At 65.0% G+C, this 55,777-nt stretch carries 58 protein-coding genes, 1 tRNA gene and 1 other RNA gene (1 of these 60 cut by a window edge); 23 read left to right on the top strand and 37 right to left on the bottom strand.

The features are described 5' to 3' along the window. Positions 1–213 precede the first annotated feature (213 nt). Positions 214–369 (bottom strand): hypothetical protein, encoded by a 156-nt coding sequence (locus F3H87_RS21795; protein WP_188129255.1) that lies wholly within the window; start codon positions 367–369, stop codon positions 214–216. A 268-nt stretch (positions 370–637) separates the two neighbouring features. Here F3H87_RS21795 and F3H87_RS08790 point away from each other — a divergent pair, with 268 nt between their 5' ends. From F3H87_RS08790 to F3H87_RS08805, 4 genes are all read left to right on the top strand, one after another. Then, on the top strand, positions 638–1,903 hold the full coding sequence (locus F3H87_RS08790) for a cytochrome P450 (protein ID WP_188129254.1): 1,266 nt from the start codon (positions 638–640) through the stop codon (positions 1,901–1,903). A gap of 219 nt (positions 1,904–2,122) precedes the next feature. After that, entirely contained in the window at positions 2,123–2,623 is a 501-nt protein-coding gene (locus F3H87_RS08795; protein WP_149789301.1) for a YciE/YciF ferroxidase family protein, read from the top strand. A 76-nt stretch (positions 2,624–2,699) separates the two neighbouring features. Next, the gene (locus tag F3H87_RS08800; protein WP_149789300.1) at positions 2,700–3,308 is read left to right on the top strand and encodes a BON domain-containing protein; all 609 of its coding nucleotides are present in this window, start codon (positions 2,700–2,702) and stop codon (positions 3,306–3,308) included. 159 nt (positions 3,309–3,467) lie between these two features. Next, positions 3,468–5,582, top strand: coding sequence for a pyrroloquinoline quinone-dependent dehydrogenase (locus F3H87_RS08805; protein ID WP_188129253.1), 2,115 nt, complete (start codon positions 3,468–3,470; stop codon positions 5,580–5,582). Between the two features lie 324 nt (positions 5,583–5,906). Here the strand turns inward: F3H87_RS08805 and F3H87_RS22075 are convergent, their stop codons facing one another. Beyond that, positions 5,907–6,032, bottom strand: coding sequence for a hypothetical protein (locus F3H87_RS22075; RefSeq protein WP_262974978.1), 126 nt, complete (start codon positions 6,030–6,032; stop codon positions 5,907–5,909). Between the two features lie 175 nt (positions 6,033–6,207). Between F3H87_RS22075 and F3H87_RS08810 the strand changes: the two genes are divergently transcribed. From F3H87_RS08810 to F3H87_RS08820, 3 genes are all read left to right on the top strand, one after another. After that, positions 6,208–6,504 (top strand): hypothetical protein, encoded by a 297-nt coding sequence (locus tag F3H87_RS08810; RefSeq protein WP_149789299.1) that lies wholly within the window; start codon positions 6,208–6,210, stop codon positions 6,502–6,504. Continuing rightward, positions 6,501–6,698, top strand: coding sequence for a hypothetical protein (locus tag F3H87_RS08815; RefSeq protein WP_149789298.1), 198 nt, complete (start codon positions 6,501–6,503; stop codon positions 6,696–6,698). Before F3H87_RS08810 ends, F3H87_RS08815 begins: the two co-directional genes overlap by 4 nt. Before the next feature lie 89 nt (positions 6,699–6,787). Then, positions 6,788–6,988, top strand: a complete 201-nt coding sequence (locus tag F3H87_RS08820; RefSeq protein WP_149789297.1) for a hypothetical protein — start codon at positions 6,788–6,790, stop codon at positions 6,986–6,988. Between the two features lie 17 nt (positions 6,989–7,005). Here the strand turns inward: F3H87_RS08820 and F3H87_RS08825 are convergent, their stop codons facing one another. Continuing rightward, positions 7,006–7,782, bottom strand: a complete 777-nt coding sequence (locus F3H87_RS08825) for an SDR family NAD(P)-dependent oxidoreductase (protein WP_149789296.1) — start codon at positions 7,780–7,782, stop codon at positions 7,006–7,008. Continuing rightward, positions 7,779–8,285, bottom strand: coding sequence for a superoxide dismutase family protein (locus F3H87_RS08830; protein WP_149789295.1), 507 nt, complete (start codon positions 8,283–8,285; stop codon positions 7,779–7,781). Before F3H87_RS08830 ends, F3H87_RS08825 begins: the two co-directional genes overlap by 4 nt. A 180-nt stretch (positions 8,286–8,465) precedes the next feature. Here F3H87_RS08830 and F3H87_RS08835 point away from each other — a divergent pair, with 180 nt between their 5' ends. The 6 genes from F3H87_RS08835 (at position 8,466) to F3H87_RS08855 (ending at position 13,634) form a co-directional block, all read left to right on the top strand. After that, complete coding sequence (locus tag F3H87_RS08835; RefSeq protein ID WP_149789294.1) at positions 8,466–8,807, top strand: hypothetical protein; 342 nt, start codon at positions 8,466–8,468, stop codon at positions 8,805–8,807. A gap of 252 nt (positions 8,808–9,059) precedes the next feature. Beyond that, positions 9,060–9,485: a CBS domain-containing protein gene (locus tag F3H87_RS08840; protein WP_149789293.1), complete on the top strand. Its 426-nt coding sequence runs from the start codon at positions 9,060–9,062 to the stop codon at positions 9,483–9,485. Positions 9,486–9,527: 42 nt separating this feature from the next. Next, entirely contained in the window at positions 9,528–10,301 is a 774-nt protein-coding gene (gene otsB, locus F3H87_RS08845) for a trehalose-phosphatase (RefSeq protein ID WP_188129252.1), read from the top strand. Between the two features lie 92 nt (positions 10,302–10,393). After that, a complete protein-coding gene (locus F3H87_RS08850) occupies positions 10,394–11,815 on the top strand; it encodes an alpha,alpha-trehalose-phosphate synthase (UDP-forming) (protein ID WP_149789291.1) in 1,422 nt (473 codons plus the stop codon). A 359-nt stretch (positions 11,816–12,174) separates the two neighbouring features. Then, complete coding sequence (locus tag F3H87_RS21800) at positions 12,175–12,459, top strand: hypothetical protein (protein ID WP_188129251.1); 285 nt, start codon at positions 12,175–12,177, stop codon at positions 12,457–12,459. Continuing rightward, entirely contained in the window at positions 12,459–13,634 is a 1,176-nt protein-coding gene (locus F3H87_RS08855; protein WP_188129250.1) for an acetate/propionate family kinase, read from the top strand. Before F3H87_RS21800 ends, F3H87_RS08855 begins: the two co-directional genes overlap by 1 nt. Before the next feature lie 84 nt (positions 13,635–13,718). Here the strand turns inward: F3H87_RS08855 and F3H87_RS08860 are convergent, their stop codons facing one another. The 5 genes from F3H87_RS08860 to F3H87_RS08880 all read right to left on the bottom strand — a co-directional run bounded on the left by F3H87_RS08860 (position 13,719) and on the right by F3H87_RS08880 (position 20,212). Beyond that, entirely contained in the window at positions 13,719–14,933 is a 1,215-nt protein-coding gene (locus tag F3H87_RS08860) for an IS256 family transposase (RefSeq protein WP_149789289.1), read from the bottom strand. 170 nt (positions 14,934–15,103) lie between these two features. Then, positions 15,104–15,988: a PRC-barrel domain-containing protein gene (locus tag F3H87_RS08865; RefSeq protein ID WP_188129249.1), complete on the bottom strand. Its 885-nt coding sequence runs from the start codon at positions 15,986–15,988 to the stop codon at positions 15,104–15,106. Between the two features lie 229 nt (positions 15,989–16,217). Then, on the bottom strand, positions 16,218–17,015 hold the full coding sequence (locus F3H87_RS08870) for a UTP--glucose-1-phosphate uridylyltransferase (RefSeq protein WP_149789287.1): 798 nt from the start codon (positions 17,013–17,015) through the stop codon (positions 16,218–16,220). 99 nt (positions 17,016–17,114) lie between these two features. Next, on the bottom strand, positions 17,115–18,119 hold the full coding sequence (locus F3H87_RS08875) for a DNA topoisomerase IB (RefSeq protein ID WP_223228015.1): 1,005 nt from the start codon (positions 18,117–18,119) through the stop codon (positions 17,115–17,117). 17 nt (positions 18,120–18,136) lie between these two features. Beyond that, positions 18,137–20,212, bottom strand: coding sequence for a catalase (locus F3H87_RS08880; RefSeq protein ID WP_149789285.1), 2,076 nt, complete (start codon positions 20,210–20,212; stop codon positions 18,137–18,139). Positions 20,213–20,638: 426 nt separating this feature from the next. Here F3H87_RS08880 and F3H87_RS08885 point away from each other — a divergent pair, with 426 nt between their 5' ends. Continuing rightward, positions 20,639–21,247, top strand: coding sequence for an exopolysaccharide biosynthesis protein (locus tag F3H87_RS08885; protein ID WP_149789284.1), 609 nt, complete (start codon positions 20,639–20,641; stop codon positions 21,245–21,247). Here F3H87_RS08885 and F3H87_RS08890 read toward each other — a convergent pair whose 3' ends face one another. From F3H87_RS08890 to F3H87_RS08910, 5 genes are all read right to left on the bottom strand, one after another. After that, positions 21,248–22,099 carry an SDR family oxidoreductase gene (locus tag F3H87_RS08890; protein WP_149789283.1) on the bottom strand — a complete coding sequence of 284 codons (852 nt, stop codon included), beginning with the start codon at positions 22,097–22,099 and terminating at the stop codon, positions 21,248–21,250. Between the two features lie 43 nt (positions 22,100–22,142). After that, positions 22,143–22,544, bottom strand: coding sequence for a glucose dehydrogenase (locus tag F3H87_RS08895; protein ID WP_223228016.1), 402 nt, complete (start codon positions 22,542–22,544; stop codon positions 22,143–22,145). 181 nt (positions 22,545–22,725) lie between these two features. After that, a complete protein-coding gene (locus F3H87_RS08900) occupies positions 22,726–23,598 on the bottom strand; it encodes a complex I NDUFA9 subunit family protein (RefSeq protein WP_262974979.1) in 873 nt (290 codons plus the stop codon). Positions 23,599–23,704: 106 nt separating this feature from the next. Beyond that, positions 23,705–23,893 carry a DUF3008 family protein gene (locus F3H87_RS08905; protein WP_149789281.1) on the bottom strand — a complete coding sequence of 63 codons (189 nt, stop codon included), beginning with the start codon at positions 23,891–23,893 and terminating at the stop codon, positions 23,705–23,707. Positions 23,894–24,035: 142 nt separating this feature from the next. Next, positions 24,036–24,800 carry an aldo/keto reductase gene (locus F3H87_RS08910; protein WP_149789280.1) on the bottom strand — a complete coding sequence of 255 codons (765 nt, stop codon included), beginning with the start codon at positions 24,798–24,800 and terminating at the stop codon, positions 24,036–24,038. Positions 24,801–25,208: 408 nt separating this feature from the next. Between F3H87_RS08910 and F3H87_RS08915 the strand changes: the two genes are divergently transcribed. Beyond that, positions 25,209–25,427: a hypothetical protein gene (locus F3H87_RS08915; RefSeq protein WP_149789279.1), complete on the top strand. Its 219-nt coding sequence runs from the start codon at positions 25,209–25,211 to the stop codon at positions 25,425–25,427. A 308-nt stretch (positions 25,428–25,735) separates the two neighbouring features. Further along, positions 25,736–25,963: a phospholipase D-like domain-containing protein gene (locus F3H87_RS22145; protein WP_223228017.1), complete on the top strand. Its 228-nt coding sequence runs from the start codon at positions 25,736–25,738 to the stop codon at positions 25,961–25,963. Between the two features lie 105 nt (positions 25,964–26,068). On the opposite strand, the gene F3H87_RS08925 is transcribed toward F3H87_RS22145, so the two are convergent. Beyond that, positions 26,069–26,776 (bottom strand): IS6 family transposase, encoded by a 708-nt coding sequence (locus tag F3H87_RS08925; protein ID WP_149789278.1) that lies wholly within the window; start codon positions 26,774–26,776, stop codon positions 26,069–26,071. 137 nt (positions 26,777–26,913) lie between these two features. Beyond that, a tRNA-Ser gene (locus F3H87_RS08930) sits at positions 26,914–27,003 on the bottom strand. Positions 27,004–27,150: 147 nt separating this feature from the next. Between F3H87_RS08930 and F3H87_RS08935 the strand changes: the two genes are divergently transcribed. Next, positions 27,151–28,332, top strand: a complete 1,182-nt coding sequence (locus F3H87_RS08935) for an AI-2E family transporter (RefSeq protein ID WP_149789313.1) — start codon at positions 27,151–27,153, stop codon at positions 28,330–28,332. Positions 28,333–28,411: 79 nt separating this feature from the next. Here F3H87_RS08935 and F3H87_RS08940 read toward each other — a convergent pair whose 3' ends face one another. The 11 genes from F3H87_RS08940 to F3H87_RS08990 form a co-directional block, all read right to left on the bottom strand. After that, complete coding sequence (locus tag F3H87_RS08940; protein WP_407657171.1) at positions 28,412–30,889, bottom strand: DUF3772 domain-containing protein; 2,478 nt, start codon at positions 30,887–30,889, stop codon at positions 28,412–28,414. A gap of 55 nt (positions 30,890–30,944) precedes the next feature. Beyond that, the gene (locus F3H87_RS08945; RefSeq protein WP_149789276.1) at positions 30,945–31,976 is read right to left on the bottom strand and encodes a cysteine synthase A; all 1,032 of its coding nucleotides are present in this window, start codon (positions 31,974–31,976) and stop codon (positions 30,945–30,947) included. A 54-nt stretch (positions 31,977–32,030) separates the two neighbouring features. Beyond that, complete coding sequence (locus F3H87_RS08950) at positions 32,031–33,152, bottom strand: NUDIX domain-containing protein (RefSeq protein WP_149789275.1); 1,122 nt, start codon at positions 33,150–33,152, stop codon at positions 32,031–32,033. Positions 33,153–33,155: 3 nt separating this feature from the next. Beyond that, entirely contained in the window at positions 33,156–33,599 is a 444-nt protein-coding gene (locus tag F3H87_RS08955; protein WP_149789274.1) for a TrgA family protein, read from the bottom strand. Further along, positions 33,596–34,804, bottom strand: a complete 1,209-nt coding sequence (locus F3H87_RS08960) for an SAM-dependent methyltransferase (protein ID WP_149789273.1) — start codon at positions 34,802–34,804, stop codon at positions 33,596–33,598. The genes F3H87_RS08955 and F3H87_RS08960 overlap by 4 nt, the downstream gene beginning before the upstream one ends. Positions 34,805–34,882: 78 nt before the next feature. Then, entirely contained in the window at positions 34,883–36,301 is a 1,419-nt protein-coding gene (locus tag F3H87_RS08965) for a cryptochrome/photolyase family protein (RefSeq protein WP_149789272.1), read from the bottom strand. Positions 36,302–36,349: 48 nt separating this feature from the next. Then, positions 36,350–37,570 carry an aminotransferase class V-fold PLP-dependent enzyme gene (locus F3H87_RS08970; protein WP_149789271.1) on the bottom strand — a complete coding sequence of 407 codons (1,221 nt, stop codon included), beginning with the start codon at positions 37,568–37,570 and terminating at the stop codon, positions 36,350–36,352. A gap of 126 nt (positions 37,571–37,696) precedes the next feature. Further along, positions 37,697–39,337, bottom strand: coding sequence for a BCCT family transporter (locus F3H87_RS08975; protein WP_149789270.1), 1,641 nt, complete (start codon positions 39,335–39,337; stop codon positions 37,697–37,699). 37 nt (positions 39,338–39,374) lie between these two features. After that, positions 39,375–39,791, bottom strand: coding sequence for a universal stress protein (locus F3H87_RS08980; protein WP_149789269.1), 417 nt, complete (start codon positions 39,789–39,791; stop codon positions 39,375–39,377). A 262-nt stretch (positions 39,792–40,053) separates the two neighbouring features. Beyond that, positions 40,054–41,046 (bottom strand): acryloyl-CoA reductase, encoded by a 993-nt coding sequence (acuI, locus tag F3H87_RS08985; protein WP_149789268.1) that lies wholly within the window; start codon positions 41,044–41,046, stop codon positions 40,054–40,056. A 104-nt stretch (positions 41,047–41,150) separates the two neighbouring features. Then, positions 41,151–41,654, bottom strand: a complete 504-nt coding sequence (locus F3H87_RS08990) for a DinB family protein (protein ID WP_149789267.1) — start codon at positions 41,652–41,654, stop codon at positions 41,151–41,153. A gap of 92 nt (positions 41,655–41,746) precedes the next feature. On the opposite strand from F3H87_RS08990, the gene ssrA reads away from it, so the two are divergent. Beyond that, positions 41,747–42,094: a transfer-messenger RNA gene (gene ssrA / locus F3H87_RS08995) on the top strand. Between the two features lie 171 nt (positions 42,095–42,265). Here ssrA and F3H87_RS09000 read toward each other — a convergent pair. The 8 genes from F3H87_RS09000 to yajC form a co-directional block, all read right to left on the bottom strand. Continuing rightward, positions 42,266–43,642 (bottom strand): TRAP transporter large permease, encoded by a 1,377-nt coding sequence (locus F3H87_RS09000; protein ID WP_149789266.1) that lies wholly within the window; start codon positions 43,640–43,642, stop codon positions 42,266–42,268. A 3-nt stretch (positions 43,643–43,645) separates the two neighbouring features. After that, complete coding sequence (locus F3H87_RS09005; RefSeq protein WP_149789265.1) at positions 43,646–44,383, bottom strand: TRAP transporter small permease; 738 nt, start codon at positions 44,381–44,383, stop codon at positions 43,646–43,648. An 86-nt stretch (positions 44,384–44,469) separates the two neighbouring features. Then, on the bottom strand, positions 44,470–45,474 hold the full coding sequence (locus F3H87_RS09010; protein ID WP_149789264.1) for a DctP family TRAP transporter solute-binding subunit: 1,005 nt from the start codon (positions 45,472–45,474) through the stop codon (positions 44,470–44,472). A gap of 271 nt (positions 45,475–45,745) precedes the next feature. Further along, a complete protein-coding gene (locus F3H87_RS09015) occupies positions 45,746–46,099 on the bottom strand; it encodes an Mth938-like domain-containing protein (RefSeq protein WP_149789263.1) in 354 nt (117 codons plus the stop codon). A 4-nt stretch (positions 46,100–46,103) separates the two neighbouring features. Then, positions 46,104–46,856, bottom strand: coding sequence for a sulfite exporter TauE/SafE family protein (locus F3H87_RS09020; RefSeq protein ID WP_149789262.1), 753 nt, complete (start codon positions 46,854–46,856; stop codon positions 46,104–46,106). Continuing rightward, positions 46,849–47,817, bottom strand: coding sequence for a protein translocase subunit SecF (gene secF, locus F3H87_RS09025; RefSeq protein WP_149789261.1), 969 nt, complete (start codon positions 47,815–47,817; stop codon positions 46,849–46,851). The genes F3H87_RS09020 and secF overlap by 8 nt, the downstream gene beginning before the upstream one ends. Before the next feature lies 1 nt (position 47,818). Then, on the bottom strand, positions 47,819–49,486 hold the full coding sequence (gene secD / locus F3H87_RS09030) for a protein translocase subunit SecD (RefSeq protein WP_149789260.1): 1,668 nt from the start codon (positions 49,484–49,486) through the stop codon (positions 47,819–47,821). A 45-nt stretch (positions 49,487–49,531) separates the two neighbouring features. Further along, on the bottom strand, positions 49,532–49,816 hold the full coding sequence (gene yajC, locus F3H87_RS09035; RefSeq protein WP_149789259.1) for a preprotein translocase subunit YajC: 285 nt from the start codon (positions 49,814–49,816) through the stop codon (positions 49,532–49,534). A 243-nt stretch (positions 49,817–50,059) separates the two neighbouring features. Here yajC and serS point away from each other — a divergent pair, with 243 nt between their 5' ends. Further along, positions 50,060–51,352, top strand: coding sequence for a serine--tRNA ligase (gene serS / locus F3H87_RS09040; RefSeq protein ID WP_149789258.1), 1,293 nt, complete (start codon positions 50,060–50,062; stop codon positions 51,350–51,352). Positions 51,353–51,421: 69 nt separating this feature from the next. Here serS and F3H87_RS09045 read toward each other — a convergent pair whose 3' ends face one another. Together F3H87_RS09045 and F3H87_RS09050 are read right to left on the bottom strand one after the other, a co-directional pair. Beyond that, positions 51,422–51,658, bottom strand: coding sequence for an EF-hand domain-containing protein (locus tag F3H87_RS09045; RefSeq protein ID WP_149789257.1), 237 nt, complete (start codon positions 51,656–51,658; stop codon positions 51,422–51,424). Positions 51,659–51,721: 63 nt separating this feature from the next. Continuing rightward, positions 51,722–51,955, bottom strand: a complete 234-nt coding sequence (locus F3H87_RS09050; RefSeq protein ID WP_149789256.1) for an EF-hand domain-containing protein — start codon at positions 51,953–51,955, stop codon at positions 51,722–51,724. Between the two features lie 681 nt (positions 51,956–52,636). On the opposite strand from F3H87_RS09050, the gene F3H87_RS09055 reads away from it, so the two are divergent. The 4 genes in view from F3H87_RS09055 to F3H87_RS09070 are tightly spaced (at most 28 nt apart) and all read left to right on the top strand, a layout consistent with a single transcriptional unit that may run on beyond the window. After that, positions 52,637–53,578 carry a nucleoside hydrolase gene (locus F3H87_RS09055; RefSeq protein WP_149789255.1) on the top strand — a complete coding sequence of 314 codons (942 nt, stop codon included), beginning with the start codon at positions 52,637–52,639 and terminating at the stop codon, positions 53,576–53,578. Then, complete coding sequence (locus tag F3H87_RS09060) at positions 53,575–54,024, top strand: GNAT family N-acetyltransferase (RefSeq protein WP_149789254.1); 450 nt, start codon at positions 53,575–53,577, stop codon at positions 54,022–54,024. Before F3H87_RS09055 ends, F3H87_RS09060 begins: the two co-directional genes overlap by 4 nt. Continuing rightward, positions 54,021–54,491, top strand: coding sequence for a GNAT family N-acetyltransferase (locus F3H87_RS09065; RefSeq protein ID WP_149789253.1), 471 nt, complete (start codon positions 54,021–54,023; stop codon positions 54,489–54,491). The genes F3H87_RS09060 and F3H87_RS09065 overlap by 4 nt, the downstream gene beginning before the upstream one ends. Before the next feature lie 28 nt (positions 54,492–54,519). Beyond that, on the top strand, positions 54,520–55,777 hold the 5' portion of the coding sequence (locus tag F3H87_RS09070) for a protein adenylyltransferase SelO (RefSeq protein WP_149789252.1). 164 nt of this gene lie beyond the right edge of the window; the window shows 1,258 of its 1,422 coding nt (coding positions 1–1,258); its start codon is at positions 54,520–54,522; the stop codon falls past the right edge of the window.

Raw genomic sequence — 55,777 nt, forward strand, 5'->3', positions numbered from 1 at the left:
CTTGCTATATGAGGGCCGCACGCTCCAAGGCGCTCGCCCCAAACTGGCCGACTTTTGCTCCGCCACAATGGCCGAATTTTACTCCGCCGTTGACAGGCTTTCGCATCACGGCCCATCCAGAGCCGGAGGTCTATCTCTGCGATACCGTGGAACCGCCTGAAACGGCCTCTCCACCCGTCGTCGCTCCCCGCTGGGGCGGTACAGGGGGATGACCTATTTGGAAAACCGCTGCTTCCGCTTGCGCAGTTGTACCTGAAGTTCACGCGCAAGTTCGAGGAGTCGCTCGGGAACCTCTTCCTTGCGGATGTTTTCAAGTTGTTCCCGAAGCACATGTTCCAAGTCTTCTGGATTCGGTTCCTTCTTTGTCATGCCTGCTCCGTGCCTGCTGCCAGATTTTGCGGCGCTCGCACCGTTTTCCGACAGTTACTTTGTTTACTACGCTCCGACATTCTGTCTGGATCACATTAAATCACATTAACTCGTATATTTCGAATATCCGCAACACCCCCGGCGATCTGGAACAATTGGATGCCGCGCCTGTTTGCGCGGCAGGTGATCCGCGTGGGCCGATGACTGCCAAATTGCTTCATCATCAAGCCATGGCATGTCCGATCACTTACACGGGGGACAGTTCATCATGCATTTACTTTCAGAAAGCAGCTCAATTCCCAAACTGGACCGCTTTGACAGCACCTTCGACTTTCTTCAGGAAGGCTACGATTTCATTGGCAATCGTTGCCGCTCGCTGAGAACCGATGCGTTCCAGACGCGGCTCATGCTCAGGCCGGTTACCTGTGTACGCGGACCTGCGGCTGTTGAGATGTTCTATGCTCCGGGCCGCCTGACGCGACGCGGAGCTATGCCCGCAACGGTGGTGTCGCTGCTGCAGGACCGCTGCAGCGTCCAGATGCTCGACGGAGAGGCGCACCGGCTGCGCAAAGCGATGTTCCTCGACATGATGGTGCCCGACCGGTTGTATCAGGCACGTCTGATGCTCTCGGACGAACTAGATCAAACAATGCGGCCCTATCGGGGTCAAAGCGTCGAACTACGCCGGATCATCAACCTAGTAATGTGCCATGTGGCTTTTCGCTGGTGCGGTCTCGAACTTCGTCGCGAAGACATGCAGGCCCGGTGCGAAGACTTATGCGCGATGATCGACAGCGTCGGCAGCTTGGGGCCGCGTCGTGCAAGGGCTGCCTGGTTGCGGATGCGGGGCGAACGGTGGGCCCGGCGCAGAATCGCCCAGGTCCGCCGGGAAGGAGAGACGCGGGGATGGGCGATAGACCGGCTGGCAGAGCATCGGGACATCGACAGATCGCCCATGCCGGACAGTGTCTGCGCGGTCGAACTGCTGAATCTCCTCAGGCCCATCGTGGCCGTGGGGCGTTACATCGTCTTTGCCATCCATGCCCTGCAGACCAACCCGGCCGCGGCGGCGGCCCTCCGCCAGGACCAAAGCGATGCGGCACTTGAGAATTTCTGCGACGAAGTGCGGCGCCTCTATCCGTTCTTTCCCGTGATCGGGGGGCGCGTTCTGGAGCCGTTCGAATGGCGCGACACGGCTTTTGCCGAAAATGACTGGCTTTTGCTCGACCTCTACGGAACCTGCCGTGATCCGTCTGCCTGGACAGAACCGCACAGGTTCGACCCCTGCCGCCTTGCTGACCGGCAGCCACCAACCTCGCTGGTGCCCCAAGGCGGAGGGCCCATGAAGACCGGCCATCGCTGTCCCGGCGAACGGCTCACGCGCGCGCTGCTCGCCGAAGGCGTCGGTTTCTTTCTGAATCTCGACTACAGCGTGCCGCCGCAGAATCTTGAAATTCGCCATGACACCATACCGCCCTGGCCGCGCGACGGAATGCGGATTCACGTTGCCGCGCAATCCTCGGGGCCATTCTGAGGGGTGGCTGCATCGTCCTGCCGCCCGAAACCTGCCTGGCCGGCGGCCGGGGCGGGTTTGTTCAGGTGCCGGAAAGGTCATCCTGTGCTCCTGTCACAGGACTCTGCCGTGGCAGAAAATCAAGTTCGGTTCAGGAACATTGGCCCGATGTGCCGGTTGGAACGGGCATGAAGCAACCCCGGGAGGATGGGGGCGCCCTGCCAGGAAAGGAGCATCCGAATGGCGATCTTCTCCAAGGATATCGACTCTATGGAAGACCTGTATCTGCATACCCTGCGCGACATCTACTATGCAGAGAAACAGATCGAGAAGGCCCTGCCGAAGATGATCGACAAGGCCTCTGACCAGAAGCTGAAAGACGCCTTCAGCCATCACCTCGACGAAACCCATGGCCATGTCCGCCGATTGGAAGAACTGTTCGACATGATCGGCGCAAAGGCCAAGGGTGTCGATTGCCCAGCCATCGACGGCATTATCAAGGAAACCGAAGACATTACGAGCGACATCTCAGACAAGGCTGTCTGCGACGCAGCGCTCGCAGCCGCCGCGCAGGCGGTCGAACACTACGAGATCACCCGATATGGCACGCTCATCGCATGGTCGAACGAACTGGGCCGCCCGGAATGCGCGGATCTGCTCAAGCAGACCATCGCCGAGGAAGAAGCGGCGGACAACAAGCTGACTGAAGTCGCCGAGAGCAGGCTCAACGAAATCGCCTGAGCCGGATGCGGGCGGGGCGCGTGAGGTGCACGCGCTCCGAACCCCCGGAAATACTGTCAGAAAGGAAGGAACTCCCATGGCACGAAACGATCAAGGAGATTATCCCGACGAGCCCCGGGAAGGACCCGGCGGCAGCAGATGGCGGGACGAGCGGCAGCGGCAGTTCCGCGGCAACGCGCGCCGCGATGCATACCGTCATCCCTTCAGCGATCCCTATGAGTATCCGGTGACGGGCTGGTGGCCGGAACTCTATGCGCCCTATCCCGGCATGTATGGACCGCGGATGTACGGGCGGCCCGGGGATTGGCGCACCCGCTATCGCGACCGCGGCAACGAGCGCGATCTCTGGGACCGCGCGAGCGACGAGGTCGCCTCCTGGTTCGGCGATGAAGAGGCTCAGGAACGTCGTGAAGCGGACCACCGCGGCCTCGGACCGAAAGGCTATCAGCGATCGGACGAGCGCATCCTCGAAGACGTGAACGACAATCTGACCGCCGATGCAATCGTGGACGCTTCAGACATAAAAGCTTCTGTCCAAGACTGCGAGGTTGTGCTGGACGGCGAGGTCAATTCACGCGGTCAGAAGCGGCGTGCCGAGGATTGTGCGGAGGATGTGCTGGGTGTCCGTCATGTCCAGAATAATCTCAGAATCCGTCAGACGCGGCCCGGCAGGATCCCGTCGTAGCCGGGAGGACGCGCCGCGAAAAGGCCGGCGCTGCTCCTTCCCCAGGATTCGCAGCACCGGAACAGGACCTATGATCGGAACCCCAAGCGGACGGCCCCGGGGCCGTCCGCCTTTCAGCGATACATTTCAGAGCTTCCCGGAACCGAGAAGGACTTATCCATGCTTCCCAGATTGATCACCCTCTGCCTCATGGCCATTGCCTGCGCAGCCGGGCCGGCGATGGCGCAGGATGACACCACATCACCGAGCGAACCAGACTCGCCGACCGCACCCGAAGCACCGGCTCCGACGCCGGACGAAGGGGCCACCGGCCCCGGCAATGGCGACATACCGACACCCGCTGAACGGGCGGCAGCGGACGTGCCCGCCCAGGCCGGCGAGGACTGGCCCTATTATGGGGGAGGCGCCCATGCCACACGCTATTCGCCGCTCGACCAGATCGACCGCGACAACGTCGGCGGGCTGGAGCGCGCCTTCGTGTTTCGGACCGGCGACATGCCCGAAGGCACCGCCGAGGGCAAATACTCGCCCGAGACCACGCCGATCAAAGTCGGCGACGATCTGCTGCTGTGCTCGGCGATGAATGTGCTGATCTCGATCGACGCGGCGAGTGGCGAGGAGAACTGGCGCTTCGATCCGGGCGTGCCGAACGAGGCCATCCCCTATGGCGCATCCTGTCGCGGGGTTTCGACATACAGCAACCCCGATGCCGCCGAAGACGATCCCTGCGCCACCAAGGTCATCCAGGGCACGCTCGACGCCAAGCTGGTCGCGGTCGACCTGGAAACCGGCACCCCTTGCGAGGATTTCGGCGAGAACGGCACGGTTGATCTCTGGCAGGACATCGGCGAACGCGTGCCCGGCTGGTACGCCGTCACCGCACCGCCTGCCGTGGTGCGCGGGGTGATCGTGACCGGCGCGCAGGTCAAGGATGGCGAGGCCGAGGATGCGCCTTCGGGCGTCATCCGCGGATATGATGCCGTCAGCGGCGAGCTTGTCTGGGCCTGGGACATGGCGGCACCCGAGCAAAACCGCAACGGTCCGCCCGAGGGCGAGGTCTATACCCGCGGCACGCCCAACATGTGGACCGCCGCCGTTGCCGACGAGGAACTGGGCCACGTGTATCTGCCGATGGGCAATTCGTCGGTGGATTATTACGGCTCGAACCGGTCCGAAGAGGAGAATGAATATGCCACAGCGCTCGTGGCGCTGGACGCCATGACGGGAACGGTGGCGTGGCATTTCCAAACGGTGCGCAACGATGTCTGGGACTACGATCTCGGCAGCCAGGCAACGCTGCTCGAGTATGAGGGCACGCCGGCAATCCTGCTGCCGTCCAAACAGGGCGATCTCTATATCCTCGACCGCGAGACCGGTGAGCCGTTGACGCCAGTGGGCGAACTGTCCGGGCTACCGAAAGGCGACGTGGAACCGGAATATATCTCGGACACGCAGCCGGTCTCGGAATGGCACACGCTGCGCAAGGAAGACCTGGAAGAAAAGGACGCCTGGGGTTTCACTCCGCTCGATCAACTGTGGTGCCGCATCCAGTTCCGGCGGGCGAATTACCAGGGTTTCTACACGCCGCCATCCAGCGACCGGCCCTGGATTCAGTATCCCGGCTATAACGGTGGTTCGGACTGGGGATCGGTCGCGGTGGATATCGAGCGCGGCCTGATCGTCGCCAATTACAACGACATTCCGAATTACAACCGGCTGATCACCCGCGAGGAAGCGGACGAGCGCAACTTGCGGCCGATCTATGAGGAAGAGACGGGCTCTTCTTCGGGCGAGAACGCCGAAGGGGCGGGCAGCCCGCAGGTCGGGGCGCCCTATGGCATCGACGTCAACGCCGGCTGGCGCAATCCGGTGACCGGCGTGCCCTGCATCGAACCGCCCTATGGCGGCATCCGGGCCATCGACCTTGCCACTGGAGAAACGGTTTGGGATACGCCGCTGGGCACCGCGCGGCGGAATGGTCCCTTCGGGATTCCGTCGATGCTACCCTTCAAGATCGGCACGCCGAACAACGGCGGTGCCGTCGTCACGGCGGGCGGGCTGGTGTTTATCGGCGCGGCGACGGACAACCTGTTCCGGGCGATCGACATCGAAACCGGGGAAACCCTCTGGAGCGACGTGCTGCCCGCAGGTGGACAGGCCAACCCGATCACCTACGAGGCGGACGGCCGACAATACGTCATGATCGCCGCGACCGGCCATCACTTCATGGAAACGCCCATCGGTGACTACCTGATCGCCTATGCGCTGCCTTGAGCGGCGCGAAAGGACACCGGGGCGGCCAATCAATGACGACCGCCGCTCCCTGCGGTCCGAGCCAAAGGCTCCGCCCCGGTAAGGGCGCGTCCGCGGACTTCCCCGCCGCGGGCGCGCCCGTTTCCCCCCGGCAGCGGGTCATTCCTTGCCACAAAACCGGAAGCCGCAATAGCCGGCCTCCGGCACTTCCGGGAGGGCAAAGTCCATCTCCGCATCGCTGCCAGTCCGCGCGGCCGCCCGGCCTCTGGGCCCGCGCTTCCTGAAGCTATCACTCCGAGTCCATGATGGCGATGGCACGATTGAAATACAGCCCCACCATCAAAGTCACCGCCATCGCAGCATCAGGAACGGCGCCATCCAGAGCCGCATGTCGGGCCAGCAGATATGCCCGGTCGCAATTGTATTGAGATACATCAGGCCAGGCATGACGATCGTCAATCCAACGAACATCAGGAAAAATCTCAATAACTCATTGTATTATATCCCGGAATTCCATTGCGCCGCATCATTTCGGCATGGGTATTCGTAGAGTTCGGAACCAATGCCCCCAGGAATTGTTTCCATTGTTTTCGCCGCTCCCGACCGACGAAGGTCCAGGGCGCGGCCAGATGCAGGAGGATCGCACATGAGCGACACCCGACAAACCACGGATCACGATACCATCCGCGCCTGGGCCGAAGCCCGCAATGGCCGCCCCGCCCGGGTGAAACAGACCGACGGCGGCGGCGTCCTCAGGGTCGACTTCGACCCGCCGGAGGACACGCTGGAAGAAATCGGCTGGAGCGAGTTCTTCGATATCTTCGAAAATCGCGGTCTGGCCTTTCTCTATCAGGACAAGACCGGGGACGGCGGGACGAGCCGTTTCAACAAGCTTATCCGCCGCGACGCGGATCAGGTTCAAACGGAAGGAAGACCATCATGATCGGAAGACTCATCATGGTCGCTGCCGCATTCGGCGCGCTGCTGCTCGGCAGACAGGCGTTGCAGCGCCGAAAGATGCCGCGCATCCGCGATGCCGGGCCGTCACAGATGCGCGACCCGCCCCGGACCTGGGACCAAGTCGACGAGGCAAGCGACGAATCCTTCCCTGCCAGCGATCCGCCAGCCACATACTGACCCGTCTCTTTCACGAACCCTTGCAGGGCTTCCCGGGAACAACACGGGAAGGCGCGAACCATGACGCGAGCGAAGCAGAAAGGTGGCCTATGACGAAGCCGCTCCTCATGGCGATAGGGGCGCCCGGTCTGGTCTTTCCCGGCATCAAGGGCTGGGACCGGCATTTCGTGATTGTCACGCCGCTCAAGAGCCTGCCGTTCCGTTGCAACGGGTCTGGCGGGTTCGGGTTCCAATGGCGTTTCGTCTACGTCGTCCGGGTGATGCACTCTGTAACCTCACGATCTGGGTAAGCCTGTCGGGCTGGGGATCACAGCAGCGGGGGCTGGCCGCTGCCCGCACTGATCCCGCCATCCACCGGCAGAACGGCGCCAGTGATGAAACTGGCCTCGTCGCTGGCGAGAAAGGCGATTGCGCTGGCCACCTCCTCAGCACCACCGATGCGTCCGAGAGGGATACGGGCACGCAGACGCCGCATCAGATCGCTCCGGGCCTCGACATCTCGGCTCATCCCGGTATGGGTGAGCGTCGGGCAGACGGCATTCACCCGCACACCGCGCGGACCGAGATCGATCGCCATGGCATTGGTCAGGCGAAGCTCTGCGCCCTTGGCGGCATTGTATGCTTCCATTGCCCGGTCACCACCCAGCCCCGCGACCGACCCGACGTTGACGATTGCACCGCCCCGCCGCTCCAGATGTGGCCGCGCGGCTTCGGACAGGAAATGGGTCCCATGGACATCCGCCTCGAAATGCGCACGCCACACCTCTTCAGTCATGGTCTCCGACGGCGTGGTCACCGGATAGCCCGCGCAATTCACGAGAACGTCGAGCCGCTCCATCCAGTGCGCTGCCCGGGCGATGGCCCGTTCGGCCTCGCCGCGGTGGCTGATGTCAACGCGAACCGCCAAGGCGCGGCCATTCGGCAGAGTGCGCACCACCGGGGTGGCGTCGTCTTTGTCAAGCAGCGCCACAAACGCCCCTTCGGCGGCGAAACGCCTCGCAGTGGCGGCGCCGATACCGGACGCCGCCCCGGTCACGACGACCCCGCAGCCTTCGAACCGTCCGGGGCTTGGATTGCGGGTCATTCTCGCACCGAAAACGCCCCGCAGGCAATTCTGTCGCCTGCGTTGCCCGAGGGCTGACTTTCGTAATCATCCACGCCCTCGTGCATCACGAAGGCCGCCCCGTCCTCATCCAGAATATCCCGCTCGACCTCGAGGAACGGCAGGAATACCTCAATCTCCCCTATGCCGTTCTCCTTGACTGTCAGATTGGGCATATCGCCGGGATGCGGTCCGTCCTCGGTCAGCACGCCATGCGCGCGATCGCCCGCGATATGTTCGCCGGCCGAGCTGAAATCCTCGGACTGGCAATCGCCGGTTTCATGCAGGTGTATGGCGTGGATTCCTTCCGGCAGCCCGGTCAGCGTCACGGTCGCCAGGGCGATGCCCGACGGCATGTCGCGAACGTGGACCGCCCCCAGGTCGTTGCCGTCGCGGTCCTTGACCTCGGTTGTTGCCTCCGCCGCATGAAGCGGCGGGGCCAGCAAACTGGCGGTGGCCAGCGCAGCGATCATGGGATGTTTCATGTCAGACTCCTTCCTCGCGTGATGCCGTTCGACGGACCCTCCGTCGGTCGGCAGACGGTTAACATTTAAGAAAACAGATCCGGCGCCCGCTTGTTCCCGCCCGACCCCGGGCCGGGCACCGCCCGGGGAACATCTGGAGGGCCCCGCGGTTCACAACCTTCATCATAGGAGGACTCCAATATGCCCAGAACATCCCCCCGCAGGCCGCAAGACAACGGCGCCGCCGCCGCGAACCGGCTCCGTGAGCGCACCGACCGGGGCGGCACCGGCGACAAGGTTGCCTTTCAGGATCCCGCCGCTGCCCCGCTGGGGACCGACGACGAGGCGGCAGGACATCCGCCCACCCCGGAAGAAGTAGCGGAAGCGGAGCGTCACGAAGCCGGCCGTGCCGAGCCCGCCGACCGGAAACCGACGGTGCCGGAGCTTCAGAACACGTTGTCTGGACGCGTCGGGCTGCTGTTGCCGGTTCTCGCACTGATTGCACTTCTCCTTGTCGCCCTGTGGATCGCAGGGATCTGGTGACGCTCATCCCGGCCTGCCGAACGAACTCGCGGGATCCGGCACGACGGATGCTGGTTGTCTTGCCGCTGATGGCGCTGAACGCGGCAGGGTTGGCCACCTTTTCCATACTGGCACGCGGCATCACCGCCATCCCATTGCCCCGCCGCGCGAGGTGCCGGCGCCGGTTTGACAGGAAAGATGGAACATAGCCGATACAGATCTGTTTCGACACCAGCGGACCGAATCCGGTCCGCCAGAAAAGGAGGATCCGCCATGAAGGTTTCCGAGATCATGTCCCCGCACCCGCTGACCGTTTCCCCGGACCAGACACTGGGGGAAGCCGCCGAACTCATGCAGCGCATCGACGCCGGATTTCTGCCAGTAGGCGAAGACGACCGCCTCGTCGGAATGCTGACCGACCGCGATATCGCGATCCGCGGTGTCGGCGCCGGAAAGGGACCCGGCGCCAAGGTGCGCGAGGTGATGACCGACGACGTCTGCTATTGCTTCGAAGACGAAGAGATCGAGGCCGCCGCGCGAAACATGGGGGCCCAGCAAATCCGCCGCGTCCCGGTGATCGACCGTGACAAGCGGCTGGTGGGCGTGCTGTCCCTCGGTGACATCGCCGTGCGACAGGCCGCTGAAACGGCAGGGGACGCGCTCGAGGGTATCGCGCAGCCAAGCGACCTGCACGGCTGAGAGCCGGGTTGATTTCGCACGGAAACGAACGAGATGCCTGTCATGGAGCCTGCAAACGAACGAAATCTGGTGGGCGGGACACCACCGCCGGATTGCAGTTGGTCGGCCCATGCGCTGTTCCTCGATTTCGACGGCACGCTTGCGCCAATCGTATCCCGCCCCCGCGATGCCTGCCTGACCGAGATCACGCGGCGGCTGCTCGTGCGGCTGGCCGCCGCCACTGGCGGGGCGATTGCCATTCTCTCAGGCCGGGCGCTCACCGATCTGGCGGAGCGGCTGGAGGGGCTGCCGCTGGCACTCTCGGGCTGCCACGGCATGGAAATTCGCCATAGCGACAAATGCATCGAGACCTCAACCCCGGGCGACAATGCGCTCGATGCCGCCTTTGGACAGCTTCAGCCGGTGGCGACGAAACATGGCCTTCTGATCGAGCGCAAGCCCGGTTCTATCGCGCTGCATTACCGCAACCGTCCTGAGAGCGCCGATAGCTGCCGGTCCAGTGTCGCCCGCGCCGCGGCGACCAGGGGCCTGCGGGCCCTGCACGGCAACATGGTCAGCGAGGCGGCACTTGCCGGAGTGGACAAGGGCCGCGCGCTGCGCCGGTTTCTCAGGGATGCCCCTTTTGCAGGCCGCCTGCCGGTCATGATCGGCGACGATGCGACCGATGAAGACGGCTTTCGCGTGGCGCAGGAACTGGGCGGATTCGGGTTGCGGATCGGCTCTTCCGACACGGTGGCAAGGTATCGAGTCGCACGGATGGACGATGCGCTGGCTTGGCTGAACCAAACCCTCAGGACACCTCCGCGGCGGCGGTAGCGTCGCGGCGCAAATTGGGAACATCCGGCCCCCGAGACGGTTTCGATCCTGTCCAACACATACAGTGGACGTTTGTGCAAAAAGGGGTGCAGATGCCGTCGAGACTCATTGCCGTTTCCAACCGGATCCCGGCCGGAGAGCCCCCGTCCGGGGGTCTTGTCGTCGCGCTCAAGGATGCACTTGCACTCTCCGGCGGTCTCTGGATCGGTGCCCATCCCGAAACCGGCACCGGCCGCGAGCCACTGGAGGAAATTCAGGACAATGGCAACACGCACCTCGCCTTCCGGCTCAGCGAAGACGATCTCTCCGACTATTATCTCGGCTATGCCAATTCGGTGCTCTGGCCGCTCTGCCATCGGCGGGTCGATCTGATTGACATGTCCGCCGCCTTCGAGGCGCGTTACCGGGCCGTGAACGCCCGGGTCGGCAGGATGATCGCGTCGATTGCAAGGCCCGAGGATGTGATCTGGGTCCATGATTACCACTTCTTTCCGCTGGCAAGCGAACTGCGCGCGCTGGGGCTTTCCAATCGCATCGGCTTTTTTCTGCATATCCCCTTTCCCGAACTCGGCAGCCTTTCGGTCCTGTCGCAGCCCGAGGATTTTTCCGACTGGCTGGCCTCCTACAATCTGGTGGGCCTCCAGACCCGCGCCGACGTGGCGCGCTGTCTAGAAGTGTATCGCGCCGATCCACGCGCCGAGTTCCTGGTCGACGGCTCGGTGAAGTTCGAGGATCGCGTCACCGAGATCCGCTCCTTTCCCATCGGCATCGACGTCGAGGATTTCCGCACACAGGCCGCGCGCGACGCGCCTGATCCCTTCGGCCGCGCCGCGCCCGAAAGCTTCGTGATCGGGGTCGACCGGCTCGATTATTCCAAGGGCATTCCCAATCGGTTTCGCGCCTTCGGTCGCTACCTCGAAACCCGGCCGGAAGGCAGCTATCCCTGCCTCGTGCAGATCGCGCCGCCCACCCGCGAACAGGTCCAGGCCTATCAGGACATCACCAGCGAGCTCGAAGAGATCGCGGGCCATCTCAATGGGGCCTTCGCAGAACTGGACTGGGTGCCGATCCGCTACATTCACCGCAGCATCGACCGCACCGTGCTGGCCCGACTGCACCGGCGCGCACGGGTCTGCGCCGTCACCTCGATTGCCGATGGCATGAACCTCGTCGCCAAGGAATTCGTGGCGGCGCAGGATCCGGCGGATCCGGGTGTGCTGATCCTGTCGCGTTTTGCAGGCGCCGCGGAGGACATGACGGACGCACTGCTGGTCAATCCCTACGATATCGACGACATGACCGAGGCGTATCGTCGGGCGTTCGCAATGCCGCTGGAGGAACGGCAGGCACGCCATACCGCCTGCATGGAGGTCGTCCAACGCACTGATGCCGCATCCTGGGCCAAGCAGTTTCTCGCCGTCCTGCGTGCCTGCGTTCCGACCCTTCCCCGACAAGTGCCGTCCCCCCGGAGGCCGGCATCCAAGTGCCCGGGTCAGACCCCAATGAAGGCCTGATCGCTAACCCGATGAAAAGAGGCGCACACCGGCAACACCATCCGCCAACCCTGAAATGGAGGTCCCATGCCTAACCGAGAACTGCCATCCCCGACCGAAAGCCACCCCGCCCCCGCGCTCTGGGCCGGGCTTCCGCCTCAAGCGCCCCCGGAAGAGATCCCGCCAGACCCTGAGCCGGACAACACCCCGCCGCCGGCCCCTCCCGAAGAGCCCGATCAACCCGATACGCCGGAATACGTGCCGCCGGACCCCGAGGAGGTGCCGGGCGGAATACCACCCGAAACGGAGCCGGACATCCCGCCGGAATTGCCACCGAACCGGCTTCCCCTGAGCGGGCCGCGTAACGGGAATGCCATTCCATGACCGCGCTCGAAGACAGGCTGACGATCCTGGAGGCCCGGATCATCGCACACCGCCAGCTTCTGGCCCGTCTGCTCTCCACCGTGGATGCCACGACGCAGGACGAGCTGTTGTACTGGATCGCCGAACGCGAGGTGCCGCGCGACGGTCAGGAAGATCCCGGTGCCGTGTTGACCGGCATGGACGCACTGCCGCTCAGCATAGCGGAAGAATTCCGGGAAATCGCCTCGCTTGTGCGGAACCGGAGCCCGCACCGAAGACGGCCAAAGGCGGGGGAAGAGTGATGACAGCGGTGCTCGCGCTCAATGTCGGGTCATCGAGTCTGAAGGCAGCTGCTTTCGTCCTGCGCGGCCGCCGCCCGCAAAGGATTCTAACCGCATCGCATGATGGTTCGGTCGGAGAGACTGAATTGGTGGTACGCAACGACGGTTTGACACATTCGCTCGGTCCACCCGGCGCCCATTATCGCGACGGCGCAGCGGCATTGCTAAACATGGTGGAGCGCGTCCTTGGCGAAACCGTCGCCGTCGGTCACCGCGTCGTACACGGCGGCACGCTTTCCGGCACATCGGTACGTCTCACGCCGGAATTGGTCAAGAAACTACGCAGCTTCGCCCCCTTTGCGCCGGACCACCAGGAGGCCAACCTCGCCCCGGCAGAAACGCTGATGCAGGCGCGGCCGGAGCTTGTCCAGTTCGCCACCTTCGACACCTCTTTTCACGAAACCATCCCGGACCGGGCGCGCGAACTCCCCCTGCCGCAACCGACCCGGGGTCCATTGCTGAAGCGCTACGGGTTCCACGGCCTGTCCTTCCGCTCGGTCGCGCGCCGCATGGCAGATCGCGACCTGCGTCGGATCGTGGCGCTGCACTTGGGCGGCGGCGCGTCGGTCTGCGCCATCCGCGACCGAGCGAGCGTCGACACCACGATGGGCGCCACACCGCTGGCCGGGCCGATGATGACCACCCGGTCGGGCTCGGTCGATCCGGGTGTGATCCTTTATCTGCTGCATCAGGAGGGGTGCGATCTCGATGACATGGAGGATATGCTCTGGCATCGCTCGGGTCTGCTCGGGGTCTCCGGGCAAAGCGGCGACCTGCGCGACCTCGTGGGATCGGATGACGGGCGCGCGCAGGTCGCGGTGGACCAGTTCTGCGAAGATCTCGTACGTCATACCGGCGCGATGGCGGCACGTCTTCGCGGCATTGATGCATTGGTCTTTACCGGTGGAGCCGGTGTCGGCCAGCCGCTGATCCGGGAGCGGGTCGCGGGCGCATTTGTCTGGGCGGGCGTAGCGCTGGATGCGGCCCGCAATGATGCAGTGACCGAGGCCACCATCCTCCCACGCGGCAACCGCGTGTCGCGCCCGAACAGTGCGAAGCAGGTCTGGGTGCTGCCGAATGACGAGGAACGCGAGATAGCCAGGGAGGTCTATGACGCCATGCGGCGGGAGGCATGACCGCGCTGCAGGAATTTAATGCCCGATGGCGTGGGAGTGTCCTGAACTTTGTGTATCTGGCCTGGCCCATGCAGTTTCAGATACTCAAGCGTCGAAGCGCTCGCCGAACATTATGGCGAACTGATTGCGTGCTGCAAACCATTCCCGGACATTTCGGCCGTCCTTTTCGAATTTGCGGATGGCGAGGTAGATTAACTTGGTCGCGGCCTCGTCGGTCGGGAACGAGCCCCGCGTCTTGATGGATTTCCGGATCACGCGGTTCAAGCTTTCTATGGCATTGGTCGTGTAGATGATCTTGCGGATCGCCGGATCGAAGCCGAAGAACGGGATCACCTCCTGCCATGCCCGGCGCCAGGCCGGGGCGATGGAGGCGTATTTCCCGGCCCATTTTTCCTCGAAGGCATCGAGTTCGGCCTCGGCCATATCGGCGCTCGGAGCGCTGTAAATCCGGCGCAGATCGGCGGCCACGGCCTTGCGGTCCTTCCAGGAGCAGAAGTTCAGGGAATGGCGCACCAGATGCACGATGCAGGTCTGAACCATGGCGTCCGGGAAGGCGGCCGTGATGGCTTCGGGAAAGCCCTTGAGACCGTCTACGACGGCGATCAGGATGTCCTGCAGCCCCCGGTTCTTGAGTTCGTTCATCACCGAGAGCCAGAACTTCGCCCCTTCGTTCTCGGCGATCCAAAGGCCGAGAACCTCGCGGCTGCCGTCGCGGGTGACGCCGAGGGCCACGTAAACCGCCTTGTTCTTGACCGTCCGGCTATCGGCGTCGCGGATCTTCACCCGTAGCGCGTCGAAAAGCACGATGGGATACATCCGGTCCAGCGCCCGGCTCTGCCATTCCCGGACCTCGTCCAGCACCGCATCGGTGACGCGGCTGATCAAGTCAGGTGAGACCTTCAGCCCATAGACGTCTTCAAGATGGGCGCGGATGTCGCGGACGCTCAGACCGGCGGCGTAGAGCCCGACGATCTTGTCATCCATCCCGTCGATCCGGGTTTGGCCCTTCTTCACCAACTCCGGCTCGAAGCTGCTGTCGCGGTCCCGGGGGATCGCCACCGGCAATTCCCCGTCCTGACCTTTCAGCACCTTGGCCGATGCGCCGTTGCGCCGGTTGGTTTGGCCCGGCGGGGCGTCCTTGCCTTCCTCGTAGCCAAGATGCGCGGTCAGCTCGGCCCCCAGCATCCGCTCCATTAACCGGATCTTCAGCTCTTTCATCAGCCCGGCATCGCCAAGCAGGTCCTCAGGGCGCTCCACGCCCTTCAGAAGTTCGTCCAGGAGTTCTTTCGAGATGGTCATTCATGCTTCCTTTCGGTGAAGCATGGACCGGATCAGTCATACACAAAAGGTCGGACACTCTCGATGGCGTGCCACCGACTCCTCTCTCTCTCTACCAACCAGAACCGCGCCACGCAGCGTCCAGCGAAGGCAGGCCCGCCAAAACGCGGGCCTGCCTCGAAAACCGGTTTTCACTCCGTGTATTCGGGCATCCCGTCCAGTTCCTCTTCGGTCATCGGGACATGCACCCGCACGTCCTCGCCCGTCTCCGAACGCAGAATGTCGATATCCGAAAGCCGAAGTGCGACCGGTTTCTCGCCGATGCCGAGGAAACCGCCAACGTCGATGACGACGGCCTCGACCGATCCGTCCGAGGCCAGCACGATGTCGGAAACCTCCCCCACCCAGTCTTCGGCAGAGCCATAGACCTTTGCGCCCGTCAGGCGCTCGGCGGTGAGGTCGCTTTCTTCGGCATCCCTGTAGCCGTCGCGCCACGCAGGATCGGTCATGGAGCCGGCATCTTCGGTCGTGCCGGCGTCCTGCCGCCGCTGAGCCGCGGTGGTGTCGCCACTGGTCTGATCCGTCTCTGCCACGCCCTGCTCCTGGTCGCTTTCGCTTGTTGCCCCGGAACTGGCCTGATCGCTATCCATATCATAGGCCGGTGCGTTTTCCAGCATATCGGGATCGGCCATCATCACGATAAAGAAATCCGCCTGGTCTTCGGTCGAAGTGTCGGAGGTGAAGCCAAGCGCCCCCATATCCAAGGCGACCTGATGCTCGCCGATCCCGAGGAACCCGCCAATATCGACTAGAACGGCATCGACGCTGCCGTCGCGCGTCAGGACGATGTCGTTGATCTCGCCAATGTCGTCCCAGCCGCTCTGGGCGCCGTCGTAACCAGCCGTGTCTGCGGCCTCGTCGCTGCGGTACACCCGCATTCCGATCAGGTCCGACGCCATCATCTCGTTTCCGGCGTTCTGTCCATCCCGGGTATGAAACATGTCTCCCGACTGCTGCGCCGTCGCGGACATTATTCCGGCGGCGAGTATGGCTGTGGATATCAAAAATGCCTTCATGGGTATCTCCTTCGTATGAAGTTGGATTGACAACGCCTTGCGCGTCGGCCCTCTAAACATTTCCCCGGCCCCGCTGTTCCCGAGACAACGGTATTTGTCGGAAACGGAGGGTCATCTCGCCTCATGACCCGCCGCAGCAGGGTGGGCCCCATTCGAAAAGCGGCGCTACTAACGCAATTCACATATCCGTCTGCATCCTCTTCACTATCGGTGCCGCCATGAGCCGGACTTATTCCGCGGCCACCGTTTCATTGGCGAGACGGCTTTTTCGGTAGGCTTCCGTTGCGGAAAACCAACCTTCCTTGCTTCCGCAATCGAAGCGGCGGCCGGAGAACCGGAAGGCGCAAAGACCGCCGAGCGCCGCGATGGCATCCGTCAGCTGGATTTCACCCCCCGCTCCCGCGGGCGTCCTTTCAAGGACGTCCCAGATGTCGTGGGACAATATGTACCGCCCGACGACGGCAAGGTCCGACGGTGCATCCGCAGGATCGGGCTTTTCGACAAGGGTTCGCGCGGACAGAACGACCGATCTGCCACTGGGCGTGGCCAGATCGAAGATGCCATATCTCTGGCATTCGGAGCGGTCGACGGTTTGCGCGGCAGCGAGGCATTTCATTCGCTCAGGATCGAAGGCTGCGACCATTTCGGCGAGCGCCGGCCTCCCGAGGATGAGGTCGTCCGGCAGGATCACACCGACGGGCCCCGGCAGCGCGAAAGTCCGAGCACACAGGACAGCGTGACCAAGGCCGTTCGGCTCAGCCTGCTCTGCGAACCGAACCTCGATATCGGCCAGCAGAGAACCCGGTTGCGAAAGCAGGGTTTCGACGTATTCGGAAATGCCCGGTTTCGTTGCGCGCGTCACCAGAACGAGGCGCCGTGCGCCCGACGCTACCGCTTCCTCGAGCGCGAAATGCAACAGGGGCGTGTCGTAGACGGGCAGCAATTCCTTTGCGATGGCATCCGTCGCCGGCCGCATTCGCGTACCGTTTCCCGCAAGCGGCAGGATTACCGTTCTCGTGGCCGTCATCTGATCTACTCTCCTCCAGAAGTTTCTGATGATGTCGAACAGCGCGGCGGCGGATATGTTCCCGTTCAGGACACTCCCGGCGACACTGCACCTCCGCCCTCACCGCACAGACGACAGAACAGAGCCCTCGAGCAGGGCAATAAGCTCCGCTTCGTGAGCGTGCAGACCGGAGAGGTCGGGCGGATCGAGCGCGGCCAGGCGCGCCGTTCGATCCTGCGGCACCATCTCGGCCAGGGCGATCACCGACGGGTGAATATAGCTCTTGCGCGCGATGGCCGGGCTGTTGTGAAGGCAGGCGGCGGCGACCTCGGCCATGTCAGTGATCCGCAGCGCACCGTCCGTTTGCGCGGCCAGGGCAAAGGCGGCATGGGTGCCTTTCCAGGTTCGGAAGGTCTTGGCGCTGGCATCCTTGCCGCACAGCTCGTGCAGCGTCTCGTTGATGTCTTCGGAGCGCAGCGTGTGCAATATGTCCTCGCCGTCGCGCCAACTGAACAGCGCCGCCCCCGGCAGGTCGTGGATGCGGTGCAACGCCCGCGCAAGACGCCTGCCCTGAAGGTGTGCCTCGACCCTTGCACCGTGCTTTCCGGGAAAGACAATAGTGATGTCCTGCCCGTCGAAGCGGACGTGCCGGCCCAGCAGCGTGCTTGCGCCATAACTGCCATTCTCAGCGGCGTAGCAGGCGTTACCCACCCGCAGCGCAGCCCGGTCCAGAAGCGCCAGAACCGCCGCCAAGGCAAGCCGGCGCGATCCGGCGGGAGCGCGGAGATCCACGGCGATGCGTCGGCGGAGGCGTGGCAGCGCTCGGCCGAAGGCGGCCAGATCGCCAAACTTGCGCTGTGCCCGGAGCGCCTGCCAGTCAGGGTGATAGCGGTACTGCTTGCGCCCCCCGGCATCGCGACCGGTGGCCTGCAGGTGCCCGCGCGGATCCGGCGAAATCCAGACCTCCTCATAAGCCGGAGGTACGGCCAGCGCCTCGATCCGGGCGCGCTCTTCAGGATCGCGGATCAGCGTTCCGTCGGGCGTGTAATAACTGAAGCCGCGTCCGCGGCGGCGGCGCGTGATGCCCGGGCCATCATCCGTGACATGGATCAGTTTCTGCTTCACGGCGGCCGTCCGCCCCCTCACCTCATACGGCCCCAGAACCGCAGCGCGGCGCAACGGTCCAGAAACTGCCTCGGCATACCATCGCCCATGACCATCATGCCTTCGTCCGGTTCAAGGGGCAGCTTGGCTGCGTCGAACAACGGGCGGGACGCATCGTTGTAGAGAATGAACTTGCCATGCGCAAACGCATCAGCAAGCCAGACCCGCGCCGCATGTTTTTCGGCCAGATTCCCCGCTCCCCCTTCCGAAAGCAGAATCGCCACCGCATCGAACAGCACTGACGGGCCACCGTCTATGCATTCCTGCGCACCGATCTCGGTGCCGTCCGACGCCTTCACCCCCCCGATCCGCGGTGCGACGATGGCAGGGATCGCACCCGCTCCGCGTACCGCCGCAAGAAGCGCCTCGACCTGGTCGATGTCGACACCGTCGGAGAGCAGGATACCGAGCTTGCGCCCGGCAAAGCAGTTCGGGCCGTTTTTCAGGATACTGAGCGCGTCAGAGGGCGGCAGGTCGGGGATAGGCTCGCGCGCAGGCACCGGCGCCTCGGGCATATCCATACCGAGGCCGTCGCACACCTCGCCTGCGAGTTCTTCGTTCACATGGCGCAGATGGCCGACCAACCGCGCACGGATCTCAGGGTGTTCGACCTTCGAAAGCTCGAACACCAGCGCCGCAGCCATATGTGCCTGCTCCACCGGCGTCTGGCTAATGTAGAACTGGCGGGCCTGGCTGTAATGATCGGCAAAGCTCTCGGACCGTTCCCGCACCTTCGGCCCCGGGGCGGCGACCGGGACGCTTTGGAATCCTGTCGGATCCTCACGCGGTCCGCCTTCGGCCCCGGACCAGGAATTCGGCTCGTAGTTGGCACGCCCCGAGGGGTTGGCCATGGCCATATGCCCGTCCTGCTGGAAATGGTGGAACGGGCATTTCGGCGCGTTGACTGGCAGGTGGGTGAAGTTCGGCCCGCCCAGCCGCTTGAGCTGGGTATCGAGATAGGAAAAGTTCCGGCCCTGAAGCAGCGGATCGTCGGTGAAGTCTATGCCCGGCACGATATTGCCGGTATGAAAGGCCACCTGCTCCGTCTCGGCGAAGAAATTGTCGACCACCCGGTCGAGGACCAACCGTCCGACCCTGCGCACCGGTACCTCCTCCTCGGGGACGATCTTGGTCGGATCGAGGATATCGAAGGCGAAGCGGTTTGCGAATTCGTCATCGAAAACCTGCAACCCCAACTCCCATTCCGGCAGGTCGCCGAACTGGATCGCCTCCCACAGATCGCGGCGGTGGAAATCTGGATCGGCGCCGTTGATGCCCACGGCTTCAGGCCAGGTCACCGATTGCAGCCCCTGCTTGGGTTTCCAATGGAACTTGACGAAGCGGGCCTCGCCCTCGGCATTGACCATGCGAAAAGTATGGACCCCAAAACCTTCCATGAAGCGGAACGACCGCGGGATGGCGCGGTCGGACATGATCCACATGACCATGTGGATCGCCTCGGGCATCAGCGACATGAAGTCCCAGAAATTGTCATGCGCCGTCTGCGCCTGCGGAAAGGCGCGGTCGGGGGCTTCTTTCGCCGCATGAATGAGATCGGGAAACTTGATCGCGTCCTGGATGAAGAACACCGGAATGTTGTTGCCGACGATGTCCCAGTTGCCCTGCTGCGTGTAGAGCTTGACCGCGAAGCCGCGCACGTCGCGGGCCAGATCCGCCGAACCCTTGTTGCCCGCGACGGTCGAGAACCGCACGAAGGCGGGCGTCCGCTCTCCGGCACGCTGGAACAGATCGGCCGAAGTAAGCTCGGAGAGCGACTCATAGGTCTCAAAAAAGCCGTGCGCCCCATAGCCCCGGGCATGGACGACACGCTCGGGAATGCGTTCGTGATCGAAATGAAAGATCTTCTCCCGGAACAGGAAATCTTCCATGAGCGTAGGTCCGCGTGCGCCCTGTTTCAGCGAGTTCTGGCCGTCGGAGAGCGGTGTGCCCTGCGCCGTGGTCATGCGCGGCCTGCCATCGCCCGCGGTCTGATGGGTGTCGCCGCCGGCCTGGATATCTGGCCGCTTGTCGCGGTTCATATGGTCCTGATCCATTGGTCGCTCCTGCGTTGCGCGTTGGTAACCATGAAAACAGATCAGCCGCCCGTATGTTCCTGGTCAGAGCGTGTGTCGGGAACACAATGATCTCATCGTCCGATATCTGACCAAAGTCCCGGCAGCGAACGCCGACCGGGCGGACGTCGCCCGAACATTTCACCGCTCTTGCCGGGCACTTCACCGCCGAACCCGAGGAACATCTCCCCCCACCCGTCGGTTCACTATCGGACGGCGAGGCGCTGGCCCGGATGCGCTGGCCGGACACAATCATGTCTGTCAGGCGCGCCAGTTCCACCTGTGGCGCGACGGGGTGTGGCAAAGTTCGGCGAAGATGCGGGCCGCAAAATGCGCCCTGACCGACGATGCGATCGCACTACTGGCGGCCTGGTACGCCAGCCCTTCCCCGGAACGGAGGCTTTCGGAATGACCAATCCCGCAGACCAAAGACGGAACGCCCCGCCAAGCACGATGATGGACGTCGTGGACCGGCTTCACGATGCGGCACATGACGACCACACCTCGTTCGGCGACATTATCGAAGGGCTGGACCGCGCCTCTTTCGTGCCGGTGCTGATGGCTCCGGCATTGGCTGTTATCACGCCGCTTTCGGGAATACCGCTGTTCTCGAGCTTTTGCGGCATCCTCATCCTGCTGGTGGCGGGGCAGCTCGTGTTCGGGCGGCACCACCTCTGGCTGCCGCATTGGTTGATGCGGCGGGAGGTGCCGTCCGACAAGCTGCGAAAAGCCGCGGAATGGCTGCGGCGGCCGGCACGCTGGATCGACCGGCAGACGGGGAAACGGCTGTCTTTTCTGGTCCGCCCCCCGGCCGACCGGCTGATCTATCTGGTCTGCGCGCTTTGTGGCGCGGCCATGCCGGTCTTTGAACTGGTGCCCTTCACCTCGTCCATCCTCGGCGCCGCGGTGACGCTGCTGGCGCTGACGATCCTCTTGCAAGATGGCGTGCTCGCCCTGCTGGGCCTCGCCGTCATCGGCAGCGCCATCGCCGCCGGCATCTATGCAGTGCAAGGGTGACTAATCGGCGGTCGGTGCGCCACCGTCCGGGTGCAGGATGTGCCCGGTCATGTAGGAGGCGTCATCGCAAGCCAGGAAGAGCACCGAAGGCGCCACCTCATTCGGCTGACCAGGACGGCCCATCATGCTGCTCTGACCGAAGCCTTCGACCTTCTCCGGGGGGAAGGAGGCCGGGATCAGCGGTGTCCAGATCGGCCCCGGCGCTACCCCGTTCACCCTTATACCCCGCGGCGCGAGCTTGTGAGCCAGCGCCCGGACAAAGGACAAAACAGCACCCTTCGTGGCGGAATAGTCGATGAGCTGATCCTGACCGCGATAAGCGGTGACCGAGGTGATACCAATAATCGCCCCGCCCTCCGGCAGATGCGGCAGCGCGGCCTGCACCATATACATCTGGCCGAAGATGTTGGTGCGGAACGTCGCCTCGATCTGATCCTGCGACACGTCTTCGAACTTGTCCTGTGCGTGCTGTTCACCGGCGTTGTTCACCAATACATCGAGCCGGCCAAACCGATCGACCACCTCGGAAACCGTTGTGAAGCAGAAGGCGCGGTTGCCGAGGTCGCCACGCAGACCAAGGGCCTCTGCCCCTTCGGCGCGGATAGCAGCCAGCGCCTCCTCGGCATCCTGGTCTTCGCATTTGTAGACGATCGCCACCGCCGCCGCACCTTCGCGCGCGAACAGTACGGCCGAGGCGCGGCCGATCCCGGAATCGCCACCGGTAACGATAGCGACTCGCCCTTCAAGCCGCCCCGCTCCCGGAAAGCGAGGGACATACTCGGGGAGGGGCTCCATCTTGTGCTCGCTCCCTGGCTGGCGGGACTGCACACGGTCTTTGGAATATTGCGTCATGGCACGACTCCTGTTGCTGTGTGACGGGTGGGACAGAAGATCTTCAGGGACTGCGGCGCCCCTTGAGCAGCACCGGCAGGGTCAGAAGGACCAGAACGAGGATCACCGTCGGCGCAACCAGCCGCGGCACCTGTGCCCAGCCATCCAATCCCTTCTCCCAGAGCGCCCAGACGACTGTAAAGGCATAGGTCGCCAGATAGACCCAGAGCGCCATAACCGACGGTCCGGTCAGAAACCACGCCGTCACGCAAAGGCCGATGCCCGCAATGGCATAATACCAACTTCCGCCGAGCGAGATCAGCCAGATGCCCCCTGCGAGGATCAGCAGCCCGAACACACCCACAACGGCGGCCAGAACCAACGTGGCGACGTAGCCGCCGGAGCGGTTCCGTACACCGGTCCGTTCGGTGCGGGCGGGATGGGCGTCTGCGTTCGTATCAGACATGGATACCTCCTTTCGATCATGGTTGCCCTGACGAACGAACAAAATATCGCATCCGATGTTCCAGCCGGGGTCCGGTATCCCCGTCTATGGGCCACCGGATGGTCTGCCCGAGCAGCCCGCGCCCGCCTCGTGCTCACCGAGCATCGTGCGGACGTAACCCTGCGCCTGTGGTCATGTTGCCTTACCGGCCCTGGACAATTTCCTGCACGATGGGTTCAAGCCGACGCGGTGTAACCTGGAGGGCACGCATCCCGTCCTTGTCCGCGATGTTGTCGCGTTCCATCAATGCGACCTGGTGACGGGTCAGCGGCGCGCCGGGCAACCTCTCCGCCCCGAGCGCCATGGCGTACCACAGCGGAAACGGAACCGGCAGAAGGTGCGCGCGAAGCCCTGCGGACCGGGCAATGGCTTGGACGAGGTCGCGGTAGGTGTAAACTTGGGGCCCGCCGAGGTCGTATACCGGCTGCGCGTCTTCCACCTGAAGGGCATTGGCCACGGCGCGGGAAACATCGCCCACATGCGCAGGCTGCAAGCGTGTCTCGCCGTCGCCAAACAGGGGATAAATCGGCATACGGCGCAACAGGCGCAGGATGGTTCCAACCAATGCCTCGCCTTGCGCGAACATGACGGCGGGGCGCGCGATCACGGCATCGGGGCAGGCCTCTCGCACCACCGCCTCTCCCCTGCCACGCGCCCGCACATAGGCATCACCGGCCTCTGGATCGGACCCGATGCCGGAAATATGCACCAGCCGCCGGACACCGGTCTCTGTGCAATGGGCTGCCACTCTGCCCGCACCGGCAACATGGATGTCATCGAAGCTGACCGCGGCCGTTTCCGTGTAAAGACTCACCGCATTTACCACGACCTCCGATCCTTTCACCGCCCGCGCCACGTCCTCGGCATTCGTGATGTCGGCACAAAGGACCTCGGCCCCTGCCTCTCCGGCCTGTGTCGCATGCTGTGCATGCCGGGCGACGATCCTTACACGCCGACCGTCGCGCAGCAGGTGCCGGACGATCCGGCGTCCCAAAAACCCGGTGCCACCGAACACAGTGTACAGATCCGGCGTGCGCGGTCCGTCCTTTGAACCGGACCCGGCTTCGCGTGGAGCAATGGGGGGCCGACCCGCATCACCTCCGCGAGCGTTGCGCCCGTCCTCACTTGTCGCCGACATGCTGGGGCTTTCCACTACGACTCGTTGAGGCCATTTCCTCGAGCTCCCGTTCGGACATCGAGTCGTACATGTCCTTTGAGGCGCCCTGCAGTTCGCTTACCTTGGTATCGCCGCGTTTCGCAGACAGGGCGGCTCCGGCCGCCTTCTGCTGTGCTTTAGATTTCGCAGGCATCTCGTTTCTCCTTGCTGCCGGTTGCTCCTGATCTCCCAACCTGCAGCGCGCAAGATTGTTCGCACGGAACGGGTGGAGGCCTGCACTCCCCGCGGGTGCTCGCCGCAAGAGCGTTTCGGGCGCGACGAAGCCCCCGACGGTATCATGCATATGCGACGGAACTCCCCAGAGCCGACCACATCTCGTTCATGCGGTCGATGCGCTGCATGTCATCATCGGACAGCGAGAAATCGTAGAGCGCGAAGTTTTCCTCGATATGGCTGGTCTGATTGGCTTTGGGGAGGGGAACGATTCCGCGTTGCAGGTTCCAGCGTAGAATGATCTGGGCCGGGGTCCGTTGGTGCTGCGCCGCAATGTCATGAAGCTGCGGATCATCCAGCCGTTCGCCACGTGTCAGGGGGCTATAGCCCATGAGTACGATGTTTCGTGCGCGATGGTGGTCCTGAAGCACGTCACTGTGACCGAACGGGCTCCATTCGATCTGGTTGACCACCGGCGTCTCCCCTGTAGCGGCGGCCAGTGTGTCGAGCATATCCGAGGAATAGTTGCTCACGCCAATGTCGCGCACGAGCCCATCCTCGCGTGCCCGGATAAGCCCCTCCCACAGCGCCTCACCGGCTCCGTTCTCCGGCGGCCGGTGGATCAGGGTCAGATTTGCGTAATCAAGGCCGAGTTCGTCCAGATCCCGCCGGACAGCATCGAGAGGTGTATCGTCTTCCTCGATTTTGGTGACGATATAGATGTCGCCACGTTCGATGCCGCTGCGCTGCAGCCCCATTCCGAGACCAGCCTGACTACCGTAATCCACGGCTGTGTCGAACATGCGATAGCCGATACGAAGCGCCTCCTCGATGGCGCCCGCCGTACCATCGGTCAATTGCCACGTTCCCAATCCCAGGCGTGGCATGTCGTGCCCGGTCCTGAGGCGTATTGTCGATTGTGGGTCCATCTGATTTCTCCTGACTGCGAGCCGGCACGCAACGCCGGACATTGCGGCGAGAAACAGGCGGGAGAGAGGAATGTTCCCAATGCCGACCGCGCGGCCGGTCGAGCCCAAGATATTGCTTTCCTCGCAATATGGGTTTTACCCGACAGATCTTTTGAGACCGTTTGTTTGGGCACTGACGCTGCATGGTGATGATTTTCCGTCTTCATCATTTGCAGCCCCGAACCGAGTTCTGAGTTACCCCACCGAACCATTGTCCATCCATTGGACAGGCTCTGGCGTTGCTGCAGGAACAATCGCTGAGGCCGGCTGTTCAGGGTTGCGCGGCGGGCACATCCGCTCCCTGCCATTGACATGGAAGGAACATTCATGCTGCGGCATATGGTAATCCAGCTTTCTATCGGAGCCTTGTTGGCTACGGCCTTTCTGCTGGTTATCATCTGGGTTGCGGCACCCACATCCATTGTTCTCTTGCGCGAAGCACTCGAAAGACCCGATCAGCTTCCGGCAATCTGGCTTGGAGCGATCGCCCCTTTCTCGATCTGCTATCTCGGAACTGCGCTGATCATTGGAGAAGAGACCCGTTGATTTTGCATACACTGTATAGTTCACTAGTTCAAAATCGAGCGGTGACGTGACTGGTCTTTTCTGACTTGCGGACGCGTAAGCGGCGCACCTTGAGCGCTATCTCCAAAGTCCCACGGCAGACCGCTCGTCGACGCTACGCGCATTGCTTCGGCGCAGTATTCCGGGGTTGGTTTCGATGCCATCGATGTCTCTCCTTTGTGGCAAGATACCAAGTCAAAGGAGCGGAACAATCCCGTGACAGGTCCAGATACACGCACCACGCGCGGCATCCACCCGACGATCACCACCGCGATCTTGTCGACGGATCTGTGCTGTTTTCCGAACGGCATGTCGAGACGGGAGGGGGACGTGTCCATGCAAAGATCACTTTGGCCGATGACGACACGATCTTCATAACCAGCGCAAACTTCACCGGGCATGCAATGGAAAAGAACCTGGAGGCCGGCGTGTTGATAAAAGGTGGAGAGACTCCTCAAGACATTTCTCGACACTTGAAGGGGCTCATAGACCTCAACACGATAACAAGAGTAAATTGATACGACTGGCATAAAGAGTTGAGTTCGGATCGGCTGCAAGTCACCTCTAGCAGGTGCTGTCAGACGAATTCGAACTCGTCTCTGCAAGGACAGCGACGCTGTCCCTTATGCCGCGCAGAGACCGCGCCACTCGGCCAGAGCAGCGATTCGGTTCTGCTTAAAGTGGTCCCGTTTGGAGAGGCTGCGATCCTGGTTGAAGTGGTTGAAAATGGAGGAATGGATGGCGACAAATTTCTGCAGACTTTGCATTCGCCGAAACCGCTGCATCGCGCGTTCTCGTCGTCGGAATGGAAGGTGTGAGTTCTTAGTCCTGTTGTTAAGCCAACGACCACAGGCTTGCCGGTCTTCGCACCCCATGTCGCGAAGCGCTGCTTTGTAGGAAGCAAGCCGATCCGTTACCAGCACCTCTGCCTGACCATATCGCCGGATCAATTTCCTGAGCATTTTCAATGCGGCGCGTTTGTTTCTTCGCTTTGTGACGACGCTCTCAAGCACCTCGCCTTCGTGATCGACAGCTCGCCAGAGGTAGTGCCGCTCACCGTTGATCTTCACGAAAACCTCGTCGATATGCCACCGCCATCGGGAAAAGGCTCGCAGCTGCTGAACACGCCGCCGGCGGATCTCCGACGCAAACATCGGCCCGAACCTGTTCCACCAGAACCGGATGGTTTCATGGCTGACGTCGATGCCGCGCTCGTGCAGCAGGTCTTCGACGTTTCTGAGCGATAGCGGGAACCGGACATAGAGCATCACCGCCAGACGGATGATCTCGGGACTGGTTTTGAAATACTTGAACGGGGAGCGTTTGGTCATGCTCTGAAGCTACGAAAGCCCGCTGCCCGCCTCAAGACAAGTTAATCTGACAAGACCCGTCGCAGAGCGACGTAAGCGTCGGGAATTCCGCAGGAATTCTGCGCAGTTTGGACACTGGAATGCGAGACGAATGTCGGTGGCGGAGAGACAGGGATTCGAACCCTGGAGACGGTTTCCCGCCTACACGCGTTCCAGGCGTGCGCCTTCGACCACTCGGCCACCTCTCCGTGCGGCGTGTTCTAGCCGCAGCCGCGACCGGAACACAAGACCGATCTTGCATTGCCCTGCGCATCGTTGCCTCTTGCCCCGGCATGACCCATACTCGTTCGCGGACGCAGAATGACAGGACAGGAATGAACCGCCCCAATACCGACATGCCCGCCCCAAAGACCCAGGGCACCGGCACGCGCCGGCCCGATCCATACCGGCTGCAGACCGGGGCGCTTGTCATCATCGCCTTCGCGGTCGTGCTGTTCCTGCTGGTTCAGGCGCGGTTCCTGCTGATCTCGCTGGCCACGGCCATCGTGCTGTTCGCGCTGACCTCGGACGCGATCAACTTCATCGCGCGGCAGCGGGTCGGGCCGTTCCGGGTGCCGAACTGGCTGGCCTCGGTCGTGGCGCTGGCGCTGATCTCGGCCGCGTTGCTGACGCTGACCTCGATCATCCTGACGCAGGTGAACACGGTGCTGTTCACCACGCTGACCTATACCGACCGCGCGCCCGAGGCGCTGGCGGCGATGTTCGCCTGGATGGGCGAGGACGTGGAACAGGCGGTGTTCAACTCGGTGCGCACGGTCGAGGTGTCGGGCTACCTGCGCTCGCTTGCGGGCCAGGCCGGCAACCTGATGCAGGGCACGGTCCTGGTGATCCTGTTCGTCGGCTTCCTGTTCGCCGAGCGGATCTGGTTTTCCACCAAGCTGACCAATTTCTTCGGCGACCCTGCCCAGGCCGAGCGGGTGGGCCGCATCGTCGGGTCGATCATTCACCGGGTAAACTATTACCTGCTGGTCAAGACGCTGGTCAGCGCGGTCACGGGGCTGATGATCTTTGGCCTGGCGCAGATCTTCGGGCTGGAACTGGCGGTGGCGATGGGGGTGATCACCTTCATCCTGAACTACATCCCCAATATCGGCTCGATCGTCGCCACGGTGCTGCTGGCGCTGGTGGCCTATGTGCAATTCGCCGATCCGGCGATGACCCTGGCCATCTTCCTGATCGCCGGGGCGATCCAGTTCGTGAACGGCAACGTGATCGACCCGATGCTGATGGGGCGCGCGCTGCGGCTGTCCTCGTTCGGGATCATCATCAGCCTGGCCTTCTGGGCGGCGGTCTGGGGCATTCCGGGGATGTTCCTTTCGGTGCCGATCATGGTGGGGATGATGATCGTGTGCAGCCATGTACCGGCGCTGCGCCCCATCGCGATCCTGCTCTCGCGCGAGGGGCTGCCCGAGGACGAGGGCGACATTCCCCCCGCCCCCGAATCCCGCGAGCGCGCGGCGCGGCCCTCCTCGGCCTTCGCACCCGATCCCGACGAACTGCCCGGAGAGCCGGACTGATCCTCAGCCGGTCAGGCGGATCGCCACCCGGCCATGCCAGCCAGACACCCGCCGTCGCCGGGCCGGCCGCGAAGCCCGGTCATCGCCCGTCCCCGTCGGGGCCGTCGCCGTCCATGTCGTCGGCATCCAGATGCGGGGTTTGCGGTGTGCGGGCGGCCCTGTCGCTCTCGGTGGCGGGCGGTGTATCGGCCGGTTCGGGTTTTTCGGCCGCCGCACGGCCGCCCGGCAATACCTCGGGGTTGCGCAGCCAGATATCGCGCTGCGCGAACGGGATCTCGATCCCCTCTTCGGCAAAGCGGCGGGCGATTTCGTGGTTCATCTCGGATTTCACCGACAGCACCCAGTTCACGTCGCGCAGGATCGCGCGGATCTCGAAATCCAGGCTGCTGGCGCCAAAGCCCTGGAACACCACCGCGGGCGGCGGTTGCAGCAGGACCATCGGATGCGCCTCGGCCACCTCGCGCAGGATATTCTCGGCCCGCTTGGTATCGGTGCCATAGGCCACGCCCACCGGCACGATCACCCGGCCCACGGTATTGCCGCGGGTGTAGTTGGTGACGGTGCCGCTGATCAGATCGGCATTCGGAATGATCACGTCGGTGCGGTCGAAGGTCTCGATCCGGGTCGAACGCACCGAGATGTTGCGCACATAGCCCATCTGCCCGCCGACCTCGATCCAGTCGCCCTGGCTTATCGGGCGCTCGATCAGCAGGATGATGCCCGAGACGAAGTTCGATACCATGGTCTGAAGGCCGAACCCGATGCCGACCGACAGCGCACCGGCCACGATGGCAAGCCCGGACAGGTCGATCCCCGCGGTGGTGATGGCAATTACGGCCGCCAGGAATATCCCGACATAGCCGAGCCCCGAAACCACGGCGGTCTGCCCCCCGGTATCCAGCCGCGTTTTCGGCAGCACCGTGGTCCGCAGCGCGCCCTGCACCAGCCGCGTGGCAGTATAGCCCAGGGCGAAGACCAGCACGAAGGTCAGGAAATCGGTGGGAGAGATGCGGGTTTCGCCGATCTCGAACCCTTCGCGGAACCGCGTCCACAGCTCGCTCAGGTCGCTGACCCGCGCGCCCCAGATCAGCGCCAGCACCGGCAGCGCGGCGAAGGTCAGGAAGAACCCGATCAGCACCGGCACCAGCGCCTCGCGGGCGCCGTCCTCGCTGCGGGTCAGCAGCGAGTAGACGTCGAACACCAGCCCCTGCAGCAACGCCACCGTCCCCAGCAGGAACAGCGTGCCCGTCGTGGCATAGATCAGCAGGTCGAAGGCCCGCGCATAGCCCAGCACCCCCAGCAGGATCGCCCCGATCCCGACCAGCCACAGCGCGCGCCCCACCAGCGCCGCCAGCAGGTAGCGATAGGGCCGCACCTGGCCGGATTCGTCGTCGTCGGGGGTGTCGTACTGGCGCAGGGCCTTGCCGATGCGCCACAGCAGGATGCCCGCGACCGCCCCCACCGGGAACAGCAGCACCGCGCGGGCATCGTCGGCGATATCGGCCGCGTTCGCCAGAAGCTTGACGAAAATCCCGGCGGACAGAACCCAGGCCAGCGTGATGAAAAGCCAGCGCAGCCGTGTCAGCGTCTCTTCGGCCATGTCCAGCGGGTTGCCGCGCCCGCCGTCGCGCGTCGTGAACAACAGCGAGGTCAGCCAGCGGGCGACGATGATGTTGACGGCGATGACCGGCAGGTTCTCGACGATATTCTCGCCCCGCAGCCCGAACATCCCGGTCAGCTGCAATCCGATCGCCACCAGGAAGATGCCGGCAAAGGGCAGGATCAACTTGCCCAGCGACAGCACGAATTCCACCAGCCCGCGGCCGCGCCGTGTCCGGGCGCTCACGCGGCGCGACAGCCAGTCGCTCCAGATCCGGCCGCGCAACATCAGTATCAGGCCGATCACGCCGAGCACGATTGCAATCGGCAGGTTGGTGGTCAGCTGGTCGCGCCGGATCGGATTGGCCCACTGGCTGCGCGATTCGTTGGCGATACCGCGCAGCGCGCCGCGCAGCCCCTGCCACGCCTGCGTCCAGCCCTCGGGGTTGAGCGGCGACACGACCCGCGCCATCAGGTCCTCGGTCCAGCGCTGGCGCACCAGCGCGTCGATCTCGGCAATCAGCCGGTCGGCGCGGGTATGCGCCTCGGTCGCCAGTTGCACCGGCACGCGCAGCTCGGCCAGCCGCGCCTTGAGCCGGGCGCGTTCGTCGGCGATCCGTTCGGGTTCGCTCTCGCCCTCCTCCGGGGCCGGGCCCAGCGCATCAAGCTGGCTTTGCAGGGTGCGGATACGGCCGCCATTGGCCGACTGCATCCCCAAAAACCGCGCGCGCCAGTCCACAAGATCCTCGCGCAGCGTGGCCAGCGCAAAGTTCGACGCCCGGCCCGCGTGCAACGCCTCTTCGGTGCGTCGGGCCAGGTTCTGCCACTCCGGGTCGTCATAGCCGGGCACCGCAGCGGCGGGCGTTGCGGGCGCGGGGGCCTGCGCGGCGGCCGCCGGCGCGGGGCTGTCCGCCGCCGCATCGGGCGGCGCGGCCTCGTCCTGCTGGGCATGGGCCATTGCGGCGCAGGCCGCCAGAACAAGCCCGGCAAGGAACAGGCGAATCCCGCGCAACTCAGCCATCCCGGTAGACGGCGGGCACGTCATCGCGGCCCGGCCCGGTCAGCCATTCGGGCACCGGCAGGCCCTTTTCGGTCAGGAAGGCGGGATTGAACAGTTTGGACTGGTAGCGCGTGCCGTAATCGCACAGGACCGTCACGATGGTATGGCCCGGCCCCATTTCCTGCGCCATGCGGACCGCGCCCGCCACGTTGACGCCGGACGACCCGCCCAGGCACAGCCCTTCGTCCGACAGCAGGTCGAACACCACCGGCAGCGCCTCGGCATCGGGAATGCGGCAAGAGAAATCCGGCGTGAACCCTTCCAGGTTCGCGGTGATCCGCCCCTGCCCGATCCCTTCGGTGATCGAGTTTCCGGGGTTTTCCTGCCCGGTATAAAGCTTGAAAAGCCCCGCACCCTCGGGGTCGGCCAGCCCGACCTTTACGCCCCTGGGCTGCAGCGCCATGCCCACGCCCGCCAGCGTTCCGCCCGAGCCCACGGCGCAGATGAACCCGTCGACCTTGCCGCCGGTCTGTTCCCAGATCTCGGGACCGGTGCCCTCGATATGCGCCTGGCGGTTGGCCACGTTGTCGAACTGGTTGGCCCAGATCGCGCCCTTGGGGTCGGTCCCGGCCAGCGCCTCGGCCAGACGGCCGGAATAGCGCACGTAATTGTTGGGATCGGCATAGGGCACCGCGGGCACCTCGACCAGTTCGGCCCCGGCCAGGCGCAGCATGTCCTTCTTTTCCTGGCTCTGGGTTTCCGGGATCACGATGACGGTGCGGAACCCCATCGAGGCGCCGACCAGCGCAAGGCCGATGCCGGTATTGCCGGCGGTGCCCTCGACGATGGTGCCGCCGGGGGCCAGCAGCCCCTTTTCCACCGCGTCACGGATGATGAACAGCGCCGCGCGATCCTTGACCGACTGGCCGGGATTCATGAATTCGGCCTTGCCCAGAATCTCGCATCCGGTCACTTCGCTGGCTTTGCGCAGCCTGATCAGCGGCGTGTTTCCGATGGCCTGGGCCAGATCCTGTGCAATGCGCATATCGCATCCCCCTGTCCTGTGTTCCTTCAGGTGTAGGGGGCCGCGAATGGGAACTCAAGCCGATGCGCGCAGGTGTTCACGATGCCGTGCAAGCCACAGCAGCATCGCGGCCAGCGGCATGGCGTTGATCTCGCCGCTGTCCAGCAGCGCCATCGCCCGCTCGAACGGGATGACGTGGCTGCGGATATCCTCATGCTCGTCGCGCAGCCCGTTCGTGTCGCGGCGCGGCCCGGACAGATCGCACAACCCCAGGAAACAGTGATAGAATTCAGACGAATAGCCGGGCGAGGGATAGGCGCGCATCATCGGCTGCAATGCGCCCAGTTCCAGCCCCGCCTCCTCGACCGCCTCGCGGCGGGCGGCGTCGGCGGGTGCCTCGCCCGCATCCACCAGCCCCGCGACCGGCTCCAGCATCCAGGGCGCGGGATCGTCGCGCCAGATCGGGCCAAAGCGCAACTGCTCGACCAGCAGCACCCGGTCGGTTTTCGGATCGTAAGGCAGCACCAGCGCGGCGTCGTAGGCGACGAAGGTTTCGCGCTGGAACCAGTCGCTGAACCCGCCGTCGAACCGGCGGTGGCGCAGGTCGAAATGCTTTAGCCGAAAGAACCCCTCGAACCCGGTGGGCCGCTCGGATATCTCGATATCGCCGGGGCGGGCATCGCGGCGCAGCGCGGTGGGGGCCGGGTTCTGGCCCAGCATCTGCGCCCAGGCCCGCGCACGGATGAACGGGGCAAGCGCTGCGACCTGGCCCGCATCGTTGCGGCCCATCCGCGCCATCACCTCGCGCGCGAAACGCAGGGTCAGCGCCCCGTGCCCGGCCACCCAGCCGGCCAGGTCCCACGGCGCGCCGGGCGTCCACCGCCCCGGATCGGGGAAATAGACCTGCGCCGCCACCGGCCCGTCATCGGCCTGCACCGTCACCGGCCGCAGCGCATAGCCGAAACCGCCCTCGTAGAAATCGAGCCGCGCAAGCTCTGCCTCGCTCAGCCCGTCCAGCAGCAGCCCCTCGGCCATGCCGCCCTTTTGCGCGACGATCAGGGGAAAGCCCTGCCCCTCGGCCCAGTGCACCGCATGGCCGGGCAGCCGCGCCGGCACCGCCGCCCCGCCCGGCGCACGGCCGAGGACGATCTCAAGAAGCGGCGGATACCGCAGCGTGCCATAGAGGAAAAGCGCCATGCCCTACAGCCAGCGGCGCGACGCGCTTTCGGCGAAGACCGCGCTCAGCACGCCGCCGAACAGCAACGCGGCGACGACCGAAGGCGTCATGGTCTGCAAAAAGAAATCGATGCCGATGCCGAACATGCCGATCAGCGCCTCGAGCGGGCCGTCGTAAAGCCGCCGGTTGGCCATGATGACCATCTCGCGCGCCGATTGCACGAACAGCCCCCAGAAGGTCAGCACAACCGCCGCGGTGATCCCCACGCCCACCGCGTTCGACATGCCGCGCCCGGTGCGGCTGCCGATCACGACCCAGCCCACCGCCGCGCCCAGCGCGGTGTTGACGTATTCGAACAGGCCGAAATTCTGCAACTCGTCCATCTGCGCCATCACCGCGCGCGAGGCGACCCATCCGGTCAGTGCAAGGAAAAGCGCGGCCACAACGCGCGCGGCGGTATAGGTCATGCGGGTTTCGTCACCGTGATCTGTGTCACGTCGCAATTTCCGCTATGAAAAGTCGCCGCGCAAGAGGTCAGGTAAAAATTCCACATCCGGCGGAACCTGTCGTCGAATCCGAGGCCGGCCACCTCGTCCCACTTGTCGTTGAAGGTGTCGTGCCAGCGGCGCAATGTCTGGCTGTAGCTTTCGCCGAACTCGATATGGCGAGCGACCCGCAGGCCGGCCTTTTCGACCTCGGCCATCAGCACGCCGGGCGCGGGCAGCATGCCGCCCGGAAAGATGTATTTCTGGATGAAATCCACGCCGCGCTTGTAGACCTCCCAGCGGCGGTCCTGCACGGTGATGATCTGCAGCGTGGCGTTGCGCCCCGGCTTCAGCCGCTCGCGCAGGGTGCCGAAATAGACCGGCCAGTATTTCTCGCCCACCGCCTCGAACATCTCGATGCTGGCGATGCCGTCATAGCTGCCCCTTTCGTCGCGGTAATCCTGCAACTTCAACGTCACCCGGTCGGAAAGCCCCGCCTTTTCAATACGTTCCCGGGCAAAGTTGAACTGCTCCTCGCTGATGGTCAGCCCGGTCACGCGCAGCCCGCGCTCCCTTGCCGCGTATTCGGCAAAGCCGCCCCAGCCGCAGCCGATTTCAAGGATGTGATCGCCCGGTTGCGCGCCCATCTGGTCGACCATGCTGGCGTATTTGGCGATCTGCGCCTGTTCCAGGCTGTTCTGGCCTGGCTCGAACAGCGCACTGGAATAGGTCATCGTCTCATCCAGCCACAGCCCGTAGAATTCGTTGCCCAGATCGTAGTGATGGCTGATGTTGCGTTTCGCCTGGCGCTTGCTGTTCGACTGCAGCCAGAACCGCAGCCGTTCATAGGCGCGCACCAGCCCCATGCCGGGAAAGCCGTCATACATCTCGTCGTTGCCATCATGCACCAGGTCCATGAAGGATTGCAGGTCGGGCGTGCTCCACCAGCCGTCGAGATAGGCATCGCAGAACCCCAGGTCGCCATCGCGGATCAGCCGGGCAAATGTGTCGGGGTTGTGGACATGCAGCTCGGCCGCATAGCCCTGCTCGGCCCCGTCGGCGCGAAACCGGCGGCCGTCCGGCAGCAGGAACTCCAGCCGCCCGCGCGCCATGCCCTGTGCCATCTCGAACACTTGCGCGAAGTAGCGAGGCAAGTCGTTCTGGTTGTCCGTCGTCGTCAGGATCATCCGCCATCCCCCCTGCGATTTTGTCAAAGGCTGGCAACAAATGCCCGTCGGGGCAAGGTTTTCGTTGCCCCCGCGCAGTCAGAAGTTGCGGGCCCCATAGGCGCTCAACGCCCGCTTGCGCCCCTCGTCAAGCGCGATGACCGGGGCCGGGTAGCCATCCGCCGCCGACAGGCCCCAGCGGCGCGGGATCGCGTCGAAATAGGACAGGGCGGTATCGGGCGGTGTGCACTGCCCCTCGGCGATCCAGCGGCGCAGGTAGCGGCGGTCGGGGTCGAACTTGTCGAGCTGCGTATCGGGATTGAACACACGGAAATAGGGCGTCGCGTCGGGCCCCGACCCCGCCGACCACTGCCAGCCCATCGCGTTGCTGGCCGGGTCCCAGTCGATCAGGCAATCCCCGAACCAGTGCAGGCCGATCCTCCAGTGGGTCAGCAGGTGTTTCGTCAGGAAACTGGCAACGATCATCCGCCCGCGATTGTGCATCCGGCCGGTCACGTACATCTCGCGCATGGCGGCATCGACCATCCCGATCCCCGTGCGACCCTGTTTCCAGCGCATCACCGCCCCCGTCTCTCGTTCGTTCCAGGGAAAGGCGTCCCATTCCTCGCGCCAGTTGCCGTGCAGGATGCGGGGCGTGTGATACATCAGGTGATAGGCGAATTCGCGCCAGACCAGTTCTTTCAGAAAGGTCTCGGCCCCCGCCTTGCCCTCTTCGCGGGCGCGCAGGCCGGCGTGCCAGCACTGGTGCGGGCTGATCTCGCCCAGCGACAGGTTTTCCGACAGGCGGGATGTGCCGTCCTCGGCCATGACATCACGCATCCGGCCGTAATCGGCCACCTTATGCGCCATGAAGGCCCCCAGCCGCGATTGTGCGGCGCTTTCGCCAAGCTGCACATGGGGGCGCACCACATCGGCACCGCGCCGCATCGCCGCGCCCATCCGCCAGTCGCCCGCATCGTCCGAAACCGGCCAGCGATCGGGCGCCGGGATTCGGGAGGGTGCGGGCAAGGGCGGCGCGACCTCGCGGCGCTTTACCGCGTTCCAGAAGGGAGTGAAGACCTTGTAGGCCCCGCCCTGCCCGGTCTCCACCGTCCATGGCTCGAACAACAGATGCCCGCCGAAACTGCGCGCGTCGATCCCGTCCCCTTTCAGCGCGGCCTTGACCGCCTTGTCGCGCGCCATCGCATCCGGGTCGTAAAGCCGCGTCCAGAGCACCCGGCGCGCGCCGGTTTCACGAACCAGGTCGCGCAACACCTGCAACGCTTCGCCCCGGCGCAGGATCAACCGGCTGCCTTTGCCTTCCAGGGCCCGCGCGAAATACTCCAACCCCAGCCCCAGCCGCCATTTCGGCGCCGCCCCCAGCCCCGCCACCGGATCGTCATGGATGAAAACCGGGATCACCGGCCCACCGGATTTGCACGCGGCGGTCAGGGCGGGATGGTCGCCCAGCCGCAGATCGCGGCGGAGCCATAGTATCGTGGGGGCGATATCCGACAACAGGCTGCTCCGATTTTATCAGGAATACGCGCCAGGCCTGCGACCGGATTAAAGAATCTCGTCCAGAGCCCCGATAAGTTTCTGCACCTCGTCAGGATGGGTGTAATGCACGAAGCTCAGCCGCAGCACGCCTTGCGCGGGGTCCACGCCCATGCCCTCCAGCGCGCGCACGGCATAGAAATCCCCGCCCCCCGCCATGATCCCGCGATCCGCCAGCGCGGCGGCCAGCGGCGCGGCGGGGCGGCGGGCATCGACCGCGACGGTCGGCGCACGATCCCCGGCCCGGCCGGGGCCAAGCAGCCGGACCGAGTTCCTGGCCTTCAGGTAGTCCAGCAAGGGCTGCAACAGCCGCACCTCGTGCCCGCGCATCAGGTCATGCACCCCCGCCCCGCGCGCCGCCGCATCGCCGGTGATCCCGTGATGGCCGGCCAGCGCATCGAAGTAATCCGCGATCCCGGCACTGGCCGCCACCTGCGCATGGTCCGGCCCCGCCGGCGTGAAGCGTTTGTAAAGCGTGCCGGCGTTGAAATAATGCGCCTGGTTCGGCAATTGCTCGCCCAGCGCGCGGCGGATCACCATGATCCCCTGATGCGGGCCATAGGTCTTGTAGGCCGAGAACAGGTAGATATCCGGCCCCATCAGCCCGACATTCGGCAGCCCGTGCGGGGCATAGCTTACGCCATCGACACAGACGAAGGCGCCCGCCGCATGGGCCATGGCGGTGATCTCGACCACCGGGTTGACCTGCCCCACCACGTTGGAACAATGCGGGAAACAGACCAGCCGCACCTTTTCGTCCAGCAGGTCGGCCAGGTCGTCGGGGTCCAGCGCGCCGGTCTCGGGGTCGATGCGCCATTCGCGGATCTCGATCCCCGCCTCGGCCAGCCGCCGCCACGGGCCGGTATTGGCCTCGTGGTCCTGGTTCGTGACCACGATCGCCTCGCCCGGCTGCATCCACTGGCGGAACGCCTGCGCCAGCACATAGGTGTTCTGCGTGGTCGATGGCCCGAAGCTCAGCTCGTCGCTGTCCACCCCCATCAGCGCGGCCAGCCGGGCGCGTGCCTCGTCCATCTCCTCGCCGGCAAGGCGGCTGGCCTCGTAAGGGCCATAGGGCTGCACCTTGCGGCTGCGGTAGAACCGCGTCAGCCGCTCGATCACCGGCCCGCAGGTATAAGAGCCGCCCGCATTCTCGAAAAACGCCTGGCCCTGCAGCGACGGCTCCGCGAAAGCCGGAAACTGCGCGCGCACGAAGTCGATATCCAGATCCATGATCACACCCCCTGATGGTCTTGCGCCCACTCAAGGGGAAACCGCGCGCGGGTGCAATCCCCGCCGTCGCGGCAAAGGAAAAGGCCCCGCGCGAACGGGGCCTTTTGCATCGTGTCTTGCGGGCGCTCAGCTTGCGCGGCGCTCGGCCAACAGGCCCTTCCAGATTGCCCAGCACATCACCAGCAGAACCAGCGTAAAGGGCAGCCCGGTCGAGATCACCATGGATTGCAGCGAACTCAACCCGCCGGCCGACAGCAGCAGCACGATGGCCACGGCGCCTTCGAAGATGCACCAGAACACCCGCTGCGGCACCGGCGCGTCGACCTTGCCGCCCGCCGTGATCGTGTCGATCACCAGCGACCCCGAGTCCGACGAGGTGACGAAGAACACGATCACCAGCACGATCCCGATCAGCGAGGTGATCTGCGTCAGCGGCAACTGGTCCAGCATCTTGAACAGCTTGAGTTCCAGCGGGGCCTCCTGCGCGGCGGTATAGCCGTCCTGGATCACCTGCTGGATCGCCACGCCGCCAAAGACGCTCATCCACAACACGCAGACAAGGCTGGGGATCAGCAGCACGCAGATGATGAATTCGCGCACCGTGCGGCCACGGCTGACGCGGGCGATGAACATGCCGACGAAGGGTGACCAGCTGATCCACCAGGCCCAGTAGAACGAGGTCCAGCCCTGGCTGAAGTTCACGTCCTCACGCCCGACGGGGTTCGACAGGGCGGGCAGGTATTGCAGATAGGCGCCCAGGTAATCGACGAACCCGGTCAGGATCGCGACGGTCGGCCCCGCGAACAGCACGAACAGCAGCAGCAGCGCCGCCAGCCCCATGTTGATTTCCGACAGCACCTTCACACCGCCATCGAGGCCACGCACCACCGAGATCAGCGCAATGGCCGTGATGGCCGAGATCAGGATCACCTCGGTCGTCGGGCCGACGGGGATGCCGAACAGCTCGTTCAGGCCGGCATTCGCCTGTGTTGCGCCAAAGCCCAGCGAGGTGGCCAGGCCGAACAGCGTGGCGAACACCGCGAGGATGTCGATGACATGGCCGACCCAGCCCCAGACGGCATCGCCGAAGATCGGGTAAAAGGCCGAGCGGATCGTCAGCGGCAGACCCTTGTTATAGCTGAACAGCGCCAGCGCCAGCGCCACCACCGCGTAGATCGCCCAGGGGTGCAGCCCCCAGTGAAAGATCGTGGCGGCAAAGGCCAGCCGCACGGCCTCATGCTCGTTGCCGGCCGCCCCGCCCAGAGGCGCCCAGTCGGTGCGCGCGCCGTTCTCGGCCGCCGTGCCGCCGATCGACGAGGCGAAGTGACTCATCGGTTCGGACACGCCATAGAACATCAGCCCGATGCCCATGCCGGCAGCGAACAGCATCGCGAACCAGCCGATATAGCTGTAATCGGGCGTCGCGTCCGCGCCGCCCAGCCGCACGCTGCCCACCGGCAGCACGATCAGCAGCAGGCAGAACAGCACGAAGATGTTGGCCGCGCCGAGGAAGAACCAGTCGAACCCCTTGGTCACCGCCGAGAACATCCAGCTGAACGCCGCCCCCGCCTGTTCCGGCAGCGCCAGCGTGTAGAACACGAAGGCAATGATGACGAGCCCCGAGACCAGGAAGACGGGGTTGTGGATATCCAGGCCGAACGGCCCGATCTGCGTTTCGATATTGTCCTGACCGATCTCGTAATCGGTCTCGATGATATCCGCGATGCCTTCCGGCTCGGGGATACCCTGGTTTGAACTATCACTCATGGTTTGCGTTCCCTCGAATGTCTGTTGGGACGCGCGCTCATCCGCGCACGACCATCACGCTGACCTTGGCATGGGCGGCGACCTTGCCGCCGTTGGACGGCCAGATATATTCCGCCAGGCCCGGGATATGGCTGGCCATGACCACCAGGTCCGACCCGGTCGCGTCGATGGCGCGCAGCAGGCAGTCGTCCATGTCCGAGGTGGGATCGTGGCTCAGTTCCATATGCGCAGAGGCCGCGATGCCGCGGGCCTGACCCTCGGCCGTGGCAAAGGCGGTCAGCTTTTCGCTGTATTCCGCAGGGTTGTGGCCAAGGCTGCCCGGCGTCTCGGCCGTGACACCGACATAGACCAGCGGCACATCGTACAGCCGGGCCAGGTCGGCCCCGCATTGCAATGCGCGTGTCTGCTTGTCCTTATGCGCCAAATCTATCGGCACCATGATGCGTTTGAACACAGGTGTTCCCTCCTTCCACGCGCGATTATCCGGGGGGATGGCCATAACGTCGGGCCAACCGTCCCGCGCGTCTGTTGTTTTCGTGTCCAAGGGGGCGCCGCGGCGTCTCCGGGGCGCGTCCTCCTGTCGCAAGGGTAACGCGCATTCCGCCCCGAGTGCAAATCGACGCGGCGCTTCCGCGACGGAAAGCGACATTTCTCCTGCATTCCAAATGCCGAATATCTCAGGGAAAACCGGGGCCAGCGGCCCCGGCGCGGCGCGGTCAGGCGTTCACGTCGACGACCACCCGGCCCTTGACCTGCCCCTTCAGGATGTCGGCGCCCAGTTGCGGCAGGTCCGACAGGGTCGCGGGCTGCACCATCGCCTCCAGCTTGTCCAGCGGCAGGTCGCGGGCGATCCGCTCCCAGGCGCGCAGGCGGTTGGCAAAGGGCTGCATCACGCTGTCGATGCCCAGCAGGTTGACGCCGCGCAGGATAAAGGGCGTGATCAGCGCCCCCTCGATCGCCGCGCCGCCGGCAAGACCCACGGCGGCGACGGAGCCGCCGTATTTCACCTGCTTGAGGACACGGCCCAGCATCGCCCCCGCCACCGCGTCGATGCAGCCCGCCCACATCTCGGACTCCAGCGGCTTGCGCGTGACCTCGGTCAGTTCCTCGCGCGCGACGATCCGGCTGGCGCCAAGATCGCGCAGGTAGGGGCCCTGCTCGGGCCGGCCGGTCACGGCGGCCACCTCGTGGCCGAGGCTGGCCAGCAGCGCCACCGCCACCGACCCGACCCCGCCCGCGGCCCCGGTCACCAGCACAGGGCCATGGCCCGGCGCAAGCCCGTGATCCTCCAGCGCCATCACCGACAGCATCGAAGTCAGCCCGGCGGTGCCCACCGCCATCGCCTGCCGCGTATCCAGCCCCTCGGGCAGCGGCACCAGCCAGTCGGCCCGCACCCGCGCCTTTTGCGCATATCCGCCCCAATGCGCCTCACCGACGCGCCAGCCGGTCAGCACGACCTTGTCGCCGGGCCTGTAACGCGCGTCCGAGGAATCCTCGACCGTGCCGGCGAAATCTATGCCCGGCACATGCGGATAATGCCGCACCAGCCCGCCGCCCGGTCCGATGCACAGCCCGTCCTTGTAATTCACCGTGGAATATTCCACCGCCACCGTCACCTCGGCGCCGGGCAGGTCCTCCAGCTCCAGCTGCCTGACCCCGGCATGGGTCTTGCCGTCCTCGTCCTTGTCCACGACCAGCGCGTTGAACATCTCTCGCCTCCTTCTTTTCCGCGCGGGGCCCCGCGCCCGTTTTCATCGTTCCGGCAATACTCCGGGGGTGAGGCCGCAGGCCGAGGGGGCAGCGCCCCCTTCCCCTACGCCTCGGGCATCAGGAACAGGTCGGACACCGGGGCCGCGACACCGGCGGCGGTCAGCATCGCGTGGATCTGGCCGCGGTGATGGGTCTGGTGGTTGAACATGTGCATCACGATCTCGCCCACGGGCCGCTCCATCTCGCGCCCGGCGGCGCCGGAATACCAGCGCATCCGCCCGGCCAGGTCGACCGCGTGCAACCCTTCGGCCCAGAGCGCGATGCGCCCGTCCAGCCGGAAGCGTTCCGCGCTCCACGTGGCATGGGTGGGATGCAGCGCGGGGCTGTCGGGCAGGCCCTGTTCCGGCGCGGACCCGACGCCGAACCGCGCCATCCACATCCGGTCGCCCCAGAGCAGGTGGTTGGCGGTGCCCAGGATCGAGCCCCAGAATCCCGCCCTGTCGGCCACCAGCGCCGCGTGGTCCAGCGCGCCCATCGCCTGGTCGAGCTGCCGGTTCTGCCAGGCGTTGTAGGCGGCCATGCGGCGCGCGTAATCCGGTGTGATCATCGCCCCTCCGTTCCCGCGGCATCGGGCAACCCCCCGAAATCCCACGTCTTTGCACGCCCCAGTGTCCAAGCGCGGGCGGCAAAGATCAATCCCCCCTTTTCAACGCCCGAAACGGCGCCTATATTCATCCTGTCCTTCGGGACTATGGGCATAAACGCGCTCGTAATAAGCGGATCGGACCCGGGGGCGGTACCCGGCGGCTCCACCATATACCCGGTCGTTGGCGGGTCTTGGGGCCGAAACAGGATCGACGAACGTGTAAAGGTGTGGCTTTGTCCCGGTGAGATACCACCGTTATCGGTTCACATTGCATAATTGCCAACGACAATCGTGCTCCGGTTGCAGTTGCTGCGTAAGCAGTAACAAGACCGAAATCTAAGCCCTTGCGCCTAGCCGCGTAAGGCGGGGTTCGCAGGCACCTGGCAACAGAAGCCTGCACTTTCCCCCCATATCCGGTCGAATCGATCGAGGGCGCCCCATCGGCACGCCCCCGCCGTGGCGCCCGTGGCGGATGGCGGATGCCTCCGGCGGGAGTATTTCGGGAACGATGAAGCCCTTGCCGCGCAAACGGGCCGCCCGCGCGGGACGGCCCGCTACCCGTGGCGGGGCGGCTATTTCGTGATGATCTCGGGGCCCATGAAGGTGGTCGGCAGCCATGTGGACAGCACCGGGATATAGGTCACCATGATCAGGAAGACGAACAGCACTGCCAGGAAGGGCAGCGCCGCGCGCACGACCCGCATCATCGGCATCCCCGCCACGCCCGAGGTCACGAAGAGGTTGAGCCCCACCGGCGGCGTGATCATCCCGATCTCCATGTTCACCACCATGATGATCCCCAGGTGGATCGGGTCGATCCCCAGCTCGATGGCGATGGGAAAGACCAGCGGCGCCACGATCACGATCAGCCCCGAGGGTTCCATGAACTGCCCGCCGATCAGCAGGATCACGTTCACGATCACCAGGAACATCACCGGGCCGAAACCCGCGTCCAGCATCGCCGCGGCGATGGATTGCGGGATCTGTTCGTCGGTCAGCACGTGTTTGAGGATCAGCGCGTTGGCGATGATGAACATCAGCGTGACCGTCAGCTTGCCCGCCTCGAACAGCGTGTCGCGCGTGTCGCGGTGGACAAAGGCGCTCAGCAGCGCGATGGGTTTCTGCAGCAGGTTGAGGTTGCGCTCACCCTCGGGCCGCGACAGCGGGCCCATGTCGCGGTAGACGAAGCTCGAGATCAGGAAGGCATAGACCGCCGCCACCGCCGCGGCCTCGGTGGGGGTGAAGATGCCGCCATAGATGCCGCCCAGGATGATGACGATCAGGAACAGGCCCCAGCCCGCCTCGATGCCGGAATCGACCACCTCGCCCCAGCCGCGCCACTCGCCCCTGGGCAGGTCGCGCATCTTTGCGATGACATAGATCGTCAGCATCAGCATGGTGCCGGCCAGCAGGCCCGGGATCACCCCGGCCAGGAACATCCGCCCCACCGACACGTCGGTTGCGCTGGCATAGACCACCATCACGATGGACGGCGGGATCAGGATGCCCAGCGTGCCCGCGTTGGCGATGACGCCCGCGGCGAAATCCCTGGAATAGCCGACCTGCCGCATCCCCGCGATCACGATCGAGCCGATGGCCACCACCGTCGCCGGGGACGAGCCCGACAGCGCGGCGAACAACATGCAGGCGAACACCCCCGCGATGGCCAGCCCGCCGGGGAAATGCCCCACGATGGCGATGGAGAACCGGATGATCCGCCGCGCCACCCCGCCCGTGGACATGAAGGACGAGGCGAGAACGAAGAACGGGATGGCCAGCAGCGTGTAATGCCCCGCCATCGCCTGGAAAAAGCTTTGTGCGATCGAGGCGAGCGAGGTGTCGCTGAGCACCAGCAGGAAGACGGTCGAGGAAAACCCGAGCGCAACGGCGATCGGCACGCCGATCAGCATCAGCCCCACGACCATGGTAAAGAGAATGACGACTTCCACGGATCAGTCTCCCCGGTTCATGTGGGCCACGTCCTCGACCGCATCTTCGGCCTCGTGGCTGACGATCAGGCTCTCGGCGCGGCCGGTCCAGATGCGCCAGGCGGCCTGGAGAAAGCGGAACAGCAGCAGCGCCATGCCGAAGGGCAGGATGAAATAGGGGATGAAGCGGGGGATCTTCTCGTAATGCTCGCCCTCGTTCATGATCGGCTCGATCCAGCGCAGCATTTCGGGCATCGGGATATCGACCACCTCGTACCAGCCGCGATAGGACGTGCCGCGCATCTCTTCGAAGCCGGTGGGAAACCAGCGGCCGGTGGTTTTCGGCAGGTTGGCGAAATTGGCCCAGTAATCCCACGCGCCCTTCATCAGCAGCGCGGCATAGGCCACGCAGATGGCCGCCGCGATCAGCGCCAGCGCCCGGCGGACCTGCGGCGGGAACACGGTGATCAGCGCGTCGACCCCCAGGTTGGCGGTGACCTTGACGGCGTAGCTCACGCCGAACAGCACCAGCCAGGCAAACAGGAACGTGGTCGCCTCAAGCCCCCAGATCAGCCCGGTGGGCAGATCGACGCCCAGCACGCCCTCGAACCAGCGACCGAACCGGCTGTTCACGCCATAGCGCAGCACCACGTTGACAAAGGTGACGATGGTCATGGCGCCCAGCAGGATCGCGATGGCCGTTTCCTCGATCTCGTTGACCGCACGGCCGATGATGCTGTCCGGTGCGTCGTGTCCCGACATCTGGTCAGCCTCCCCCGATTTTCTTGACAGATGGCATCGGCCCGGCCCCGATGGCGGGGGCCGGGCCGTCCGGCATGTGCCGGACCTCAATGCTTGGCGTTGATCGCCTGGGCCGCGTCGATGTTTTCCTGGCCCACGTCGTCCTGGAACTGCTCCCAGACGGGTTTCATCGCGTCGACCCATGCCTGGCGCTGCTCGCCGGTCAGCTCGCGGATGGTGCTGCCCGCGTCCAGCACCGCCTGGCGGGCCTGCGCGTCGACCTCGCCCACGGCGGCGTTGCGCTCGGTGGTCACCTCGGTCAGGATCGTGGCCAGCTGGTCGCGCACGTCGGCATCCAGGCTTTCCCACCAGTCCACGCCGGTCACCACGAGGTAGTCGATGATGCCGTGGTTGGTTTCGGTGATGCCGTCCTGCACCTCAAAGAACTTCTGGCCATAGATGTTCGACCAGGTGTTTTCCTGCCCGTCCACGACGCCGGTCTGCAACGCGCCGTAGACCTCGGAAAAGGCCATCGGCTGCGGGCTGGCGCCCATCGCCGCCATCTGCGCCTTGAGCACGTCGGAATTCTGCACGCGGAACTTCAGCCCGGCGGCGTCCGAGGGCACCAGCAGCGGTGTCTTGGCCGACATCTGCTTCATGCCGTTATGCCAGAATTCCAGCCCCAGCAGGCCGCGGCGGGTCATCGACGCCTTCATCGCCTGGCCGGTCTCGGAGTTCTGGAACTCGTCCACCGCCTCGATATTCTTGAACATGAAGGGCAGGTCGAAAATGCGGAACTGCTTGGTGAACTGCTCGAATTTCGACAGCGAGGGCGCGGCCATCTGCACGTCGCCCTGCAGCATCGCCTCGAGCACCTGGTCGTCGTTGTAGAGCGTCGAGTTCGGGAAGACCTCCATGCAGGCCTTGCCGTCCATCTCTTCGTTCACGCGCTCCATCAGCATGGTGGCCGCGATCCCCTTGGGGTGCTTGTCGGAATTGGTGACATGGCTGAACTTGATGACGATCTCGCCGTCGTCGCAGGCCGCGGTTGCGGTCTGTGCGGTCACGGTCATCGCCAGCGCCATGGCGGCGGTGGTCATAAGGGTTTTCATCGGTCTCCTCCCAGGTCTCGAGACATTTCATCCGGCACGCCGGAGGGCCCGGCGCGCGCTGGGGAAAGAATCACCATCTGCGGGCTGCGGCTCAAGAAAATGTGAGGGCTGCCCGCGATTCGGGCGAAACGCGCTGTTTTTCAGCAGGTTAGGTATCCCGTCGACGCATGTCTGCCATGCGGGCGGCGTGTGCTGTGCGGAATATCGCACGGAAAACCGGGCGAATCGTGCGGAATTCCGCACAGAATCGCACCGCCTGCGATTCTGCCGTTCAGATCGGCAGCGCGGCCAGCGCGACGCGGCGGCCCTCGGACAACAGCACGTTGTAGGTGCGGCAGGCCGCGGGCGAGGACATGACCTCGACCCCCAGCCCCAATTCCTCCAGCCGGGCGCGCAGGGCGGCGGGCGCGTGGGCGATATCGGCGCCCATGCCCAGGAACAGCACGTCCACCTGCCCCGCCAGCGCCTCGAGCGGGGACAGGTCGTCCAGCCCGTTCCAGCCCCGCGCACGCTCGGCGGTGGCGATCATCGCGCCCTCGATCACCTGGCCGTCGATGCGGAAAAAGCCGGGGCCGTAGCCCTCGACCGGGACGGCGCTGTCATAGCGGATCTCGTGCAGTTCCATCGGGTCAGTCCCAAAGTGGCAGGCCGCTGATCGCAGCGGCGATGGTTATCGCGTAGGCCACCCCACGATACACGCGGGCATGGCCGGGATGAAATACCCGCGCGCCCAGAATGTTGCCCGCGATGTTCGGCAGCGCCATCAGCAGGCCCAGCACGACCGGCACCGCCTCGAGCCGGCCCTGCATCGCCAGCACGCCCAGCAGCATCATGTCGAAGGCATAGAGATAGACCATCGTGTTGGCGCGGATCAGCACCGGCGGGTTGGGTCCGGCCATGTAGAGCAGGATCACCGGCGGCCCCGGCAGCCCCGCGACACCGCCCAGAAAGCCCGACACCGCGCCCGTTCCCGCCAGCAGCGGCCGCGACATCGCCCCGCGATAGCGCAGCCCGAGGCTGAGCACGACCGGCACCGCAATGGCCAGGATCGAGACCGCATAGCGAAAGATTTCGGGCGATACGCGCACCAGCACCGCCAGCCCCAGCGGCAGGCAGATCGCCGCGCCCAGCAGCATCCAGCCCACCTGCCCCGGCATCCCCTCGCGCCAGGCGCGCGGCAGGTTCGGCGCCGGGCCGAACATGTCCATCACCACGAGGATGGTGATGACCCAGACCGGCGGCAGCACCTGCCCCGCCAAAGGGATGAAGATCAGCGCGGTGCCGAACCCCGAAAACCCGCGCACCACGCCCGACAGGACCGCCCCGAGAACGACCAGCCACAGGCCCCCGACCCCGAGGGCCTGCGACAGGATATCAGGCATCTATGTTGGCGAACTGGTTGCCTGTGGTGTTGTCGGGCTTGGTCCAGTCGCGCTTGACCCCAAGCCGCAGCAGCAGCGCCGAGGCCACGAAGATCGAGCTGTAGGTGCCCACGATCACGCCCCAGATCATCGCAAAGACGAAACCGCGGATCACGTCGCCGCCCAGCACGAACAGCGCGATCAGCGCAATCAGCGTGGTGACCGAGGTCATCATCGTCCGGCTGAGGGTTTCGTTGATCGAGCGGTTCAGCACCTCTTTCAGCGGCGTCTGCTTGTATTTGCGCAGGTTTTCCCGCACCCGGTCGAACACCACCACGGTATCGTTCAGCGAATAGCCGACGATGGTCAGCAATGCCGCGATGATCGCCAGGTCGAACCGGATCTGCAGCTCCGAGAAAATGCCGATGGTCAGCACCACGTCATGCACCAGCGCGGCCACCGCCCCCAGCGCGAACTGCCATTCGAAGCGCAGCCAGATATAGATCAGCACCGCCCCGATCGCCAGCACCACGGCGATGACCGCGGTCTGGATCAGCTCGCCCGACACCTTGGGCCCCACCGATTCCACGCTGACAAAGCGGATATCGGGCGCGAAGGTGGCCAGCGCGTCCTCGACCTGCTGCACCACTTCGGGGCTGACGGCCTCTTCGCCGTCCTGCGCCTGGATGCGGATCATCGCCACGTTCTGATCGTCGGCGAACCCCGGGTCGAACACCTCGGTTATGGTGATGTCGCCCAGCCCCAGCGGCGCCACGGCGTCACGATAGGCGCCCACATCGACCGGCGTCGGGCTTTCGGTGCGGATCGTTGTGCCGCCGCGAAAGTCGATGCCGTAATTCAGCCCCTGCATCAGGAACGAGCCCAGCGCGACCACAACCATCACGGCGGAAATGCCCAGCCACAGCTTCGAGCGTTTGAAGAAATCCCAGTTGGTGTCCTGCGGAACGAGTCTCAGGCGCATATCACACCTCCAGCGTTTTGGGGCGGCGGCGCTCGAACCACATGGCGACAAGCAACCGGGTGACGAAGAAGGCGGTGAAGACCGAGGTCAGGATACCCAGCCCCAGCGTGATGGCAAAGCCGCGCACCGGGCCCGAGCCCATGACATACAGGATCACCGCCGTGATGAAGGTCGTGATGTTGGCGTCGATGATGGCGCTCATCGCCTTTTCATAGCCCAGTTCGATCGCGCGGGCCGGGCCGCGCGCGGTCTTGGTCTCTTCGCGGATGCGTTCGAACACCAGCACGTTGGCGTCCACCGCCATGCCGATGGTCAGCACGATCCCGGCGATGCCCGGCAGGGTCAGCGTGGCCCCGATCAGGCTGAGCAGGCCGAAGATCAGCCCGACATTCACCAGCAGCGCGATATTGGCGAAAACACCGAAGGTGCCGTAACTGAGGAACATGAACACCAGCACCGCGACACCGGCGACGATACAGGCGATCTTGCCCGCCTCGATGCTGTCGGCACCCAGTTCCGGGCCGATGGTGCGTTCCTCGAGGAATTCCAGCCCCGCCGGCAGCGCGCCCGCGCGCAGCAGCACCGCAAGGTTGGTCGATTCCTCGACGGTGAAATTGCCGGTGATGATACCCGAACCGCCGGGGATGTGGCTCTGGATCACCGGGGCACTGATCACCTCGTTATCCAGCACGATGGCGAAGGGGCTGCCGATATTCTCGGCGGTATAGTTGCCGAACCGCCGCGCGCCAGTGGGATCGAAGCGGAAATTCACCGCCGGCCGCCCGTTCTGGTCGAAGGCGGGCTGGGCGTCGACCAGTTCCTCGCCGGTGACGACGGCGGCCTGTTCCAGGATGTAGAACACCCCCTCCTCGTCCATCGAGGGCAGCAATTCGTTGCCCGGGCCGGGGGGCATGTCGCCATTGGTGGTGCGCGTGACCACCGGCTGGAATGTCAGCTGCGCGGTGGTGCCGATGATTTCCTTCAGTTCCGCCGCGCTGCCGATGCCGGGCACCTGGATCAGGATGCGGTCGGCGCCCTGGCGCTGGATCGTGGGTTCGCGGGTGCCGACCTCGTCGATGCGGCGGCGGATGATCTCCAGCGCCTGCGCCACGGTGCGCTGGTCCATCGCCAGCCGCTCGGCCTCGGACAGGCGGATCACCACGTCCGCGCCCTCGACGGTCACCTCGATATCGCTGGCACCGGCGCCGGTCAGGCTGACCACCGGGCGCGACAGCCCGCGCACCAGCGCGGCGGCCTCGGCGGCCATGTCGGGCTTTTCGTTCAGGCGGATGCGCAGCTCGTCGGCGGCATCGCTTTCCTGCAGGCGGAAGGTGCCGATGCGGCCGCGCTCCTCGCGCAGAAGGGTCAGAACCTCGGGCCACATCGCCTTGATCCGGGTCTCGTACACGTCCGAGACCTGCACCTCGGCCAGCAGATGCGCGCCGCCGCGCAGGTCGAGCCCCAGGTTGACCAGCCCCGAGGGCAGGAAGGACGGCCACAGGCCGGCCTGTTCCTCCAGCCCCCCGGCGCTGGCCCCGGTTTCAAGCGCCGTGCGCGCGTCGTTCGAGGTTTCGACCCGCGTATAGAACGCGTTGGGCAGCGCCAGAAGCAGCCCGAGCGCCACGAGCCCCCAGATCACCACCCGTTTCCATAGTTCAATCTGCAACATGGCCCTGCCTGCTGTCTTGGCGCCGGTTCGCGGCGCGGGGGCGGATTACTTGGCCTCGGTCGGTTCGGTCCTGGTCAGAACCTGCGCGACGGTCGACTTGACGACGCGCACGCGCACGCCCTCGGCCAGTTCCACCTCGATCTCGTTGTCGTCCTTGACCTTGGAGACCTTGCCGATCAGCCCGCCCTGCGTGACCACCTGGTCGCCCCGGCGCAGCGCCGCGACCATCTGCTGATGGTCCTTCATCTTCTTCTGCTGGGGCCGGATCAGCAGGAAATACATGATCACGAAGATCAGGATGAGGGGGATGAACTGGCCGAAGGCTTCCATCTGGTGCGTCCTTGTCTGCAAATGGGATCGCGCCGCACGCGGGCGGCGCGAGAATTGGCGGGAACCTATGTGCGTGCAGGGGCATTTGCAAGGCGAAGTGGCCGGGGCGCCCGCGTGCCGCGACGCAAGCCGCGACACCGCCCCCGCCCCCGGCGGCCGCACGGCCCGCGCATCCCCCTTTCCCCGCCCTCCGAAATCGGGCAATAGGGGCGCGATCCGATCCAAGCCAGGGGAACCAGACCGATGCATGACATCCGTGCCATCCGCGAAAATCCGGCCGCTCTCGATGCGGCGCTTGCCCGTCGCGGGGCGGAACCGGCCTCGTCGCACATCCTGGCGCTGGATGAAAAGCGCCGCACGGTGATCCACGCGGCCGAAACCGCGCAGGCCGAGCAGAACAAGGCCAGCAAGGAGGTGGGCGCCGCCAGGGCCAGCGGTGACGAGGCCGAATTCGAACGGCTGCGCGCGCTGGTGGCCGAGAAAAAGGCCGAGGTCGCCGCGATGCAGACCGAGGCCAAGGAACTGGATGCCGATCTGACCGCGTTCCTGATGACGCTGCCCAACACGCCGCTGACGGACGTGCCGGATGGCGCGGACGAAAACGACAATGTCGAAATCCGCCGCTGGGGCACACCCCGCGAATTCACCTTTGCCCCGAAAGAGCATTACGAGCTTGAGGGCGTGACGCCGGGGATGGATTTCGAAACCGCGGCGAAACTGTCGGGCTCGCGCTTCGTGGTGCTGTCGGGGGGTGTCGCGCGCATCCACCGGGCGCTGGCGCAGTTCATGCTGGACCATCACGTCGAAACCAACGGCCTGTCCGAGACATGGACCCCGGTTCTGGTGCGCGACGAGATGATGCAGGGCACCGGGCAGTTGCCGAAATTCGGCGAAGACAGCTATCAGACCACGAACGGCTGGTGGCTGGTGCCGACCGCCGAGGTGACGCTGACCAATATCGTCAACGGCCTGACCGTGGACGAGGGCACCCTGCCCCGCCGCTACGTGGCGCATACCCAGTGCTTCCGCTCCGAGGCGGGCAGCGCCGGCAAGGACACCGCGGGCATGCTGCGCCAGCACCAGTTCGAAAAGGTCGAGATGGTCAGCATCACCCGCCCGGAGGAAAGCCTGAACGAACATGACCGCATGACCAGATGCGCCGAGGGCGTGCTCGAGGCGCTGGGCCTGCCCTATCGCACCGTGGTGCTGTGCACCGGCGACATGGGATTCGGCGCGCAGAAGACCCACGATATCGAGGTCTGGCTGCCCGGGCAGAACACCTATCGCGAGATCAGTTCGGTCTCGACCTGCGGCGATTTCCAGGCCCGGCGCATGAATGCGCGCTTCAGGCCCGCCGATGGCGGCAAGCCGCACTTCCTGCATACGCTGAACGGGTCCGGTCTTGCCGTGGGCCGCGCGCTGATCGCGGTGCTGGAAAACGGCCAGCAGGAGGACGGGTCGGTCGACCTGCCCGAGGCGCTGCACCCCTACCTGCGCGGCAAGACGCGGCTGGGGGCCGACGGCACGCTGGCCTGAAACAGATAAAGGAAAAGGCCCCCGGTGCGCACACCGGGGGCCTTCCCGCTCCGAAGACGGCCGGGAGGCTTAGCCGTCAGAGGCGAGCAGCCCGGCATCCTGCGCCGCGGCCACTTCGTCGGCATCCAGTTCGCCGTCGCCGTTCGTATCCATCTCCAGGAAGGCGTCCTCGCTCACCTCGGGATAGGCCGCGGTGATCTCGGTAAAGGAATAGGTGCCGTTCCCGTCGGCATCCACCAGCGATGCCTGCGCCAGAAGCGGCGTGGCCAGAAAGGCGGGCAGGATGATGAGTGCGATCTTTTTCATGTCAGGTTTCTCCTTGATTGCAGTGGATGGCGGCCGTGCCGCCCGTGATGGGGCCCGAAGGGCTTAGCCGGCGCTGAGCAGCCCCGCATCCTGGGCCATCGCCAGTTCTTCCTGGTCGATCTCGCCATCCGCGTTTGCATCCATCTGGGCAAAGGCCTCCTCGGTCACATCGGGATGCGCCGCCGAGATTTCCTCGAAGGAATAGGTGCCGTTGCCATCGGTATCCTCCAGCGATGCCTGTGCCAGCAGCGGCGTGGCCAGAAAGGCGGGCAGGATGATGAGTGCGATCTTTTTCATGTCATGGTCCTCCATGAGTGGTTTGAACGACAGCGAGCGCCGCCGATACGATGGATATTCGCCATGGCATGAGATTTTTCAAATCAGGGCATAGACTTAACCGGCATTATTCAACCGACGACTTGGCGATTTCTTGCACAGAGCACCCGGCTTTCAGGACGATTCCGGCCCGCAACCACCGCCCCGCGCCGCCCCGGACCGGAAAATTTCAGAGGCGCCATCAGGGGTTGCGTGCCCCCGCGCGACGGTCGCGCGGCTGTCAATCGGGGGAAAACCGGCCACCACGGCGCCGCGCGACCCTTTGCCGAAACCATGCCCCCACACGCGAAACCCCGCCGGTGCCGGACGGGGCCGCCGATTGGCCGTCACGCGAATCGACCGGCGCAAGAGGTGCGGGCCCCTGGGCCGACCCTTCCCAATGAACGCAGCAGAGGGCAGCGCACGGCCGCGGTCGGGCGATCCGACGGCTGTGACTGGCCGTTTATGCTGCATCCACCTCCTACCTCTGATCGTGGCACCTGCGGCAACCAATCGCCCGGCCGGGGGCGATGCGGCCATGCGCTGCCCTTCCGGTGCGAACGATCCCCGGCATGCGCGGAAACGGGCCGGGGCATCCTTCGCGGTTATGGACAACGCGCGCACCTGTTGCCACTGTCCCGCAAACGACATACGGACCACCCCATGCCTCCCAGAAAGATCATCATCGACACCGACCCCGGACAGGACGACGCCGTGGCGATCCTGCTGGCGCTGGCCAGCGCCGACGAGATCGAGGTGCTGGGCCTGACCGCCGTGGCGGGCAACGTGCCGCTGCACCTGACCGCGCGCAACGCACGCATGGTCTGCGAACTGGCCGGACGCCCCGATATCCCCGTATTTGCAGGCTGCGACCGCCCGCTGGGGCGCGATCTGGTCACGGCGGAACATGTGCATGGCAAGACCGGGCTGGACGGCCCCGACCTGCCGGACCCGGCGATGCCGCTGCAGGATGCCCATGCCGTCGATTTCATCGTCGACACCCTGCGCGCCGAGCCGCCCGGCACCGTCACGCTCTGCCCGCTGGGGCCGCTGACCAATATCGCCATGGCCTTTGAAAAAGCCCCCGATATCGTGAACCGCGTGGCCGAAATCGTGCTGATGGGCGGCGCCTATTTCGAGGTGGGCAACATCACCCCCGCGGCCGAGTTCAACATCTATGTCGACCCGCAGGCCGCGCGCATCGTGTTCAAGTCGGGCGCGAAACTGACGGTGATGCCGCTGGACGTGACCCACAAGGCGCTGGTGACGAAGCCCCGCAACGACGCGTTCCGCGCGCTCGGCACGCCGGTGGGCGTGGCGGTGGCGCAGATGACCGATTTCTTCGAACGCTTCGACAAGGAAAAATACGGCAGCGCAGGCGCCCCCCTGCACGACCCGTGCGTGACCGCCTACCTGATCCGGCCCGAGCTGTTCACGGGGCGGCACATCAATGTCGAGATCGAAACCCAATCCGAACTCACGATGGGCATGACCGTGGCCGACTGGTGGCGCGTGTCGGGGCGCGCGCCCAACGCCATGTTCATGGGCGATATCGACGCCGACGGATTCTTCACCCTGCTGACGGAAAGGCTGGCCCGGCTGTGACCTCGCTCCATATCGCCACCACCGACGACCTGACCCGCCTGCTGCCGATGGTCGCCGCCTACCACGCCGAGGAAGGCATCCCCAGCGACGAGGCGCACCTGACCGCCGCCCTCACCCCGCTGCTGGAGGGCACGCCGCTGGGCGTGGCCTACCTGATCGGGCCACGGCGCAGCCCGGTGGGCTATATCGTGATTTCCTTCGGCTACTCGGTCGAACTGGGCGGCATCGACGGGATGATCGACGAATTCTGGATACGCCCCCCGGTGCGCGGGCGCGGCATGGGCATGGACGTGCTGCTGGGGCTTGTCCCGGCGCTGGCCGGGCACGGGCTTTGCGGCCTGTCGCTCGAGGTGGACCGCGACAACACCCGCGCGCAAAGGCTCTATAACCGCGCCGGGTTCCGGTTGCGCGACAAGTACAGCCTGATGACGCGCGTCCTGCGATGAGGATCGGCCCCGCCGCCCCCGGGTTCGACGACTGGACCGGGTTGCTGTCGCTGATCCTGAACAGCTTTGCCTATATGGAGGGGCGCATCGCCCCGTCCTCGTCGGCGCTGCGGCTGACGCCTGTGGCGCTGGCCGAGCGGGCGCGGGACGAGCATCTTTACCTTGCGACCCGGAACGACACGATGCTGGCCTGCGCCTTTTTCGCCGAACAGCCCGGCGCGCTTTACATCGGCAAGCTGGCCGTCGCGCCCACCGCGCAGCGCCGGGGGCTGGGGGCCGGGCTGATCGCCGCGGCCGGGACACTGGCCCGCAGCCGCAACCTGCCCCGGCTGCGGCTGGAAACCCGGATCGAACTGACGGAAAACCACGCCGCCTTTGCCCGGCTGGGATTTTCCCGGGTCGCAGAAAAGGCGCATCCCGGATTTGACCGCCCGACCTCGATCACGATGGAAAAACCGCTCTGGTAAAGATGCGCAGCGGGATTATCTTTGCGTCATGACCCTGCATGTGCCCTTCGACAATTCCTACGCCACCCTGCCCGACCGGTTTTTCACCCGGCAGCGCCCCGAACCCGTGGGCACGCCCCGGCTGATCCGGTTCAACACGGCGCTGGCCGAGGAACTGGGAATCGCCCCCGGCACCCCGGACGAGATGGCGCGCGTCTTTTCCGGCAACGAGATACCGCAAGGCGCCACCCCGCTGGCGCAGGCCTATGCCGGGCACCAGTTCGGCGGGTTTTCCCCGCAGCTGGGCGACGGCCGCGCGATCCTGCTGGGCGAGGTCGTGGACCGCGACGGCCGCAGGCGCGACATCCAGCTCAAGGGCGCGGGGCGCACGCCCTATTCGCGGATGGGCGACGGGCGGGCCTGGCTGGGCCCGGTGCTGCGCGAATACGTGCTGAGCGAGGCGATGCACGCCCTCGGCATCCCCACCACCCGCGCGCTGGCGGCGGTGGCCACCGGCGATCCGGTCCACCGCGAACAGGGCGCGCTGCCCGGCGCGGTTCTGACCCGCGTGGCGGCCAGCCATATCCGGGTGGGCACCTTCGAATATTTCGCCGCGCGCCGCGATCTCGACGCGCTCAGGGCGCTTTATGCCCATACCCGCGACCGCCACTACCCCGGGGCGGGCGACCCCGGCGAGATGCTCGAAGCGGTGATCGACCGGCAGGCGGCGCTGGTGGCCGACTGGATGGCCATCGGTTTCATCCACGGGGTGATGAACACCGACAACACCACGCTTTCGGGTGAAACCATCGACTACGGCCCGGCGGCCTATATGGATGCCTGGCACCCGGTCACGGTCTATTCCTCGATCGACCGGCACGGGCGCTATGCCTATGACAACCAGGCGCAGGTCATCGCCTGGAACCTGGCACAGCTCGCCTCGGCGCTGGTGCCGCTGATGCCCGACCAGGACGACGCGATCGCACAGTTCACCCGCATGGTCCACGCCATGCCCACACGGGTCGAGGGCGAGCGGCGGCAGCGGTTCCGCGCCAAGCTGGGGCTGGCCACGCACCAGGGCGGCGATACCGCGCTGATCGACGACCTGCTCAAGCTGATGCAGGATCACGGCGCGGATTTCACCAATACCTTCCGGGGTCTGGCCGACGGCACCGCGCGCGGCCAGTTCACCGATCCCGCCGCATTCGACGCGTGGGAGGCGCGCTGGAAAACCCGGCTTCAGGCCGAGGCGGACCCGTATGGCCTGATGCGCCGCACCAACCCGGCCTATATCCCGCGCAATCACC

The organism is Lutimaribacter pacificus, assembly GCF_900142185.1.
GTDB lineage: Bacteria > Pseudomonadota > Alphaproteobacteria > Rhodobacterales > Rhodobacteraceae > Lutimaribacter > Lutimaribacter pacificus.

Bases quoted from the DNA above. Each gene is read 5' to 3' on its own strand.
- F3H87_RS08855 (WP_188129250.1), top strand. From the start codon at position 12,459: ATGACAGCGGTGCTCGCGCTCAATGTCGGGTCATCGAGTCTGAAGGCA.
- F3H87_RS09020 (WP_149789262.1), bottom strand. From the start codon at position 46,856: ATGCCTGATATCCTGTCGCAGGCCCTCGGGGTCGGGGGCCTGTGGCTG.
- F3H87_RS08795 (WP_149789301.1), top strand. From the start codon at position 2,123: ATGGCGATCTTCTCCAAGGATATCGACTCTATGGAAGACCTGTATCTG.
- F3H87_RS08970 (WP_149789271.1), bottom strand. From the start codon at position 37,570: ATGGATCTGGATATCGACTTCGTGCGCGCGCAGTTTCCGGCTTTCGCG.
- F3H87_RS08885 (WP_149789284.1), top strand. From the start codon at position 20,639: ATGACCAATCCCGCAGACCAAAGACGGAACGCCCCGCCAAGCACGATG.
- F3H87_RS08975 (WP_149789270.1), bottom strand. From the start codon at position 39,337: ATGAGTGATAGTTCAAACCAGGGTATCCCCGAGCCGGAAGGCATCGCG.
- F3H87_RS08935 (WP_149789313.1), top strand. From the start codon at position 27,151: ATGCCCGCCCCAAAGACCCAGGGCACCGGCACGCGCCGGCCCGATCCA.
- F3H87_RS08895 (WP_223228016.1), bottom strand. From the start codon at position 22,544: ATGTCTGATACGAACGCAGACGCCCATCCCGCCCGCACCGAACGGACC.
- F3H87_RS09010 (WP_149789264.1), bottom strand. From the start codon at position 45,474: ATGAAAACCCTTATGACCACCGCCGCCATGGCGCTGGCGATGACCGTG.
- F3H87_RS08940 (WP_407657171.1), bottom strand. From the start codon at position 30,889: ATGGCCCATGCCCAGCAGGACGAGGCCGCGCCGCCCGATGCGGCGGCG.
- yajC (WP_149789259.1), bottom strand. From the start codon at position 49,816: ATGGAAGCCTTCGGCCAGTTCATCCCCCTCATCCTGATCTTCGTGATC.
- F3H87_RS21800 (WP_188129251.1), top strand. From the start codon at position 12,175: ATGACCGCGCTCGAAGACAGGCTGACGATCCTGGAGGCCCGGATCATC.
- F3H87_RS08810 (WP_149789299.1), top strand. From the start codon at position 6,208: ATGAGCGACACCCGACAAACCACGGATCACGATACCATCCGCGCCTGG.
- F3H87_RS08955 (WP_149789274.1), bottom strand. From the start codon at position 33,599: ATGACCTATACCGCCGCGCGCGTTGTGGCCGCGCTTTTCCTTGCACTG.
- F3H87_RS08950 (WP_149789275.1), bottom strand. From the start codon at position 33,152: ATGGCGCTTTTCCTCTATGGCACGCTGCGGTATCCGCCGCTTCTTGAG.
- F3H87_RS08840 (WP_149789293.1), top strand. From the start codon at position 9,060: ATGAAGGTTTCCGAGATCATGTCCCCGCACCCGCTGACCGTTTCCCCG.
- F3H87_RS09015 (WP_149789263.1), bottom strand. From the start codon at position 46,099: ATGGAACTGCACGAGATCCGCTATGACAGCGCCGTCCCGGTCGAGGGC.
- F3H87_RS08865 (WP_188129249.1), bottom strand. From the start codon at position 15,988: ATGAAGGCATTTTTGATATCCACAGCCATACTCGCCGCCGGAATAATG.
- F3H87_RS08945 (WP_149789276.1), bottom strand. From the start codon at position 31,976: ATGCGCATTGCACAGGATCTGGCCCAGGCCATCGGAAACACGCCGCTG.
- F3H87_RS08880 (WP_149789285.1), bottom strand. From the start codon at position 20,212: ATGGATCAGGACCATATGAACCGCGACAAGCGGCCAGATATCCAGGCC.
- F3H87_RS08850 (WP_149789291.1), top strand. From the start codon at position 10,394: ATGCCGTCGAGACTCATTGCCGTTTCCAACCGGATCCCGGCCGGAGAG.
- F3H87_RS08790 (WP_188129254.1), top strand. From the start codon at position 638: ATGCATTTACTTTCAGAAAGCAGCTCAATTCCCAAACTGGACCGCTTT.
- F3H87_RS08820 (WP_149789297.1), top strand. From the start codon at position 6,788: ATGACGAAGCCGCTCCTCATGGCGATAGGGGCGCCCGGTCTGGTCTTT.
- secF (WP_149789261.1), bottom strand. From the start codon at position 47,817: ATGCGCCTGAGACTCGTTCCGCAGGACACCAACTGGGATTTCTTCAAA.
- acuI (WP_149789268.1), bottom strand. From the start codon at position 41,046: ATGTTCAACGCGCTGGTCGTGGACAAGGACGAGGACGGCAAGACCCAT.
- secD (WP_149789260.1), bottom strand. From the start codon at position 49,486: ATGTTGCAGATTGAACTATGGAAACGGGTGGTGATCTGGGGGCTCGTG.
- F3H87_RS09050 (WP_149789256.1), bottom strand. From the start codon at position 51,955: ATGAAAAAGATCGCACTCATCATCCTGCCCGCCTTTCTGGCCACGCCG.
- F3H87_RS08910 (WP_149789280.1), bottom strand. From the start codon at position 24,800: ATGCCACGCCTGGGATTGGGAACGTGGCAATTGACCGATGGTACGGCG.
- F3H87_RS22075 (WP_262974978.1), bottom strand. From the start codon at position 6,032: ATGTTCGTTGGATTGACGATCGTCATGCCTGGCCTGATGTATCTCAAT.
- F3H87_RS21795 (WP_188129255.1), bottom strand. From the start codon at position 369: ATGACAAAGAAGGAACCGAATCCAGAAGACTTGGAACATGTGCTTCGG.
- F3H87_RS08960 (WP_149789273.1), bottom strand. From the start codon at position 34,804: ATGATCCTGACGACGACGGACAACCAGAACGACTTGCCTCGCTACTTC.
- F3H87_RS08825 (WP_149789296.1), bottom strand. From the start codon at position 7,782: ATGACCCGCAATCCAAGCCCCGGACGGTTCGAAGGCTGCGGGGTCGTC.
- F3H87_RS08815 (WP_149789298.1), top strand. From the start codon at position 6,501: ATGATCGGAAGACTCATCATGGTCGCTGCCGCATTCGGCGCGCTGCTG.
- F3H87_RS08800 (WP_149789300.1), top strand. From the start codon at position 2,700: ATGGCACGAAACGATCAAGGAGATTATCCCGACGAGCCCCGGGAAGGA.
- otsB (WP_188129252.1), top strand. From the start codon at position 9,528: ATGGAGCCTGCAAACGAACGAAATCTGGTGGGCGGGACACCACCGCCG.
- F3H87_RS08925 (WP_149789278.1), bottom strand. From the start codon at position 26,776: ATGACCAAACGCTCCCCGTTCAAGTATTTCAAAACCAGTCCCGAGATC.
- F3H87_RS09055 (WP_149789255.1), top strand. From the start codon at position 52,637: ATGCCTCCCAGAAAGATCATCATCGACACCGACCCCGGACAGGACGAC.
- F3H87_RS08860 (WP_149789289.1), bottom strand. From the start codon at position 14,933: ATGACCATCTCGAAAGAACTCCTGGACGAACTTCTGAAGGGCGTGGAG.
- F3H87_RS08870 (WP_149789287.1), bottom strand. From the start codon at position 17,015: ATGACGGCCACGAGAACGGTAATCCTGCCGCTTGCGGGAAACGGTACG.
- F3H87_RS08890 (WP_149789283.1), bottom strand. From the start codon at position 22,099: ATGACGCAATATTCCAAAGACCGTGTGCAGTCCCGCCAGCCAGGGAGC.
- F3H87_RS08915 (WP_149789279.1), top strand. From the start codon at position 25,209: ATGCTGCGGCATATGGTAATCCAGCTTTCTATCGGAGCCTTGTTGGCT.
- F3H87_RS09065 (WP_149789253.1), top strand. From the start codon at position 54,021: ATGAGGATCGGCCCCGCCGCCCCCGGGTTCGACGACTGGACCGGGTTG.
- F3H87_RS08905 (WP_149789281.1), bottom strand. From the start codon at position 23,893: ATGCCTGCGAAATCTAAAGCACAGCAGAAGGCGGCCGGAGCCGCCCTG.
- F3H87_RS08990 (WP_149789267.1), bottom strand. From the start codon at position 41,654: ATGATCACACCGGATTACGCGCGCCGCATGGCCGCCTACAACGCCTGG.
- serS (WP_149789258.1), top strand. From the start codon at position 50,060: ATGCATGACATCCGTGCCATCCGCGAAAATCCGGCCGCTCTCGATGCG.
- F3H87_RS09005 (WP_149789265.1), bottom strand. From the start codon at position 44,383: ATGTCGGGACACGACGCACCGGACAGCATCATCGGCCGTGCGGTCAAC.
- F3H87_RS08805 (WP_188129253.1), top strand. From the start codon at position 3,468: ATGCTTCCCAGATTGATCACCCTCTGCCTCATGGCCATTGCCTGCGCA.
- F3H87_RS08830 (WP_149789295.1), bottom strand. From the start codon at position 8,285: ATGAAACATCCCATGATCGCTGCGCTGGCCACCGCCAGTTTGCTGGCC.
- F3H87_RS09045 (WP_149789257.1), bottom strand. From the start codon at position 51,658: ATGAAAAAGATCGCACTCATCATCCTGCCCGCCTTTCTGGCCACGCCG.
- F3H87_RS08835 (WP_149789294.1), top strand. From the start codon at position 8,466: ATGCCCAGAACATCCCCCCGCAGGCCGCAAGACAACGGCGCCGCCGCC.